The organism is Rhizobium tumorigenes, assembly GCF_003240565.2.
GTDB lineage: Bacteria > Pseudomonadota > Alphaproteobacteria > Rhizobiales > Rhizobiaceae > Rhizobium > Rhizobium tumorigenes.
On record NZ_CP117255.1, the window covers coordinates 1,975,280 to 2,032,060 of the forward strand.

A 56,781-nucleotide genomic window follows, 5' to 3' on the forward strand; every position below is an offset into this window, starting at 1 on the left:
AAGACCGGCATGTCGGCATGGCCGAAGCGCTGGGTCTTCTCGTTGACATTGCCCGTGAGCACGTCGATGACGTGGCCAGCGCCAAAACGTTCGCCGGTGCGGTAGATGGCCGCCAGCGCCTTGATCGCCGCCTCCGTGCCGTCCCAGGTTTCCACCGGCTTCAGGCAGGTATCGCAATTGCCGCAGGCGCCTGCGTGGCTTTCGCCAAAATGCGCCAAAATCGCCTGTCGGCGGCAGCCGGAGGTCTCGCAGATGGCGAGCAGCGCGTTCAGCTTTGCCCGCTCCACCCGCTTGATTTCAGGTGCCGACGCGCCTTCGTCGATCATCTTGCCGCGCTGGATGACGTCGGCCATGCCATAGGCCATCCAGACGTTGGACGGCAGGCCGTCGCGGCCGGCGCGTCCCGTTTCCTGATAATAGGCCTCGACGGAGCCCGGGATGTCGAGATGGGCGACATAACGGACGTTCGGCTTGTCGATGCCCATGCCGAAGGCGACCGTGGCAACAAGGCAGAGGTCTTCCTCCTTCAGGAACGCATCCTGGTTGGCATCGCGCACCGCCCGCTCCATGCCGGCGTGATAGGCGAGTGCCCTGATCCCCTGCCCGTTCAGCCATTCGGCGGTGTCTTCGACCTTGGCGCGCGACAGGCAGTAGACGATGCCGCTGTCGCCCTTGTGGCCGGAGAGAAAGCGCAGCAGCTGCTGGCGCGGTTGGTCGCGCTCGACGATCTCATAGGCGATGTTGGGGCGGTCGAAGCTGGTGGAGAAGATCTTGGCGGTGTCGAGCTGCAGCCTTGCGATGATGTCGTCGCGGGTGTGCGGGTCTGCGGTTGCCGTCAGCGCGATGCGCGGCACGCCGGGAAACTGTTCGGCGAGTTTGCCGAGCTCGCGGTATTCCGGCCGGAAATCATGGCCCCATTGCGAGACGCAATGGGCCTCGTCGATGGCAAAAAGCGCGATCTTCGCGTCGCCGATGGTCTGGCGAAAATTGTCGGTAAGGATGCGCTCGGGCGTCATGTAGAGGAGGTCGAGCGTGCCGTTGCGGATGTCGCGATAGATGGATTGCGCCTCTTCGCGGGTGATCGACGAGTTCAACGCCGCGGCGTTGACGCCGAGCTGCTTCAGCGCCTGCACCTGATCGCGCATCAGCGCAATCAGCGGCGAGACGACAATGCCGATGCCGTTGCGGCAGAGCGCCGGGATCTGGAAGCACAGCGACTTACCGGCGCCGGTCGGAAACAGCACGACCGCATCGCCGCCGGAAACGACGTGCTCGACCACCTGCTGCTGCTTGCCTCGAAAGGCCGGATAGCCATAGATCCGCCTCAGCACCTCGAGCGGCGCCTGCCCGGCGGACGATCTCGGCAATGCCCGCGAGGTGTGCGGCTCTGGCGCAGCAGACGGCTCGCCATAGGGCTCCCATCCGGCCGCTTGATCCGGCTCGAAGACATCCCTCGGCGGTTCGAGGCCGAACAGCGCCTCGTCGGTGGAAAACCGTGGATCGTTCTTCTCCGGCTTCGACATTATCTTCCTTCGCTCGGCAGGTCTTCACGCCCGCCCTGGCCCTTCCCGGGCTGCTGTTTCATTTCGGCCGTCGCCGTCGAATCGACGGGGGGGAGGCACCCCCGGGGCTGGCCCACCATGGCATGTTTCGAAGCCGACTGCACCCGCGGCACTTCCCTTCTCCAATGGGGAGAAGGAGATTCCACGCCGATCAGATCAGCGGCGGCAGCAGGTTCATGAGCAGCACCATCACCAGCCCGACCATCGAGACGATGGACTGGACCACGGAGATCGTCTTCGTAGCTTCGCCCATAGACATGCCGAAGGATTCCTTCACCAGCCAGAAACCGGCATGGTTGGCATAGTTGAAGAACAGCGAGCCGCAGCCGATCGAAAGCGCCAGCAGCGGCACATTCAACCCCTCGCCGCCCGCTAGCGGCCCGAGAAGGCCGGATGCTCCGACGATGCCGACGGTGGCCGACCCCGTCGATACCGACAACAGCATCGAGATGATCCAGCCGAGGATCAGCGGCGATAGGGAGAACTGCTGGCTGAGATGCATGATCGCATCCCCGACCTTGGCGTCGGTCAGCACATGCTGGAACGCGCCGCCGCCGGCAATGATCAGGAGGACGTTGGCGACCGGCTTGACGCTCGCCGACATCGAGCTGCGCAGCGTCTCCGTGTTTCCATTTCTGATGTAGACGAGCATCAGGGCGGCAAACAGCACGCCGATGAGCATGGCAATGGCCGGCTCGCCCAGAAACCCGGTGAAATGGACGACAGCCGCATCCTTCGGGAAGACCAGTTCGGCAATCGCGTTCGCGAGCATCAGCAGCGCAGGCAACAGGGCGGTGAGCAGGCTGATCGCGAGGCCAGGCGGTGTATGCTCCTCTCCGTCCACGCGGCCTTCGGAGGAGAACTGGTCGATGAGCGCCTGATCCGGGCGAACGGACAGTCTCGGCGTGATAAAGGCGCCATAGACCGGCCCGCCGAGAATGATGGCCGGGATTGCGGCGAGGAAGCCATAGAGCATCGTCGCCCCGATATTGGTGTGCAGCGAGGCGATGGCGGTGAGCGGTCCCGGATGCGGCGGCACCATGCCGTGCATGGCAGCCAGCGCGGCGATCACGGGAACGCCGACATAGACATAGGCCGAGCCGCGAATACTGGAGGCCGCGTCGAGCTTGCGCGCCACGCTGAAGACCAGCGGCAAGAGGACGACCAGCCCGACCTCGAAGAACATCGGGATGCCGATGATGAAGGCAGCACCGGCCATCGCCCAGGGAAGCAGGCGCACGGAGGTCTTGCGGATAATGATATTGGAGATGCCCTCGGTCACCCCTCCATCCGCCAGTATCCTGCCCAGCATCGCCCCCAGCGCAACGACGAGACCGACAGCGCCAAGCGTGTTGCCGGCACCTGACTCGATGGATTTAACCAGCTTGTCCGTCGGCATCCCCGTCAACAGTCCGACAGCGATGGAAGTGATGATCAGCGCGATCAATGGATGCAGACGCGCCCGGGAAACGATGAGAACGACGAGAAAAATGACGCCGCCAAGGGCGGTCAGCAAGAGCGCAATGTCCGAGTTTTGCATGGTCTGTTCCAGCGCCCCCACGGGCCTCGGCGGCGATGCGCACGCGGCCCGGGAGCGACTCCTTATGCCTCAACAATAATGCTGGCCCCTCTTCGCAGAGAGCCCGGTTTCTGTAAACCTTTGTTGCGCGAACGATCTATTCCGACTTCGAGCTTCTGCATCGGAGCGGCGCTGCAGAAGCTGTGGGACAGACGCTGCGTCAGCGCTGGTTGGTTGGGCGACAGACCGATCGGTACCCGGCGGTGGTCGAAGGAACGGGAGACGCATGATGATGGGGCGGTGACCGCAATGGATTACTAGCGTGCAGCGCCGCCGCCCTCTGTCCCTCCGGGACATCTCCCCCACAAGGGGGGAGATTGGCCGAGAGCCTTGAGCCCACAAGGGAAAAGAACGATCTCCGCCCTTGTGGGGGAGATGTCAGCGCAGCTGACAGAGGGGGTAATGCCCAGTGCCATCAGCCGCCGTGGGTGACGGCTGCCTTGACGCGGCCGGACAGCAGGCCGAAGCCGTCGATGATGGCTTCCTGGTTTTCCATGCGGGAGATTTCCAGCTGGATCTCGTTCAGCGCCCGCATCAGCTGGTCGATGTCATCCTCGGCACCGGCCTCGGTGGCATCGGCAATCTCGCGCTCCAACTCGATCTTCTGCCAGCGCAGCGCCTTGGTGCGCTTGTGAAGGCCAAGCGCCTGGCGATATCCCTCGCGGGCATCCTCGATGGCGGCCTCCTCTGTGGCAGTCCAGAGCCGCGCATTGCGCACCTGCTGGTCCAGCCCCTTGATCAGCGCCGCAAACCCCTGCGCCTCCAGCCGCTCGACCAGATGCTCGCGGGTCAGGTGCGGGCCAGCCAGTGCCGCCGCGGTGCCGAGCATGGCCGACCACAGGCGCTGCAGATCACGGTTGTCGTAGTCGATGGAGGCGATCTCGTCATACTCATCCTGCAGCAGCAGCGGATGGTTGACGATCGTCAGCGCCAGCACGCTTTCGCGCAAGGCCGGCGTGGCGTTGTGGCCGCGCACCATGCCGGAGCCGGTCAATCGGTCGGAAATGGCGTTCGGCGCCTTGGTGCTGGCAGGTCCGTTGCCGCGCGGATTGTTGCGACCACTGCCGCTGGCATTGCCGCTACGGAAATTACGGCCCTGCTGGTTGCCACCGTTGCGAAACTGCGGCTGGAAAAACGCATTTAAGCGGTCGCGGATATCCTGCTGGTAGTGGCGACGGACATTTTCGTCGGCAATGACTGTGACCATCTGCTTTAGACGGGCTTCCAACTCGGCGCGGCTTTCAGGCGTGTCGAACCTGCCGCTTGAGATCTCTCGGCCCCAGACCATTTCAGCCAACGGCCGGGCCTGCGCCATCACCTTGTCAAACGGCGCCCTGCCCTCGTGGCGCACCATGTCATCCGGGTCCTTGCCATCCGGCAGCATGGCAAAACGCACGGAATAGCCGGGCTTCAGCCTCGGCAGGGCGAGATCGACGCCCCGGTTGGCGGCGCGGATACCGGCGGCATCGCCATCGAAGCACAGCACCGGCTGCGGCGTCATCCGCCACAAAAGCTCCAGCTGATTTTCGGTCAGCGCGGTACCGAGCGGCGCCACGACATTCTCGATGCCGGCCTGATGCAGCGCGATGACGTCCATGTAGCCTTCGACGGCAATGATTGTGCCGGTGCCATCGACACCCTGGCTGGCGCGCCGGGCGCGATTGAAGTTGTAGAGTACGTTGCCCTTGTGGAAGAGCTCGGTCTCGTTCGAGTTCAAGTACTTGGCCGGCGCATCCGGAGCCATGGCGCGGCCGCCAAAGGCAATCACCTTGTCGCGCGAGGACAGGATCGGAAACATGATGCGGTCGCGAAACCGGTCGTAGGCAACCGGAACGTCCGGCCCGTGAACCACCAGCCCGCAGGCCTCGATCTGGTCCTTCGGCACATTCTTTCCCGCCAGATATTCCTTCAGCGCGTTACGGCTGTCGAGCGCGAAGCCGAGCCGGAAGGTCTCGATCGTCCGGCCGGTCAGGCCGCGGTCACGAAGATAGGCCCGCGCCCGGGCGCCGTTCGCGGTCTGCAGCTGCTCCTGGAAATACTGCGTTGCCATCTCCATCACGTCGAGCAGCGAGGTCTGCTCGCGCTGGCGTTTTTCCGCGACAGGATCGGCCGCCGGCATGGCAATGCCGGCCATGTCTGCCACATGCTGCACGGCCTCCGGAAAGCTAAGCCCCTCGAGATCCGTCAGGAAACGGAAGTGATCTCCGGTGACGCCGCAGCCGAAGCAGTGGTAGCGACCCTTGCGATCCTCGCAGTGAAAGCTCGGCGATTTCTCGCCATGGAACGGGCAACAGGCCCAATAGTCGGCCCGCGACACGTTGGTCTTGCGCTTGTCCCAGCTGACGCGCCGCGCGATCACGTCCGATATCGGAACGCGGTCGCGGATCTCGTCAAGAAAGGTCGGGGAAAATCGCATGGACACCTCTGGCTGATGCTTCTCCTATAAGCCCTAACGTCCGCCATTGCCATGAAACTCGTGAGGGTAGGTGCTGATCCACAGGATTGACAAAACGGGCTTTGTATATACAGTTTGCTTTACAGCAATCAAGCACAGCGGCTGTGAGGGACAATCGAACTCAATGCCGCTTATTAGAATAACATTTACCTCCCACGAATGGGACGATGACAAACGCCAATCGAATTTGCGCAAACACGGAATTGATTTCGAGGATGCGGTTCTCGCCTTGCGTGAACCGCATATCGAATACCGCTCCGACAGACAGGGAGAAATCCGCACGGTGGCGATCTGCCCCGACTCCGGAAAACTGATCGCGATTGTCTATACGATGAGAGGCGAGATTTGCCGGATCATTTCAGCCCGTGCGGCACGAACTAATGAAATCAGAGAATATCACCAGAATAACCCTTGAGGAAATCCTTGCGAAACGCGCCCGTGGCGAGGTGAGCGAGACAGACTGGGCGCGCGTCGATGCCATGACCGACGAGGACATCGAGCGTGCCATGCGCGACGATCCCGATTGGGCTGACTTCATCGACATCGACTGGTCGAAGGCCGAGTGGGTCGTTCCCGTCGCCAAGAAAGCCCTGTCGATCAGGCTCGATCAGGATATTGTCGATTTCTTCCAGGCTGGCGGCAAGGGCTACCAGACGCGGATCAACGCTGTCCTGCGCCACTACATGAGTGAGGAAAAGAGGCGGCGAGCCAAATAGCGGCGGCATCGGTTACAACGAGGTGGCAGATCGCCGCTGCCGACACCTCGATCACGGCGCATTTGCGGCCGAACTTGCCGCGCGAAACATTATTTTTTTGTAATTTGAAAAGCATGCTGCAGCGCAATAGCTTGCAAGTACGGATTGGGACATGCCGGCAGAGTTAATATCTTTGCGACGCGACATGTCCGGACAGCCCCGCCGAACCGGAAGCCGAGGAGAGCTTTCTGTTTAGGAGATTGGCATGCGAATACTGATCGTCCCCTTTGCCGCCGCAGCCATCTTCGCGATGGCAAACTACAGTGCCTCGGCCATGAACGACAGCCAGGCCAACGGCCTCAAATCCTTCGACCAGGCAGTGATGGCCTGGCAGATGGCGCATCATCCCGCGACACAAACGAAGGTCGGTACCAACCGATGAATTTCCGATCCCCATGTGAGACACCATCCCTACCCCCGGCGCGGTCTCACATGGGTGGCTTTGCTATAGACGTCTGATTTTTGGGCCCCACCCTGCGTCATCAGACGGCTGCAAAGTACAAAGGCAGGAGCTCCCCCCAGCTCCTGCCTTTTTTATATCTGCCGACCTGCCTGATTACTTCAGCAAATCCTTGAGAATTCCCGAAGCCTTGGCGAAATCCATCTGGCCGGCGTAGCGTTCTTTAAGCATAGCCATGCACTTGCCCATGTCCTTGATGCCGGCAGCACCGATCTCGGCGATAACGGCAGCGATGATATCGCGTGTCTGGTCGTCGGAAATCTGCTCCGGCATGTAGCCCTGGATGATCGCGATTTCCTCGCGCTCCTTGGCTGCCAGTTCCGGGCGCTTGCCCTCGTCATAGATCTTCGCCGATTCGTCGCGCTGTTTGATCATCTTGGCAAGAATCTGCAGGATCTCGTCGTCGCTGGCCGGCTCCTTGGCGACGCCGCGATTGGCGATGTCGCGGTCCTTGATGGCCGACAGGATCAGCCGCACCGTCGATAACCGCGCGGTGTCCTTAGCGCGCATCGCATCTTTCTGGGCGTTGGCAAGCGTTTCGCGGATCATGGTCTTACTCCTTGAACGGGGCAACCGCCGAATAGGCCGCCCCTCCTCTGTATGCCCACCTCTTAGACCATAGGGTCGCGACGGATCAACGCAATTGCGCGGGAAATGCCCGGGAATAGATTGACCGGCAGGGCACATTTGGCTATTGACCGGCACCTGCACACACATCGATGTCAGGATCTGATAAAGCGCGACCCTTGTCGTGCGCCTCTGTCCGCGAACCAGAATGGCGACTGCGGCCGGCCTATGCAAGGTTTTGGCACGCTCACGCCGGAAACGGGATGATAATGACCGCGACTGCACCCTGGACGACCGAAAAGCCCACTGCCATGCTGGTTCTTGCCGATGGTACCGTGATCGAGGGCAAGGGCATCGGAGCAACAGGCAAGGTACAGGCCGAAGTTTGCTTCAATACGGCGCTGACCGGCTACGAGGAGATCCTCACCGACCCGTCCTATCTCGGCCAGATCGTCACCTTCACCTTCCCACATATCGGCAATGTCGGCGCCAACGACGAGGATGTCGAGGATCTGACGCCCGCCGCGCGCCACGGCGCAGTCGGCGTCATCTTCAAGGCCGATATCAGCGACCCTTCGAACTACCGCTCGCTCAAGCATCTCGACGCCTGGCTGAAGGGCCGCGGCATCATCGGCATGTGCGGCATCGACACCCGTGCGCTTACGTCCTGGATCCGCGAGCATGGCGCGCCGAACGCCGTCATCGCCCACGACCCGACGGGCACATTCGATATCGACCAGTTGAAGGCCGACGCCAAGGCGTGGAGCGGCCTCGAAGGCCTCGATCTCGCCAAGGTCGCGACATCTGGCCAGTCGGCGCAGTGGGCACAGACCCCTTGGGTCTGGAACGAGGGTTACGGCGAACTCAGCCCCGAAGACGCAAAATATCACGTCGTCTGCCTCGACTACGGCGTCAAGCGCAACATCCTTAGGCTGTTTGCCGGTCTCGACTGCAAGGTCACGATCGTGCCCGCCAACGCATCGAGCGAAGACGTACTTGCTCTGAAGCCGGACGGCGTTTTCCTGTCGAATGGCCCGGGCGACCCGGCGCCAACCGGCGAATACGCCGTGCCTGTCATCAAGGACCTGATCAGTAGCGATGTTCCGCTGTTCGGCATCTGCCTCGGCCACCAGATGCTCGGCCTGGCGCTCGGCGGCAAGACCGAAAAGATGCATCAGGGCCACCACGGCGCCAACCATCCGGTCAAGGACCATACGACGGGCAAGGTCGAGATCGTTTCCATGAACCATGGCTTTGCGGTCGACTCGAATTCACTGCCAGAAGGCGTTGAGGAGACTCACGTTTCTCTGTTTGACGGCTCGAACTGCGGCCTCAGGCTTTCCGGCAAGCCGGTGTTCTCCGTCCAGCACCATCCGGAGGCTTCGCCCGGCCCGCAGGATAGCCACTACCTCTTCCGCCGTTTCATCAACATGGTGCGCGAGAAGAAGGGTGAAACGGCACTCGCCGAACGCTGAACCTTATCGCGGAGACTGAACGGAGCCCCGGCTGAATTTTCAGTCCAGGGCTTTTGGTATTGGATGGGATGCCACTGAGAAAATTGCTATCGGTAGGGGCGTGCAGGCGCGGCGAGACAAATACGAGATGGGCATGTCTGGGCAAAATCCGATCATCATTGCAGATGCGGGGCCGTTGATCCGGCTCGCAGCAGCCGGCCTTCTGGATTCCATGCGCCTGACGAACCGCAGGATCGTTCTCGTTGATCGGATCGAGGAGGAAGTCTGCGGCGACCCAACGAAACCCTTTGCAGCCGAGATATCAACCTGGATAGCGAGCATGAACGGCGCTATTGAGCATGCCGAAACGCTGGAGGGAATAGCGATCTCAGCCTTGCGCAGTCGCGCCAAGAATCCGCTAGATCTTCAGAAATTGAAGCGTGCGATGCGCAACAGCGGTGAACGGGCGATCCGCGAATATGTGGAGACACTCGACCCCCGCGATGCCGACGAAGCATTGGTACTGTACGAAGATGGCGCCGTGCCCAGCCTCATGGCAGCTGCAACGGTGCCAATGACGCTGATGAGCACGAGGGCGTTTGTCCGGATGATCTCCGAACGCGGCTATAATCGCGATGCCGTCCAGGCACTCGAGGCCATTGCTTCGATCTACAACCTCAAGCCAATCGTCAGCACCGTAATCGAAGCCAACAGCTTGCCAGACGACTGATCGTCACCAGTCATTCCCCGAGCGCTATTTCAATCAGCCAACTCGTCGCGGCCTTCCGCCTTCACCAGCAGATAGAACCGCACGCAGAGCATCGTTGCCGCTGCCGCGAGACCGATGAGGAAGCCGAGCCAGATGCCGATGCCGCCGAGGCCGAGCGGAAAGGCCAGCACCCAGGCGAGCAGGAAGCCGATCGGCCAGTAGGCCACCAGAGCGATGATCATCGGCACTCGCGCGTCCTTCAGACCGCGTAATAGGCCGCTGGCGATAGCCTGCAACCCATCCACCAGTTGGAATATTCCGGCGACGACGATCAACGGCGCGGCATAGGCCAACACCTGCGGCGCCTCGGCAGAGGTCACATCGAGGAACCAGCTCCCGAAATATTCAGGCATCGTGGCAAACAGGATACCGCCGATGACGGACAGCGTCGAGGAGATGATGAGCACGGTAATCGCGGCGCGCACCAGTGCAGTGCGGTCGCCACGGCCGTGGGCGACGCCGACGAGAACGGTGGCCGCCTGCGAAAGCCCGAGCGGGATCATGAAGGCGATGGATGCCCATTGCAGCGCAATGCCGTGGGCGGCAAGCTCGATGGTGCCGATCCTGCCGATCAGCAACGAGGCTGCGGTAAACAAGCTGACTTCGGCAAGGATGGTGATGCTGATCGGCAGGCCGAGCCGCACAACGTCCCACAAGGCATGCCAGTCCGGCCGCCAAAGGCGAACGAAAATCTCATAGCGGCGTGTCTCGGCAACGCTCTGGACATAGCCGACGATGAACAGGAAGCCAGCCGTCTGCACCGCAAGCGCCACATAGGCGGCACCCCGCAGACCCATGGCAGGCAGGCCAAAATGGCCGAGCACCAGCCCGTAGGCCAGCAGCGCATTCATGGCGAGCATGGCGATGGTGACGTAGAGCACGATGCTCGCCCGCCCGATGGCGCTGACCAGCGAGCGGATCACATTATAGAGCGACGCCGGCAGCAGCGCGAAATGGCCGATCGCGATATAGCCGGCCGCCAGTCTGGCGACATCCGGCTTCTGCCCGGCGGCAAGCAGAATGTCCTCGGCGTAGTAAAACGCCGGTTGCATGATCAGCCAGTAGGCAACGGCCACCCACAGCCCCATCCGCAGAGAGCGGCGGACGCTGATGACGTCGTCGCGCCCATAGGCCTGCGCCACCATCGGAATGACGGCGATGGAAAAGCCGGAGCCGAAAATGAGGATGGTGAAAAGGAACTGGCCCGACAGCACCATGGCGGCCAGTTGCTCGGCCCCGAGCCTGCCGACGATCATCACATCCGTCGTGTTTATACCGAGCTGCGCCAGCTGTGCACCGATCAGCGGCACGCCAAGCATGATTGCAGCGCGAAAATGCGCTGGCCAGGAATTATCATCGTTATGCGCAAAACGCTGCGCAAGCAAAGGCGTATCCATGTCGAAAGTCTCGTCGTTCGCTGCGCTGATCGACCGGACGGGTCGCAAGCGTTTCGGGCGCTGGTAGCGCAAATAGGCTTCATAAGCCAGTCGCGAGAGCAATTTTGACGAAGAATGCGGCAAATTCCATGAGGAATGACTAAGCCTTAGGCATTTTCTTGCATGTCTCGCGCTTTCGAGCGCACCCTGACCACAAAGACCACAAGCGCCACCAGCAGGAAGACCGATGCCAGTGCGTAGGGAGCCCCGGCAAAGACGATGGGTGCGCTGGGACCGGTGAACCAACCGAACAACTGGGTGAAGATCAGTGGCCCGATGATCGTCGTCAGGCTGGAAAGGCTGCTCATAGCACCCTGCAACTCGCCCTGCGCCGAGGCCGGCACAGAGGCTGAGGCAATGCTGCGCAGCGGCGCATCCGCCACGCTTTCCAACGCAGTCGCAACGATGACCGCATAGACCATCCACCCCTCCCAGGCGAAGGCATAGCCGGCAAGACCAGCGGTACAGAAAGCAAGACCGACCAGCGCCGTCCGCCATTCGCCGAGGACGGGCACCAGGCGCGGCATGACGAAGCCCATGACGACGGCACTGCCGATGCCGAACACGCCGAGCGACAGACCGATCTGCCGCTCGTTCCAGCCGTACCGGTCGGCGCTGACGAAAGGCCAGACGGCGGGATAGACGGTGTGGGCCAGCCAGTAGAGGAAAAACACCAGGCCGATCCAGCCGATGCCGGGATAGCTGCGCATCTGCTTCAGCGCACCGAAAGGGTTGGCCCGCGAGAGGTCGAACCGGCGTCGGTTCTTCGCTTCCAGCGTCTCGGGCAACATGAAGCAGGCGAGCACGAAGTTGACCAGCGACACGAATGCAGCGCCGAAAAACGGCACGCGCGGACCGAACCCGCCGAGAAAACCGCCGATAATCGGCCCGAGCACGAATCCCACGCCGAAAGCGATGCCGATCAGCCCGAAATTTTTCGAGCGGTTCTGGTCATTGCTGACATCGGCGATGTAAGCCGAGCATGTGGCGATGCTGGCACCGCTGATGCCGGCCAGGATTCGACCAACGAACAGCATCCAGTAACTTGTCGCCAGCGCGCAGATCAGGTTGTCGATGGCAAAGGTCAGTACCGACGCCAACAGGACAGGCCGGCGCCCGAATCGATCCGAGAGATTGCCGATGAACGGCGCAAACAGGAACTGCATGCCGGCATAGGCGAGCAGCAGCCATCCCCCTTCCACCGCAGCCTCGCTGATCGAGGCCCCCGTCAATTCCTCGAGATAGGCCGGCAGCACCGGCATAATGATGGCAATGCCGATGATGTCGAGGAGCAGGATGACAAAAACGAGGAAGAGGCCGCGGCGGGCAAATGTCGGATCGATCATGATAGGCGCCTGTGTTGGTACATCCGGCCGTTTGAAGAGACAGAACGGGAACGCGAAACCGCAGTACTTGTCGGCGCCATCCTAGCGCAGAAACAATGGGTGAACAGATCAAATTTATTGATCGATAAGTTGCGAAAACCCGTTCCAAAACAGAACATTAGATATCGATATTTCACGGCTGGGCGGCCCGCCTCTGATCGGCCTTTAAAAAATCCACGAAGGCGCGCAGCGGCCCGGGCATCTGCCGGCGGCTGGCATAGTAGAGGTAAGGTCCGGGAAACCGGCTGACCCATTCGTCGAGAATAAGGACCAGCTCTCCCTTTGCGACGGCTGGCGCGACAATCTCTTCGAAGCAGCGCAGCACGCCCAGTCCGCGCACGGCGGCACCGACCTCGATCTCGAGCGAATCGGTGATCAGCGAGGCCGGCGGCGACAGGACGAGGCTCTCCTCGCCTCGCTCGAATTCCCAAAGTCCCACCGAACGGCTGACGAAGCGGTGTCGGATGCAGCGGTGCTCGAGCAGGTCGCTCGGATGTTGCGGCGTACCATTGGCTTCGAGATAGGCCGGAGACGCGGCGGTAACATAACGCTGCTCGCGCGGCCCGAGCGGTACCGCGATCATGTCCTGTTCCAGCCTCTCGCCATAGCGCACACCGGCGTCGAAGCCGGCGGCCAGCACGTCGATGAAGCTATCGTCGGCAGCCACCTCCAGCCGGATATCCGGATAGAGCGCCATGAAACGACCAAGCAGCCCGGGCATGATATAGCGGGCAACGATGGAGGGGATGTTCAGCTTCAACGTGCCGGCCGGGTTATCGTCGGAACTGTTGAGTTGATCGAGTGCGGCAGCAACATCGCTGAACGCAGGCGCCAGTCGCTCCATCAGCCGCTCGCCGGCCTCCGTCGGGGTAACGCTGCGGGTGGTACGGTTCAACAGCCGCAGGCCGAGCTTTTCCTCCAGTCGGCGCACCGCCTCGCTAAGCGCAGAAGGCGAGACGTTGCGCTTGCGGGCGGCGGCGCGAAAACTGCGCTCTCGGGCAACGGCATGGAAGGCGGCGAGATCGCCGAGCGGCAGGTCGTCCATTGTGCAAAATTCCGTACGGCCTGTTTCTCAATATACCGATTATCGCACAACACGCGACGGAGTAAACGTCTTTCGAAGACTTCAGACGGAAGTCGGCCATCAAGGAGAATGAGCATGGAAAAGGTTCGTCTGGGCAACACCGGCCCTGAAGTATCGTCAATCGGCCTCGGCTGCATGGGCATGTCCGGCATGTACGGTCCATCGGACCGGGCAGAAAGCATCGGCACCATCCACGCGACCCTCGAAGCAGGCGTCAATCTGCTCGACACCGGCGACTTCTATGGCATGGGCCACAACGAGATGCTGATCGGCGAAGCCATCAAGGGCCGCAATCGCGACGACTTCCTGCTCAGCGTCAAGTTCGGTGCGCTCCGCGATCCCGCCGGCGGCTGGAGCGGCTATGACTGCCGGCCTGCGGCGATCAAGAACTTCGTCGCCTACACGCTGCAGCGGCTTGGCGTCGACCACATCGACATCTACCGCCCGGCGCGCCTCGATCCGAGCGTGCCGATAGAGGAGACGGTTGGAGCCATCGCCGACCTCATCAAGGCCGGATATGTCCGCCATATCGGCCTTTCGGAAGTCGGTGCCGACACCATCCGCCGGGCAGCAGCCGTGCACGAAATCGTCGATCTGCAGATCGAGTACTCGCTGATCTCGCGCGGCATCGAGGAGACGATCCTGCCGACGTGCCGCGAACTCGGCATTGCCATCACCGCCTACGGCGTCCTGTCCAGGGGGCTGATCAGCGGCCACTGGCAGAAGGATGGCGGCAAGTCCAAGGGGGATTTCCGCGCCTTCAGCCCGCGCTTCCAGGAAGGAAATATCGATCAGAACCTCGCACTGGTAGAGGCGCTTCGCACAGTCGCGAAAGCCCGGAATGCCTCGGTCGCGCAGATTGCCATTGCCTGGGTGGCGGCCAAGGGTGCGGACATCATCCCCCTCGTCGGCGCCCGCCGTCGCGACCGCCTGAGCGAGGCGCTCGGCTCGCAGGCCGTGCATCTTTCCGCCGACGATCTCGCAGCCATCGAGACGGCTGTCCCGAAAGATGCTGCCGCCGGCGACCGATACCCGACTGCCATGCTGGCCCACATGGACAGCGAAAAAGGCCGCCATTGAGTTTTAAGTGATGGGAACAGCCCGGAACATGACGATACGGGCTGGTAAGCTTCAAACAAGACTGAATTGGCAATGAGACAACGGGGCAAAAACTACGATTACCGCGTCTCTTGAAAGCCGATTTTATGAACCAGTACGTCGTGCCTTTGTCTCCCGAGCCGTCAGCCCTGCCCGCCATCCTCGGCCGAACTGCAGAATTGCTGGGCGCGGCAGACTATCATGGTGCCATCGCCCTCCTCCAGTCGGAGCACAGGCTCGTCAGCGGCGAACCTGTCGCCTGCAATACGCTCGCCTATCTCCTGATCCAGGTCGACAGGCCATTGGAAGCAATTTCCTGGTTCGAAACATCGCTGCGCATCCGACCGGACGACATCCAGGCGCTGAACGGCTTGGCGATGGCACTGCGATCGACGGGCGATGCGGCAGGTGCCTTGCAATGCTACGACAGGCTCGTGACCTTGCGGCCGGACGATGCTGTCTGCTGGTACAACCGCGGCGACCTGCAGGCCGAGGGCTGGCACCTGCAAGAGGCCCTGTCCAGTCTCGACCGGTCGATTGCCCTGAAAAACGATCATGCCCCGGCCTTCGTCAAGCGTAGCCATGTGCTGGAATCGCTGGGCGACCTGCCGGCGGCGATCGATGCCGCTGCCCGCGCCTGCACACTTCAGCCGGCCGACGTCTCTTCCTGGTCGTTGCTCGGAGATCTCCTGCAGAAGGCTGGCAACCTCGGCCAGGCGATTGCGGCCTACGAACGCGCCCTGACGCTCTCGCCCGATGATATCTCGTGTATGACGAACCTCGGCGTCGCCCTGAAGGCTGCCGGAATGATGGACGAAGCGCTGCTGGCCGCTCGTGCCGTGCTGGCACTCGAACCCGGCAATCAGGACGCGCTGCTTCTCTGCGGCAACGCCGAACTGCATCTCGGCAACACTGATGCCGCAAGGGTGAGCTTTCTTGCCGCCGCCAAGGCCGGCGTGGCCTGCAGCTATCCAGCATCGCAGCAGCCGGCAGCTTTCCGGGCGCTGATGCTGTTCTCGCCCTTTGCAGGCAATACGCCCTACGAAGATCTCATCCGGAATGTCCGCTTCGATACGGACCTAGTGATCGTGCTGGAGAACCACTACTACGATGTCGCGGCACTCGCCAAAAGTGCCGACGTCGTCGTCAACCTCATCTCCGATGCCGACCTCGGCCTCGACATGATCGGCGCGCTCGGTGAACTCGTCGCGTCGTTGCGCAAACCGGTAATCAATCATCCGGCGCTGATCGTCGGAACCGACCGCCAGACAATCTCACGACGCCTGGTCGCCGTCCGCGATACTGTCGTGCCCGCCACCGTCCGTATCGGCGCGGCCGAACTCCTGCGCCGCCTTGCCGATGGCGAGAGCCACGCCTTTCCGCTGATCGTGCGCAATGCCGGCACGCATGGCGGCGAGAAGATGGAAGTTGTGGCCAGCCGGCAAGAATTGCGGACTTTTGCCGAGCAAGCAGGCGATCAGCCGCTCTATCTCACAGACTTCGTGGACTATCGCTCGCCGGACGGTTTCTTTCGAAAATACCGGCTGATTTTCGTCGGCGACGAGATCTTTCCCTATCATCTGGCGATCGGCGAAAGCTGGAAAGTCCATCATATCTCGACACGCATGACGGAACTCGAATGGATGCGCCGTGAGGAAGAGGCTTTCCTGGAAAAGCCGACGCATGTCTTCGGCCCATCCGCCATGGCAGCCCTCGAGACCATCAGGCGCATCGTCAATCTCGATTATTTCGGCATTGACTGCTCAATCGATGAGAATGGCAAGGTCGTGGTCTTCGAGGTCAACGCCACCATGCTGGTCCATCTCCACAATGAAGGCTTCGAATACAAGACGCCGCATGTCATGAAGATCAAGGCGGCTTTCGAACAGCTCCTGGAGAAGCGGGCGTCCGCCGGCTGAAAGGCCTCTCAGGCTATTCCGGCGGCGTTCAGGTCGAATTCCCCTCGCGAGCACGTTGACGCTCTGCGGCAAGCACGCGGATGCGGTCGGCGATACCTGGGTCGACTGGATTGTAGATGAACAGACTGAGGTCGGGCCGGCCGTCGACGGCGAAGGCGGAGTATTCCAGTTCAACCAGTCCGAGAATCGGGTGGAGGAGCCGCTTCAGGCCGTCGCCGTGGATCTTGACGTCGTTTTCCCGCCATAACGCCGTGAATTCGGGGCTGGCCTGACACAGTTCCTCGACGAGATCGGCAACCTCGGAAACCGCACCCGCCCGGGCCACATCGGCCCTGAAAGCGCTGACGACGACGCGCGCGACACTTTCCCAATCATGCTGCTTGCCCTTGATGGAAGGATTGCAGAACATCAGGCGCAGGATATTGCGCTGCTCTGCCGGAAGTGCGCCGTAGTCGGTCAAAACGACTGCTGAAGCCTGGTTCCAGGCGACGACATCCCAGGTGGCGGTCTTGATGAACGCAGGACTGGCGTCGAGCGTATCCAGCAGCCGTTGAAGACGGGGAGAGACGCCCTCGACCGATTTGTAGCAGACCTCGGGTGGTCGCCCGAGACCAAGCATGAACAGATGCTCGCGTTCCGGCTCTGTCAGCATCAGCCCGCTGGCAATCCGGTTCAGAACGTCGGCAGACGGTGCACCACCGCGCCCCTGCTCCAGCCAAGTGTACCACGTCGGACTGATGTTGGCGCGCTGGGCGACCTCCTCCCTGCGCAGGCCAGGCGTCCGCCTGCGTCCGGAGAATCCGAACGCCGCTGGATCGAGACGCGTGCGACGGTCCTTCAGGAAGGACGCCAGTGAACCTGCGGCATTTGTCGGCATGGCGATCCCGTTATAGTTTATACCCTGATAAGGTCACTACTTTAACAGGATAAATATGTCGGCGATAGTGATTGCACCCAACACAAGGAGGTCTATCGTGCGTATATTTTTGACCGGTGCTACCGGCTTCATTGGTTCGGCCCTGGTGCCCGAACTCCTCAAGGCAGGCCATCAGGTGATCGGCATGACGCGCTCGGATGCAGGTGCTGCGGCGTTGGCTGCAGCGGGTGTCGAAGTCCACCGTGGAACGCTGGAGGATGCTGACAGCCTGCGCAACGGCGCGGCAAAGGCGGATGGCGTCATCCACGCCGCCTTCGACCACGACTTTTCGCGATTTGTAGAGAATTGCGGAAAAGACGGGCGCGCCATCGAAGCGCTGGGATCGGCCCTCGCCGGTTCGGACCGGCCGCTCGTCATCACATCAGGCACAGGTATCGGTAGCCGTGGCCATGGTGAGCCTGCGACGGAGGACGTGTTCGATGTCAGCCATCCCAATCCACGCATCACCTCGGAGCTTGCCGGAAACGCGCTTCTGGAACAGGGGATCAACGTCTCTGTGATGCGGTTGCCGCAAGTCCACGACACGTTCAAGCAGGGCCTGATAACGCCGCTGCTCGATATAGCACGGCAGAAAGGCGTCTCGGCCTATGTTGGCGATGGCCGCAATCGCTGGCCTGCCGGCCATCTCCTGGATGTCGCGCGTCTCTATCGGCTCGCCATAGAAAAGGCCGAACGGGGAGCCCGTTATAACGCTGTTGGCGAAGAAGGCATCGAGAGCCGTGCAATCGCCGAAGCCCTTGGGCGGGGTCTAAACGTACCGGTCGTCTCGATTGCACCTGAAGAGGCGTCGATGCATTTTGGCTGGATGGGCATGTTTGTCGGCATGGACATGCCCGCATCCAGCGCCCACACGCAGGCAACGCTCGGCTGGCGGCCAACCGGCCCGACGCTGCTGTCGGACCTCAATGCCATGAAATACGCGTAACAAGCAAAAGGCCGGCATCGCAATATCCCCGCAATGCCGGCCCTTATCAATACCAAACCAGATAGCGAGCGTTCGCTCAGACCGGGTTCGAGAACGTGTCGCAGGATGTCAGCTTGCCGCTGTCGAAACCCTGCTTGAACCATTTGACACGCTGCGCCGAGGTCCCGTGGTTGAAGCTATCAGGCACGACGTAGCCCTGGCTCTTCTTCTGCAGCGTATCGTCGCCGATCTGCTGGGCTGCGTTCAACGCCTCTTCCAGATCGCCATTGTCGAGAATGCCCTTCTGCTGCGTAAACTTGCCCCAGATCCCGGCAAAGCAGTCTGCCTGCAACTCGATGCGAACAGACATCTTGTTGCTGTCCACTTCGTTCATCTGGCTTCGGGCCTGATCGGCCTTTGGCAGGATGCCAAGCAGGTTCTGCACGTGATGGCCGACCTCGTGGGCAACCACATAGGCCTGCGCGAAATCGCCGGAAGCACCGAACTTATCCTTCATCTCCTGGAAGAATCCCATGTCGAGATAGATCTTGCGGTCAGACGGGCAGTAGAACGGCCCCGACGCGGTAGAGGCCAGACCGCAGCCCGAGTTCAGCCTGTTGGTGAACAGCACCAGCTTCGGGTCCTCATAGGTCTTGCCCATGGATTTGAAGATGCCGCCCCAGGTATCCTCGGTCTCGGCGAGCACCGTGGCGACAAACGCCTTGGTTTCGTCGTTGCCCGGGTTCTGCGGCGCCGAGTTGCTCTGCTGGTAGCTGGAGCCGGTATTGCCGGTATCACCCTGGCTGAGGATCTGCAGCATGTCGATGCCCATCGCCTTGAGAATGAGGTAGATCACCACCAGAACGACGATCGTGCCGATGCTGAGGCCGCCGCCGGCCCGCCGCATGCCACCGCCCGGAAAGTTGAAACCTCCACCGCCGCCGCCAAGCGGTCCGGTGCCTCCGGAGGAGCCACGCTCATCCTCGATATTATCGGACTGTCGACGTCCCTTCCATTCCATGACCTGTCTCCCCGGCTGCGCTCACGGATATCCCGTTAAAGCCTATATATCCGCCGCATGCCCGATGACCAGTCGCGAAGGCCAACATCGCACATCAGACGGGAATGCTCCGGGCGCCCCAGGCGGCCCATCCAAGGAATAATGCCATCGCCACCAGCAGCAGAAGAGGCATCGTCTCATGACCAGTGAAGACCACGGCGTTCATTATCCGGTGCGGCAAGAGTGTGAAGGCGCCGGCACCGCCGATACCGCCAAAATAAAGTCCCAGGACAGCCCGACGATGGCGAGCGATGTCATGCCGGCGGGCAGAGACAATCGCCTGAACGCAGGAATAAAGCACGAAGACAGACAAAAGATGGATCGGGCTGAAGCCATGAAAGACGTTTAGCTTGTAGATGAAGAAGCTTGACAGCGCCCCGACCGCCATCAGCAAAAGCCAGATATTCCCAAGCAGCCGGTGCAGCCTCGTCCCCTTGCGCCGAAAAAGCACGTAGGCGCCGAGCAGCGCTGATGTGACTACGGCAACCACATGGATGTGAATGGCGGGCGAAGCCGACAGCAGCGGTTCGAGGGTCATGGCACAGTACCTTTAGAGGCCACCGATCCGACGTCGGCTGGCTGGATCATACCCAGAGGCTGCATGAAGTCGAGGGCCGGCACGGGAGAGAATTTCATTGCAATAGCAACAGATAGCCTTGACGCGGCAAGGCATTTGACGCCCATTGCGCACCAGTCCATATATCTCTGGGAGGAGACATCGATGCAAGCCATACGTCTCGACGCCGTCGGCCAATTGACCGTCCGCGAGATCGAAAAACCGTTGCCCGGTCGGGGCGAACTTCTCGTCCGCGTCGAGGCTTGCGGCATCTGTGGCACGGATCGCCATATCCTCCACGGTGAATTCCCGTCCGCCCCGCCGGTGACGCTGGGCCACGAATTTGCCGGCATCGTCGAGGCTGTCGGCCCTGACACGACGGGCTTTGCGCCCGGTATGCGCGTCACCTGCGATCCGAACATCTCCTGCGGTCTCTGCAGCCAGTGCCGCAGCGGCCGCGTCAACCTCTGCGAACGGCTGCAGGCGATCGGCATCCACCGCGATGGCGGCTTTGCCGACTACGCGATCCTTCCCGTCTCCCAGGCCTTCGAACTGCCGCTTGGGCTCGACCCGCTGCACGGCGCCTTCTGCGAGCCCCTCGCCTGCTGCCTGCACGGCGTCGACATGGCGAAAATCGAAACCGGTGCCTCGGTGGTCGTGCTCGGCGGCGGCGTCATCGGGCTTCTCGTGGTCCAACTGGCTCGACTGGCGGGCGCCACCCGCGTCGTCCTCGTCACGCGCCACAAGGACAAGCGCGCCCTTGCCGAACGCCTCGGCGCCACCGCGACGCTCGATCCCGGTCTCAGCGACCCCATCGCCGCCATATCGCGGCCGGATGGCCTGCTGCCCGGCGGTGCTGATGTCGTGTTCGAATGCGCGGGCGTCGCCGAGACGGTGCAGCAATCGACACGCATGGCAAAGAGCGGCGGCACCGTTGTTGTCCTCGGCGTCATGCCGCAGGGCCAGACCGTGCCGATCGAGCCCTTCGACCTCTTGTTCCGCGAACTGAAATTTATCGGCTCTTTCATCAATCCGTTCACCCATCGCCGCGCCGCCGATCTGATCGCCTCCGGCGCCATCGATGTCGCGCCACTCATCTCCCGCGTCGTCGGCATGACAGAAGGTGCCGAAGCTATCCGCCAGCCCGCACGCCCCGGGGAAATCCGCGTGCTGGTGGTGCCCGACAGCGCCGCACGGTAGGCAGCACTCGGAATCCTGTCGATTGCGCGATTTATGGGGTTCCGTTTGCAAAAACATTTGCCTATAAGCCGCTTCTAGCCTTTTGAGATGCAGAGCGCGCGCCCGGCCGGTGGACACACCTGGCTGGTTTTTGGCGCACGCGAAAAATGGATAGAGATCATGCCGAAGCGCGAAGATATTAAATCGATCCTCATCATCGGTGCGGGGCCGATCGTTATCGGTCAGGCATGCGAATTCGACTATTCCGGCACCCAGGCCTGCAAGGCGCTGAAAGAGGAAGGCTACCGTGTCATCCTCGTCAATTCCAATCCGGCAACGATCATGACCGACCCGGATCTGGCCGACGCCACTTACGTCGAGCCGATCACGCCTGAAGTCGTCGCCAAGATTATCGCCAAGGAGCGCCCCGACGCGCTGCTTCCAACCATGGGCGGCCAGACCGCGCTCAACACCGCGCTCTCCCTGAAGAGAATGGGCGTGCTCGATCGCTACAATGTCGAGATGATCGGCGCCAAGCCGGCCGCCATCGACATGGCCGAAGACCGCGCCCTCTTCCGCGAAGCTATGGCCCGTATCGGCCTTGAAACACCGAAGTCGCTGCTGGCAAACGCGACCGACGCCAAGGAACTCGACCGCCAGACCCACGAGGCCGAGCGCGAAAAGGTCAAGGCCAGCCTGTCCGGTGCCGAACTCGACATCGCCCTCGACGATCTGGAAAACACCTGGAACCTCGGCGAGACCGACCGCAAGCAGCGCTACATGAGCCATGCCATGGCGCTGGCAGCCCAGGCGATCGACGTTGTCGGCCTGCCCGCCATCATCCGTCCATCCTTCACCATGGGCGGCACAGGCGGCGGCATCGCCTACAATCGCTCTGAGTTCTTCGAGATCGTCGGCTCCGGCTTAGACGCCTCGCCGACCACGGAAGTGCTGATCGAGGAATCGGTGCTCGGCTGGAAGGAGTATGAAATGGAAGTCGTCCGCGACAAGGCGGACAACTGCATCATCATCTGCTCCATCGAGAACATCGACCCGATGGGCGTCCACACCGGCGATAGCATCACCGTCGCGCCTGCCCTGACGCTGACCGACAAAGAATACCAGATGATGCGCAACGCCTCGATCGCCGTTCTGCGCGAGATCGGCGTAGAGACCGGCGGCTCGAACGTGCAGTTCGCCGTCAACCCGGCCGATGGCCGCCTCGTCGTCATCGAGATGAACCCACGCGTCTCGCGCTCCTCGGCGCTGGCCTCCAAGGCAACGGGCTTCCCGATTGCCCGCGTTGCCGCCAAGCTTGCGGTCGGCTACACGCTCGACGAACTCGACAACGACATCACTGGCGGCGCGACGCCTGCTTCGTTCGAACCGTCGATCGACTATGTCGTCACCAAGATCCCGCGCTTCGCCTTCGAGAAGTTCCCCGGCGCCTCGCCTGTGCTGACAACGGCAATGAAGTCGGTCGGGGAAGTCATGGCCATCGGCCGGACCTTTGCCGAATCGCTGCAGAAGGCGCTGCGTGGCCTGGAAACCGGACTCACCGGTCTCGACGAGATCGAGATCCCCGGCACCGAAGAGGGCGAAGGCAGCCGCAATGCCATCCGCGCAGCCATCGGCACCCCGACGCCGGACCGCCTGCGCATGGTCGCCCAAGCACTGCGCATGGGCATGAGCGCCGAAGAGGTGCACGAAGGCTGCAAGATCGACCCCTGGTTCATCGCCCAGCTGAAGGCCATCGTCGATATGGAAGCCCGCATCCGCGAGCACGGCCTTCCGGACGATGCCGTCAACCTGCGCATGCTCAAGGCGATGGGCTTTTCCGACGCGCGCCTGGCGACCCTCACCAACAAGCGTCCGAAGGAAGTTGCCGAGAGGCGAAACGCCCTCAACGTCCGTCCGGTGTTCAAGCGCATCGACACCTGCGCCGCCGAGTTCGCCTCGCCGACCGCCTACATGTATTCGAGCTACGAGACGCCTTTCGTGGGAGAAGCGCGCTCCGAGGCCAATGTCTCGTCGAACAAGAAGGTCGTAATCCTCGGCGGCGGTCCGAACCGCATCGGCCAGGGCATTGAGTTCGACTATTGCTGCTGCCACGCCGCCTTCGCGCTGAAGGATGCCGGCTATGAAGCCATCATGATCAACTGCAACCCGGAAACAGTGTCGACCGACTACGACACGTCTGACCGGCTCTATTTCGAGCCACTGACCGCCGAAGACGTGATCGAGATCCTGCGCGCCGAGCAGGAAAGCGGCGAAGTCGTCGGCGTCATCGTGCAGTTCGGCGGCCAGACGCCGCTGAAGCTCGCCGAAGCTCTGGAAAAGAACGGCATTCCGATCCTCGGCACGGCACCCGACATGATCGACCTTGCCGAAGACCGCGACCGCTTCCAGAAGCTGCTGATGAAGCTCGACCTCAACCAGCCGAACAACGGCATCGCCTACTCGGTCGAACAGGCGCGCGTCGTCGCCTCCGAAATCGGCTTCCCGCTGGTGGTCCGCCCTTCCTATGTCCTCGGCGGCCGCGCCATGCAGATCATCCACTCGGAATCGATGCTGCAAAGCTACCTTCTCGATACGGTGCCCGGCCTGGTGCCGGAAGACATCAAGCAGCGTTATCCGAACGACAAGACCGGCCAGATCAACACCTTGCTCAGCAAGAACCCGCTGCTGTTCGACAGCTACCTGTCGAACGCCATCGAGATCGACGTCGATTGCCTGGCCGATGGCGAGAACGCCTTCATCGCGGGTATCATGGAGCATATCGAGGAAGCCGGCATCCACTCCGGCGACAGCGCCTGCTCGTTGCCGCCACGCACGCTTTCGTCCGAAATGCTTGACGAACTCGAGCGCCAGACGAAGGCCATGGCCAAGGCGCTGAATGTTGTCGGCCTGATGAACGTACAGTTTGCCATCAAGGACGATGTCGTCTACGTCCTTGAGGTCAACCCCCGCGCCTCGCGCACAGTGCCTTTCGTTGCCAAGGCGATTGGCGCGCCGATTGCCAAGATCGCGGCCCGCATCATGGCCGGCGAAAGTCTCGATGCCGCCTTCGCCGCCTATGGCGAGAAGCCCGATCCGCGCAATCTCAAGCACATTGCCGTCAAGGAAGCCGTGTTCCCGTTCGCCCGCTTCCCCGGCGTCGACACGCTGCTCGGCCCTGAAATGCGCTCGACCGGCGAGGTCATCGGCCTCGACACCGATTTCGCATTGGCCTTTGCCAAGGCGCAGCTCGGCGCCGGCGTCGAGTTGCCACGCGGCGGCACCGTCTTCGTGGCGGTACGCGACGACGACAAGCCACGCGTCCTGCCCGCCATCAGGATGCTTGTCGAACAGGGGTTCAAGGTGATGGCAACAGGCGGCACGGCCCGCTATCTCGCCGAACACGGCATCGCCACCACCAAGATCAACAAGGTGCTGGAAGGCCGTCCGCATATCGAGGACGCCATCCGCAACCGCCAAGTCCAGCTCGTCATCAACACAACGGACAGCAACAAGGCGATCTCGGACTCCAAATCGATCCGCCGCGCCACGCTGATGCAGAAGGTGCCCTACTACACGACCATGGCCGGCGCCGAGGCCGCCGCCATGGCCATCCAGGCCCTGAAAGCCGGCAATCTCGAAGTTCGTCCGCTGCAGAGCTACTTCTGATCGGCAAAATCTACCATGAGCTGCATCCCCCCGAAGGCTAGTGTGACCAGTCTTCAGGGGGATTCAATCTCCAAGAAAATTGTTATCCTTTTTGACGGCATCTCGAACGAGATATCCAACGACTTACGGACATCCTGCGCCTCCTCCGCACGCTCGAACATTCAGCACGCCGGATCGTCCGCTACGATCCCGGCGTTGGCACCTTCGGAGACGACGACAGCTGGCGGCAAGCGCTGGATCGATGAGAAGCGAACGATGTCCGGAGTACGGGAAACCGCGTGGCATATCCTGAAGTTCCCGCGCACACATCAATACGTGTGCTGATAAGTCAGGATGCGGCATCCGCCTGCCCCACGAGACGGCTTATTGATCGCATCTCCGCCTGAAACCGCGCCAGTTCCTCGGCCTTGCGCCCCGCGTCGGGGATGCGCAGCAGATAGGACGGATGGACGGTGACGAAGAGGCTGCTGCCATCTGCCAGCGGCAGCGGCTGTCCCCTGACATCCTCCAGCTTCTGGCGACTGTCGGTCAGCGCGAACAGCGCGGTGGCGCCGAGGGCGACGGTCAGTTTCGGGCGGATCAGCGCCCGCTCTCCGTCGAGCCACCAGCGACAATGCCGGACCTCGCCCATCGTCGGCTTCTGGTGGATACGACGTTTGCCGCGTGGCTCGTATTTGAAATGCTTGACGGCATTGGTCACATAGAGCGTCGTCCCGTCTATGCCGGCATCGTCGATCGCCTGGTTGAAGACCCTGCCGGCCGGACCGACGAACGGCCGGCCGGCCAGATCCTCGTGATCGCCCGGCTGCTCGCCAACCACCATCACCGATGCGTCGGCAGGTCCCTCGCCGAAGACCGTTTGCGTGGCATGGCAATGCAATTCGCAGCGGGTGCAATGGCTGGCGGCCTCACGCAAAGCTTCGATGCTCCCCTCTGGCGCGGTCGCGACCACCGGGCGCCCGGCAGCGGCTGCCGCCTGCAGGCGCTGGTGAAAAGGCAGCGGCTCGGTGGCGGCGCGCTTTGCCATTGCCAGCACACTCGCCTCGGCACCGGCGATGAGACCGGGAATGAGATCGGCCTCCGGCAGGTTCTTCCAGTATTTCTTCGGCATCTCCGCCTGCATGGCCTTCACCTTCAACCGTGCCGGATTGAAGATATTGCTGAAATAGGTGCGCCACAACGTATCGGCTTCATCCGTCAGCGACGGCTTCTCGACGGGCAGGTCGGAGATCGACAGCTGCGTCCCGTCCCAGGTAGCGGAGCCGCGCGGCGTCGCGATCAGCCAGTCCATGTCGTTGAACCGGCGCTGGAAAAACGGCGCCTTGCGGGCGACGATATGATGGTCCGGCTCGAACCAGGCCACGAAGCGTCGGCGCGGCAATGCCATCTCGCTGTCGACCTCCTTGAAGCGAACGAAGGCCGTCATCTTGTGGCAGTCGCGGCGAACTGCCTTCTGCAGCATCAGCGCCCGGTGAACATCCACATCAGACACGATATCGAGCAGCCGGCGGTCGCGGCCCAGCCGGAACAGAATGCGGTAGAGCAGCGCAAACCGGCCGGGATCGGAATGACAGAGGACGGCCTCCGCAAGACCGATAAAGGCCGGCGGCACGGTAACAGGCGGTGTACCTTCCGGACCCACACCAGACCCGTTTCGTGGCAAAGGCTCAGTCGGCTCCAGCAAAAGGCTATCGCCAGAACCTGCGAACAAGTCCCCCCCCAAGGCTGCCTCGCGCCAGTCGATGGCCTCGGGAAGCACACCTTCGCCAAGCAGCGGCCGGGCGGCATCGCGCCATTCGGCAAGATCGCCCCTGCCCTTCAGCGTCACCCGGTGAACAACTGCCCCACCCATCAGAGCAGCGTCAACTGCACGGGCTTGGGTGCAAACATCGCACGCAGATCCTGCCGGTCGGCAAGCTTTCGCGGGCTCCAGCCTTCGGCGACGATGAAGGCCTGCACCTTCTTGACCGACACTCCGAGGCGCGCAAGGTCCTCCATCCTCAGCCGGCAGAAACGCCGGGCGGACAGGATGGATTTCACCGTTTTGGTGCCAAGTCCCGGCACCCGCAGCAGCGTTTCGCGTTCGGCGAAGTTGATGTCGACAGGAAACGCGTTCCGGTTGCCCAGCGCCCAGGCCAGTTTCGGATCCAGATCCAGATCCAGCATGCCACCGGCCTGCTGGCCGGTAATTTCGCCGATGCCGAACCCATAGAAACGATACAGCCAGTCCGCCTGGTAGAGGCGATGCTCGCGCATCAGCGGCGGCTTGATCAGCGGCAGGTTTTTCGACGAATCGGGGATCGGGCTGAATGCCGAATAGTAAACCCGCCTCATCCCGTAGCTGCCGTAGAGCCGCGCGCTGGTGCCGAGAATGGTTGCATCGTTTGCCTCGTCGGCGCCAACGATCATCTGGGTGCTCTGGCCGGCCGGCGCAAAGCGCTTGCGCTTCTTGCTCTGTAGCGTCGGATCGCTGGCCTCCTCTATTCTCAGCCGCAGCGCACCCATCGCCTGGCGGATGCCGGCTGGCTTCTTTTCCGGCGCCAGACGGGTGATGCCGACATCGGTCGGTAATTCGATGTTGAGAGACAGGCGGTCGGCATAGAGCCCCGCCTCCTCGATCAGCTTCGGCGACGCCTCCGGAATGGATTTCAGATGGATGTAGCCCCGGAAATTATGCGTGGTCCGCAATTCGCGCGCGATCCGCACCATCTCCTCCATCGTGTGATCTGACGAGCGGATGATGCCGGAGGACAGGAACAGGCCCTCGATGTAATTGCGCCGGTAGAACTCCATCGTCAGCCAGACGACCTCCTCTACCGTGAACCGGGCCCGCTCGACATTGCTCGACGAGCGATTGACGCAATAGGCGCAGTCGTAGATGCAAAAGTTGGTCATCAGGATCTTCAGAAGCGAAATGCATCTTCCGTCCGGCGCATAGGAATGGCAAATGCCGGAGCCTTCCGTTGACCCCAATCCGCCGGATTTCGCCGAACTTCGCGTCGAGGTACCGCTGGAGGCACAGGACGCGTCATACTTGGCAGCATCGGAAAGAATGGCTAGACGATCGTTCAGCGACTTTTTCATATCATGTTCACTATATGTTCTATCTCTAATCGTCAAGACGGGGTGCTTCTGATTGTCGGTAAAATAAGCAGGCTAACAAAAAGAACCACTTGGACTTGCACCGTTGCGATGCGAATTCTCTGGAAATTGGCAGTCGCATTCTGTTATAAGTGCCCCATATAGCGGCTATTGCACGGTTCCGAAGTTTTCCTTCGGGACCTGTTTTCTTTTGTGTCGGCAGCTACGACATAGGACTGAAGGACAGAGACATGGTTGACAAGGTACCGATGACGCAGAGCGGCTTCGCCAATTTGCAGGAAGAACTGCGCTGGCGCCAGCAGCAGGAACGGCCGCGGATCATCGAGGCAATTTCCGAGGCTCGCGCCCACGGCGATCTGTCGGAAAATGCGGAGTATCATGCCGCCAAGGAAGCGCAGAGCCATAACGAAGGTCGTATCGGCGAAGTCGAGGATCTTGTGGCCCGTGCCGAAGTCATCGACCTGTCGAAAATGTCCGGCACCACAGTCAAGTTCGGCGCCCGCGTCAAACTTGTGGATGAGGACACCGCGGAACAGAAGACCTACCAGATCGTCGGCGATCAGGAGGCCGACGTGAAGGCCGGCCGCATTTCCATATCTTCGCCCATCGCACGTGCGCTGATCGGCAAGGAAGTCGGCGATTCCATCGAGGTCAATGCGCCCGGTGGCTCCAAGGCCTATGAAATCCTCTCCATCACTTGGGGCTGAGCTCGGTGGCAGCGGACCTGCGCGAGACCGAGATCGTCGCGCCCAATTTCAAGCGCCGATTGTCGGGGGTCACCTCGACGATCGTGCAGCTTGTTCCCAAGCAGGTCGCGCTCGGCACGCGCATTGTAACGCTGGGGCCCGGCCTGCCTGCGCATCTGCCGAAACTCGGCTGGAGCCAATTGCCCGGCCTGTGGGTCCGGCCACGCCGCTACAAGGTTCGCGTCTGGCATGCCCGCCGCAACAATGAAATGCTGTTTGGCCTTCTGTTGCGAGCTGTGTTGCGCATGCCGATCAAGCTGCTGTTTACATCCGCAGCCCAACGCCGCCACTCGGCTTATACGCGCTTTCTGATACGCCGCATGCACGCCGTCATTGCCACCAGCACCCGCTCCGGCAGCTTCCTTCAGGTGCCCCACACTGTCATCCAGCACGGCGTCGATCTCAACCTGTTCCATCCGCCGGAAGCGCCGGCCGACCGCATGGCCGCGACGGACCTCCCCGGCCGATACCTGATAGGCTGCTTCGGCCGCGTGCGCCACCAGAAAGGCACCGATCTTTTCGTTCAGGCTATGATCGAGTTGCTGCCCAACCATCCCGACTGGACGGCGATCGTCTGTGGCCGTGTGACACCGGAGCACAAGGCCTTTGCTGACGGTTTGACCAAGGCCGTCGCTGATGCCGGCCTGTCGGATCGCATCCGATTCCTCGGCGAAGTCGATGACATCCGCCCCTGGTATCGCCGCGCAACGCTCTACGTGGCGCCTTCGCGCAACGAGGGTTTCGGTCTGACGCCGCTGGAAGCCATGGCCTCGCAGACGGCTGTCGTCGCCTCCGATGCCGGTGCCTATGCCGAGATGATCGTGCCGGGCGAGACCGGCATGGTCGTTCCGGCCGGCGACGGCCCTGCCCTCACGGCAGCCATCGAAACCTATCTGGCCGATCCCGACGAGGCCCGACGTCAGGGACAAAACGCTGTCGTCCATGTCCGCAGCAATTTCGCACTGGAAAAAGAGGCGACGGCTATCGCCGCCGTCTATGCCGGCCTGCTGGGCGAAAAGCGGTCGTCATAGCCGAAGCCGGCACCGGCCAGTGCCGACACCGGCGAATAATTGACGATCTCGATGCCCCGCTCAGCCGCAACCGACCTGGCAAGCAAGAAATGCGCAACGATGCGGGCTTCCGCGTCCGCAATGCCGGATGAAGCGGTTTCGCCGCTGGTCTCGTAGAAGCGCGGCTGACGGGCATTGGATATGTCGATGCCGAACAGCCCGATTGTCTTCGGTTCACAATAAAGAGCAAACTGCAGCGCAGACACGGCAACCGAGCCGCCACGAAACACCCCGCGATCCGGGTCGAACGAAAGGCCAGCGTTGACCTCCGCATCCCTGCGAATGAAATCGAAGGCCTGGATCGTATCGTACCGCCGCCGCCTTGCTCCATAGGGTTTGCGGATATCATCGATCAGCACGATCGTCCGGTCGCGCAGGAACCCCAAGTCTATCTCGCAGATAGCGCGCAACACCTCGACGGAAAACAGGCAGGGCGTATCGTCTTTCACCCGCTGCTTCAGGAGATCGAAGTGTCGCCAGATGAACCGCTCGTCCTCAACGGCAACGGACAGCGCGTCTGCGACAGGCTGACCAAACAGGCTGATGGCGCCGTTCAGCAGAATGGCAGTTTGCGGCGGCAGACGGGAAAGATCGTTACCGGCTATCGAGGGGCCGGAGCCGACGATCGCCACCGTGTCGCCGGACCGACTTCGGAGTATAGAGGCGCTCGACAGCGCCGCGACAGCAGCGTCGCGATAGCGGACCTCACCCGGCGCATCCACGCTTGCCCGCACGATGGCCAGCCTCGGAAACGCATCCTGGAAATGCGCGCGCGCGCTGCCGAGCAGCAGGCGCGTGCCCGTCTTGATCAGTGAACGGTGCCAGGGGCGATCGGACATGCTTAGAGTTCCACCAATCCCAGCTTCTTGACCTGGCGGATGGTGAGCATGGTGCGGACCGTATCCACATGCTCGTTGGCCGTCAAAACCTCGATGACGAAATCCTGGAAGGCGGTCAGGTTCTGAGCGACGCAATGCAACAGGAAATCGCTGTCTCCGGACACCATCCAAGCCTGGCGCACGAGCGGCCACTGCAGCGTGGTCGCGGCAAATGCCTTGAGGTTGGTTTCCGACTGGTGCTTCAACCCGACCATGCAGAAGGCGACAAGATCGAAACCGAGCCGCGGGCTGTTGAGCATCGCATGGTAGCCCTCGATAATGCCTGCTTCCTCGAGCTTGCGCACCCGCCGGAGACAGGGCGGTGCCGAAATTCCGACCCGGTCGGCGAGCTCGACATTGGTCATGCGGCCGTCCTGCTGCAGTTCGCGAAGAATTTTTATGTCGATGGCGTCAAGTTCTGCCCGCAGCACGGTCATGCCTTTCTTTAATTCCTCCGTCGCACCTTCTATATAAAGAGCAGAAATTCGCAACAATGTTTCCCGCGCACGCCTGAATCTTGCCCGTTGGCCATTTGCCCTGTTGGTAATGCAAGGCTGCCCTTGAATAAATGCATGCGACAATCATAAATGAGGCAGCGCATGGGAAAGATCGACGGCAATGCCGCTAGCAGGCAGTGCCACCATCCCATCGCTGCCAGTGAAAGGACTTCCCTCATGTCTGCCCGCCACACGAAGGTGCTCATCATCGGTTCCGGCCCTGCCGGCTATACGGCTGCAGTCTACGCTGCCCGTGCCATGCTGAAGCCGGTTCTGATCGCCGGCATGGAACAGGGTGGCCAGCTGATGATCACCACCGATGTCGAAAACTATCCGGGCTTTGCCGATCCGATCCAGGGCCCCTGGCTGATGGAGCAGATGCTGCAGCAGGCCAAGCACGTCGGCACAGAGATCGTCAACGATCTCGTCACCGAGGTCGACACATCGCGCCGCCCCTTCGTCCTCAGCACCGATTCCGGCACCGTATGGACCGCCGATACGCTGATCATCGCCACCGGTGCAAAGGCCAAATGGCTCGGCATCGAGAGCGAGCAGCATTTCCAGGGGTTTGGCGTTTCCGCCTGCGCTACCTGCGACGGCTTCTTCTATCGCAACAAGGACGTCATCGTCGTTGGCGGCGGCAATTCGGCCGTCGAGGAGGCGCTTTATCTTTCGAACATCACCCGCTCGGTAACCGTGGTTCATCGTCGCGATTTCTTCCGCGCCGAAAAAATCCTGCAGGAACGGCTGTTCGAGAAGCCCAACGTCAAGGTTCTCTGGAATTCGGAAATCGCCGAAATCACCGGCACGCCAGCCAAACCGCCAATGCCGCCATCGGTGTCCGGCGTCAGGCTGCGCGACATAAAGGCTGGCACTGTCACCGACATGGCGATTGATGGCGTCTTCGTCGCCATCGGCCATGCGCCGGCGACCGAACTCTTCAAGGGCAAATTGAAGCTCAAGGACAACGGCTATCTCTGGACGGCCCCTGATTCGACTGCCACCGACGTGGAAGGCATCTATGCCGCCGGCGACGTGACCGACGATACGTTCCGCCAGGCGATCACCGCTGCCGGCATGGGATGCATGGCGGCGCTGGAGGCGGAGCGCTACTTGACCGGGCTTATGCCGGTCGCGATGGCTGCGGAGTGAAGCAGCCAATGAGGGGGAGCGGAATGCCATTGGATTGGGACAAGCTGCGGATTTTTCACGCGGCTGCCGAAGCCGGATCGTTCACCCATGCGGCAGACAAGCTGCATCTGTCCCAATCCGCCATCAGCCGCCAGGTCAGCGCCCTCGAGCAGGATGTCGGCATCAAGCTGTTCCACCGCCATGCCCGAGGCCTCATCCTCACCGAGCAGGGCGAACTCCTGTACCGCACCGCCCATGACGTGCTGCTGAAGCTCGAAACCGTCAAGATGCAGCTGACGGAGACCACCGACAAGCCGAGCGGCAAGCTGCGCGTCACCACGACGGTCGGTCTCGGCCAGGGTTGGCTTACCGACAAGATCCAGGAGTTTCTGCAGCTTTATCCCGACATGCAGATCCAGCTCATCCTCGACAACGAGGAGCTGGACGTCAACATGCGCCATGCCGACTGTGCCATCCGTCTTCGCCAGCCGCAGCAATCGGACCTGATCCAGCGCAAGCTTTTCACCGTCCACATGCACGTCTACGCCGCCCCCTCATACATCAATCGGCACGGCGAGCCGCAGTCCGTCGACGATCTCGACGATCACCGGATTATCTCTTTCGGCGAACCGGCTCCGCAATATCTTCTCGACATCAACTGGCTGGAGGTTGCCGGCAGGTCTTCCGACAACAAGCGACTGTCGCATCTGCAGATCAATAGCCAGACCTCGATCAAGCGTGCCTGCCTGCTCGGTATCGGCATTGCGGTGCTGCCGGACTATATCGTCGGGCGCGACCCTGGGCTGATCCAGTTGTCGCTGAATGCCGACGTGCCATCCTTCGACACCTACTTTGCCTATCCCGACGAAATGAAGAACGCTGCGAAGCTCAAGGTCTTCAGGGACTTCATCGTCGCCAAGGCTCGAAACTGGAACTTCTAGCAAGGGTAAATCATTAGCCGCACTAACGAGCCATGTCCTCTCGACATGGCCGATATGCACAAACAGTCATTGATGCCTGCCCATTTAACGACCATATCGATTACAGCTGATGCACACGGTGGCTTTTCCTCCCAGTTCCACCGCAGAAGCTGTTCCCCTCTGGAGGTTTTTGACCTTCATACCTACAGGGCCCTGGTTTCGACCGGCGGCCCTCTTTTTTTGCCTATTTTTGGAATTTCTCGCTGCGGCGCACAAATGCATAGCTGCCGTGCACAAAAAAACATTGCCACCTGCCCAAATTGCAGACATATTGCACACAGCTGATGCACATGGTGGCTTTTACCTCCCAGTTCCACCGCAGAAGCTGTTCCCCTCTGGAGGTTTTTAACCTTCATACCTATAGGGCCCCGGTTTACCGGTGGCCCTCTTTTTTTGCCTATTTTTTGGCCTCCCGTGATCACGCCCATGTGATCGTGCTGTCCTATTGCATCGTGTCCAGCCGATATACATATCGTCTCAACACGATGCAGGTCAGGATCATGGACAGAGATGAAATTCTGAAAGCGCTGGCGCACCCCACCCGGCTGGAAATTCTGAACTGGCTGAAGGAGCCGGAAAAGCATTTCGCCACGCAGGATCATCCGCTTGAACTCGGGGTCTGCGCCGGACAGTTCGAGCGCTGCGGCCTCTCCCAATCGACGGTCTCGGCCCATCTCGGCACCCTGCACCGCGCCGAGCTGGTGATCACCAAACGGCTTGGCCAATGGGTCTTCTACCGACGCAACGAGGCCATCATAGCCGAGTTCCTCGAATCGCTTCAAAAGGAACTGTAGAATGCCTTTGGCTCTTTTCGTCCTTGCTCTGAGCGCTTTTGCGATCGGCACGACGGAGTTCGTGGTGCTCGGTCTCTTGCCGGACGTCGCCGGCGACCTCGCGGTGACCATTCCACAGGCCGGCTGGCTGGTAACAGGATATGCGCTTGCCGTTGCCATCGGCGCGCCGATCATGGCCGTCGCCACCGCGCATCTGCGCCGGCGCTCCGCGCTCATCCTGCTGATGGCCGTATTCATCCTCGGCAATGTGATGTGTGCGCTTGCTCCCGACTACTGGATCATGATGATCGCCCGCATCGTGACGGCGCTATGCCATGGCGCCTTCTTCGGCATCGGTTCGGTTGCCGCAGCAAACCTCGTCGCCAGCGATCGCAAGGCGAGTGCCGTGGCGCTGATGTTCACCGGCCTGACGCTTGCCAATGTGCTCGGCGTACCGCTCGGAACCGCCCTCGGCCAGGCCTATGGCTGGCGTTCGCCCTTCTGGGCCGTCGCCATTCTCGGCGTCGCATCGATCATCGGCCTGATGCTCGTTATGCCGAAAACGGAAATCGCCCCCAAGAGCAATATCTTGGGAGAAATCTCTGCGTTGCGCGGCGCCAGCCTCTGGCTATCGTTGCTGATGACGGTGTTCTTCTCGGCGGCAATGTTCGCGCTGTTCACCTATATCGCCCCGATCCTGCGCGATGTCACCGGCGTATCGCCCCAGGGCGTGACATGGACCCTGTTCCTGATAGGCCTTGGCCTGACGGTCGGTAATCTCGTCGGCGGCAGGCTTGCAGACTGGCGCCTCGGTACCAGCCTTGCTCTTATCTTTGCCGCCATAGCGCTGACATCGGCGACCTTCAGCGTAACAAGCAAAGCGCTTGTTCCGGCCGAGATTACCCTGTTTCTCTGGGCTTTCGTCACATTCGCTGCCGTCCCTGCCCTGCAGATCGGTGTGCTCCGCTACGGCAAGGACGCACCGAACCTTGTCTCGACCATCAACATCGGCGCCTTCAACGTCGGCAATGCACTCGGCGCGTGGGCAGGTGGCGTGGTGATCGCAAACGGCTTTGGGCTGACCCGCGTACCCCTCGCCGCCGCAGCGCTGGCGCTGGTCGGCCTCGGCATCGTCGCCCTCATCTTCGCAACCCCACGTGCACGTCGCAACGCCATTGCGGCTGCCGAATAAGTCACTACCTCCCAACCACCAACAACGAGGAAATACCATGACAAAACTGTTCGAACCGACCAAGCTCGGCGATATCGCCATCGCCAACCGCGTCGTCATGGCACCGCTCACCCGCAACCATTCCCCGGGCGCCGTACCCAACGACCTGAACGTCACCTATTATGTGCAGCGCGCCAGCGCCGGCCTGATCATCACAGAAGCCACTGCCATCACCCAGCAGGGTCAGGGCTACGCCGACGTACCGGGCCTCTACACCAAGGACGCCCTCGATGGCTGGCGCAAGGTCAACGATGCCGTCCATAAGGCAGGCGGCAAGATGGTCGTGCAGCTCTGGCACGTCGGACGCATTTCCCACGACAGCCTGCAGCCAAACGGCGGCAAGCCGGTCTCCTCGACTGCCAAGCAGGCCGACGCCAAGACCTTCATCATCCAGGACGGCAAGGGTACCTTTGTGCCGACGTCCGAGCCACGCGCACTGGAAACCTCCGAGCTCCCCGGCATCGTCGAGGACTACCGCAAGGCTGCACGTGCCGCTATCGATGCCGGCTTCGATGGCGTCGAGATCCATGCCGCCAACGGTTACCTGATCGACCAGTTCCTGCGCTCCGGCGTTAACGACCGCACCGACCAGTATGGTGGCTCGATCGAGAACCGCGCCCGCTTCCTGTTCGAAGTCGTCGAGGCCATCACCAAGGAAATCGGCGCCGGCGTCACCGGCATCCGTCTCTCGCCCGTCACCGCCGCCGGCGACAGCAGCGACCCGCATCCGCAGCCGCTCTTCACTTACGTGATCGAGGGTCTGGCGAAATACGGCCTGGCCTATATCCACGTCATCGAGGGTCAGACCGGCGGTCCGCGCGATTTCCAGCAGGGCGACACACCGTTCGACTATCAGGCGCTGCACGCCGCCTACAAGGCTGCCGGCGGCAAAGCTGCCTGGATGGTCAACAACGGCTACGACCGCGAGATGGCGATCGAAGCTGTCGACAGCGGCAAGGCCGATATCGTTGCCTTCGGCCGCCCCTTCATCTCCAACCCCGACCTCGTTGCACGGTTGAAGCTGAATGCCGAGCTGACGCCGATGGATCCCGCCAAGCTCTACGGAGCCGTCAACGGTGCCGAAGGCTATACGGACTATCCGACGCTCGACAGCGCAGCCTGATCGCAGACCCGCATCCAACGAAAATCCCGCCACAATGGCGGGATTTTTGCGACCGGCTTAAAGACTGCCTATCGATTCCAGCGTCGCACGAACCGCAACGTCGACAGGCGTCTGCGGCTCTTCGCCGATGGCAGCCACAAGCCGGTTGTTCGGCATCTGCAACGGCTCCGACCAGAGATAGCGCATCTCGCGCAACTCGCGCATGAAGCCGACGAATGGCGCTGCCAGGGGAAGCAGCCACCAGGGGAAACTTCCCCGCTTCAAGGGCCGACCTGCGACCCGCTCGATCGATGCCACCATCTGCCTCCCGTCGGCATCCCAGAAACCCCGCATGTGGTAGACGGCAAAGACCGGCAGGCTGTCGCTTTGCTCGAGAAGCCGGATCATCGTCTCCGCCACATCCGGCACATAGGCCCATTGATGACCGATGCCCGGCTTGCCGGGATAAGTGACAGAGGCGACCGGCTTGCCGGCCTTGACCAACCCTTGCGAAAACCAGCTGCTGTCCGCCTGCGGCCCGAAATAGTCGCCCGCCCTGACGATGATGACAGGCACGCCCTGCCCCGCCGCCATCTGCAGGCGCCGTTCCATCTCGACGCGGATCCCGCCCTTTACGCTTGTCGGATGCTGGGGGCTTTCCTCGGTGATTTCCGGAAAGGTATCGGGACCGAAATTGTAGATCGTACCGGGCAACACGATCCTGGCACCAACGGCCTTTGCAGCTGCAACCGTATTATCGATCATCGGCAGGACCAGCTTGCCCCAGTTGACATAACCGGGGGGATTGACCGCATGGACGATGACGCTGACGCCCTGCGCTGCCCGAAGCACATCGGCGGCATTCATCGCATCGCCTTTCACCCAGAGAAAGTCCGGCAAGCGGGAGGCGGCCTTTTCCGGGTCACGGTTCATCGCCACGACCTGCCAACCCCGTGCGTAAAGCCCGCGCGCTACCGCACCGCCGATACCACCCGTTGCGCCGAGTACCAGTGCCGTTTTCTTCATGTCCATCTGATTTTGCATCGTCATCTCCATTGGTTCGATGAGGAGACAATGCGCCTAGGACCACATAAACGAAATTGCCGAAATGTGTGGACATGCTATACGAATATGCATGAACAGGAACGAACCCAGCTGGGACCTCTATCGCAGCTTCCTCGCCGTACTGCAGCAGGGATCGCTGTCGGCGGCAGCGCGCGAGCTCGGACTGACGCAGCCGACCATCGGACGTCATATCGACACGCTGGAGCAAACGATCGGCGCCGAGTTGTTCACCCGCTCGCAGCTCGGCCTGCTGCCGACGGATGCCGCCGCCGACTTGAGACCCTATGCCGAGGCGCTACAGTCGACTGCAGCCGCCTTGCTGCGAAGCGCCTCCGCGCGGCGCGACCGCGTGTCGGGCACGGTCCGCATCAGCGCCAGCGAAGTCATCGGCGTCGAAGTGCTGCCGCCGATCCTTGCGGACCTGCAGGAGGCACATCCCGACCTGACGATAGAGCTGTCGGCCTCCGACACGGTGGAGGACCTGCTGCACCGACAGGCCGACATTGCCGTGCGGATGGCCGAGCCGTCGCAGGCGGCCCTGGTCGTCCGGCGCATCGGCGATATCCCGATGGCGTTCTTCGCCCATCGCCAATACCTCGAACGCCATGGGGTACCCACCACTCTCGAGGAGTTGGCCGAACACAGGCTGATCGGCTTCGACCGCCAGAGCGCCTATATCCGCTCGATGATACGCCGCTACCCTATTCTCGATCCCCAGCGTTTCTCGTTTAGAGCCGACAGCACGCTGGCGCAGATTGCCGCCATCCGGGCCGGCGTCGGCATCGGCCTCTGCCAGTCTCCACTGGGAAACGCCAATCCGGACCTCGTTCACCTGCTGCCGGAGGTAAGCCTGCCGCTTGGAACCTGGGTCGCAATGCATGAAAACCTGAAGGGATCGCCGCGATGCCGCGTCACCTTCGATGCGCTTGTTTCGGGATTGCTGGCCTATGTCGGGGAAAAACGGATGGATGACCGCAGGAGCTCGACGTGAGCCCACCATCGCGGCGGGCCGTCATTTCGCTCAAGCGTCCGGGGATGGGCCCTTGCCGCTCTTCGTCCAGCTGCTATCGACGACCTCGGTTTCCGGCCGGTCGCCGCCGTCGGTATATTCCTCGTGCCACTTGCCCTTGGCATCCTGATAGCTGATCTCGGCCGGCTCGCCGCCCACCTGCTGTTCCGCCGCTACGATGCGCGCCGCCTGCAGCGCATCGGAATGCGTCGGAAATGTCTCCGAGTAGACGTCCAGAAACTTGTAGGCCCAACCGCCATCATGAGGAACGACTTCGTAGGTGACCTTGACCATATCCATGTCTCCCGTTTCCTGCCCATACCGTCTGCCTTCCCGATAAATCGAGCACGCAGACAAGGCCCTCCCAAGCCTGTTGGCACTATCCCACCAAATGCCCTCAACTTCAACTTGAGCGGCCACCGACGCTTGATGTAGCGCCTCATTGCTTTAGATAGGACGAAACACAAAAGGGGCCGGGGGCCCGACAAAGGGGCCGGGGCCGTTGACGATATCGACTATTCTGAAAGAAGAGCGGCTGTTGCTGGTCGCCGTTGCAGTGGCTGTCGCCGCGTATTTCCTCGAGCATGCCGTGCTCGAGATGGGCCAGATGGCAGCTGTGATTGGCGCGGTCGTCTTGATCGCTACCATTGTCATCGCCTCGATGCGCGTCGCCCACCATGCCGAAGTCCTGGCGACAAAGGTCGGCGATCCCTATGGCACGATGATCCTGACACTGGCCGCCGTTGCCGTCGAAGTCATCATCCTCGCTATCCTGATGACCGGCGAGCCCTCCCCGACGCTGGTGCGCGACACCATCTATTCCGCAGTCATGCTCGACATCAACGGCATTCTCGGACTGGCCGCCCTGCTGGGCGGGCTGAAGCATGGCGAGCAGTCGTACAATGACGATTCCGGCAAGACCTACGGCGTGATGATACTCACGGCCATCGGCATATCGATGATCGTCCCGGAATTCGTGCCGCATGACAAATGGCATTACTATTCCGCCTTCACGATTTTTGCGATGATCGCGCTCTACGCGCTCTTCCTGCGCATGCAGGTCGGCCAGCACAGCTATTTCTTCAGCTACAGCTATCCACGCACAGAGAAGAAGCGCAGCACGCACGAGGCCGAGGAGACGGAAGATTCGACCACCGCATCGATCGTCACAATCCTGGTCGGTGTCGTCATCATCGGGGTGCTGGCGGAATTCATGTCGGCCTTCATGAGCGTCGGCCTGAAAGATACCGGTGCGCCACCGGCCGTCGCCGCTGTCGTCGTCGCGGCAATCTCCGCCGCCCCCGAAATTCTCACAGCCCTCCGCGCAGCGCTGCGCAACCGCATGCAGGCGACCGTCAACATCGCCATGGGCGCATCGCTTTCGACAGTGATCCTGACCGTACCCGTCATGGAAGGCATCGCCCTCTACACCGGCCAGCCCTTCATCATGGCGATGTCCCCGGTTCAAACCGTGATGGTCGTCATCACTCTCGTCGCCGCCGCCATCAATCTCAACGACGGCGAGACAAACGCCATCGAAGGCATGACCCATTTCATCCTCTTCGCCACCTTCGTGATGCTGACCGGGTTAGGGCTTTGACTGCGATATCAAGGCGATAGGTGCGCGGGCGGAATCACGCCGGCAGCGAGTTCATGCGGGATGGCAGGTTGGATACCCGGCTTGCATTTGGATCCTCGGGTCAAGCCCGAGAATGACGACGCCGAGGCGGATGGGTAAGAAAAAGGCCCGCCATTGCTGACGGGCCTTCCAAACCTCGGTTTATCCAATCCTTACTTGCAGGCGCCGCAGAAGCGCTGGATGCGGCGGCAGGCTTCCTCGAGCAGATCTTCAGATGTCGCGTAGGAGATGCGGAAGTTCGGGCCGAGGCCGAAGGCCGAACCGTGGACGACGGCGACGCCTTCGGACTCAAGCAACTCCGTCACGAAATCCTCGTCGTTGGCGATGACCTTACCCGAGGGCGCAGTCTTGCCGATCAGGCCGGCGCAGGACGGATAGACGTAGAAAGCGCCTTCTGGAACCGGGCAGGAAATGCCCTTCGCCTGGTTGAGCATGCCGACGACCAGATCACGGCGGCCCTCGAAGATCTTCTTGTTGGCGGCAATGAAATCCTGCGGACCGTTGAGCGCCTCGACAGCCGCCCACTGGGCAATCGACGAAGCACCAGATGTCTGCTGGCCCTGGATCATGTCCATGGCCTTGATAAGCGACAGCGGGCCGGCAGCGTAGCCGATACGCCAACCGGTCATCGCATAGGCCTTGGAGACACCGTTCATCGTCAGCGTCCGCTCATAGAGCGAAGGCTCGACCTCCACCGGAGTGACGAATTTGAAATCGCCGAAAGTCAGGTGCTCGTACATGTCGTCGGTGAGGACCCAGACATGCGGATGCCGGACCAGCACGTCCGTCAGCGCCTTCAACTCGGCGTGGCTGTAGGCAGCGCCCGTCGGGTTGGACGGCGAGTTGAACAGGAACCATTTCGTCTTCGGCGTGATCGCCTTTTCGAGATCGGCTGCCGTCAGCTTGAAATTGTTTTCCTGGGTCGCCGCCACGAAGACGGGCGTACCGCCGCACAGAGCCACCATCTCCGGGTAGGATACCCAGTAAGGTGCCGGGATGATGACTTCATCGCCCGCGTTCATCGTTGCCATGAAAGCATTGAAAAGAATCTGCTTTCCACCAGTGCCGACGATTGTCTGCTCCCAGCTGTAGTCGAGGCCGTTCTCGCGCTTGAACTTCGCGGCAATCGCCTTGCGCAGTTCAGGGATGCCGGAGACAGGCGTGTACTTCGTCTCGCCGCGATTGATCGCGTCGATGGCGGCCTGCTTGATGTTGTCCGGCGTGTCGAAGTCCGGTTCGCCGGCGCCGAGCCCGATCACATCGCGTCCCTTGGCTTTCAGCTCGCGCGCTTTCTGGGAAACGGCGATGGTGGCGGAAGGCTTCACACGGGAAAGAGCGTCGGCAAGAAAGGCCATGATGATCGGTCCTATTCGGTTGAGACAACAGAAACGCTGTGGGACCAGTTTTCTGCGGTAAGGTCTATGTCGAATGTACAGCCGCGTTTCAAGCAGAAAGGCGTCACCGGGACGTTATTTGTGTAACTCGCGCGCGCGGCCTATCACACGATGGCGTGAGACGCGGCGGCGATGGCTTGAACCTGCCCTCACCGCCTCCAGATCACTGGCTATCAATCCCGGGAGAAACCGATGACCCTGTCAACCAGAATGCGCGTCGCGATGCTATCGGCAGCACTGCTGTCTGCCGGACCTCTGGCGGCCGCCGACGACATGGAGGTCATCAAGACGGACAAGGTCCGCGTCCAGGTCGAAACGATTGCCAGCGGATTGGACCATCCCTGGGCAGTCGAAGTTCTCCCCGATGGGGCCTATATCGTGACCGAACGGCCGGGCGCGCTCAGGATCGTCCGCAACGGCACGATCGAGGCACCGATCTCCGGCCTGCCGAAGATCGCGGCAAACGGTCAGGGCGGGCTGCTCGACATCGCCCTCGATCCGCAATTTGCCACCAGCCGCACCCTGTATTTTACCGCCACCATTGCCGGGCCCGGCGGAACCGGCACCGCTGTCTACAGCGCACGTCTCTCCCCGGACGAAAAGCAGTTGACGGACGTCAAGCGCCTGTTCCTGATGAACCGCCTCAGTGGCGGCGGGCTGCAATTCGGCGCTCGCATCGCCATAGCGGCCGATGGCAGCCTGTTCGTCGGTCTTGGCGATCGTGGCGAGATGGATCGCGCCCAGGATTTCGAGGATGACGCCGGCTCCATTATCCACATCAATGCCGACGGCAGCATACCGGCCGACAATCCGTTCAGGAAGAATCCAAAGGCGCTGCCCGAAATCTGGTCCAAGGGTCACCGCAACCCGGAAGGGCTCACCTTCGACAGCGCCGACGGAACGCTGTACAGCGTCGAGCACGGCGCAAAGGGTGGCGATGAGATCAACCACCCCGAGGCCGGCAAGAATTACGGCTGGCCTGTCATCACCTACGGCCGTGACTACTCCGGCGAAAAGATCGGCGTCGGCACTGAAAAGGAGGGCATGCAGCAGCCGCTGTTTTACTGGGATCCTTCGATCGCGCCTGGCGGACTTGCCGTCTATCGCGGCAAGATGTTCCCCGAATGGAACGGCGACTTCCTGGTGGCCGCGCTGAAATTCAAGCTGCTTTCGCGGCTGGAAAAGGATGCCTCCGGAAAAATAGTCGAGCGCGAGAGGATGTTCACCGGCGCGTTCGGACGGCTGCGGGATGTCATCGTCGCCCCCGACGGCGCAGTACTTCTCACAACCGATGCAACGGACGGCGCGCTCATACGGATTTCCCGCGCCGTCGACTGAGCCCTGCAGCCGCCCAACCTGACCTTGCCTGCCTGAAAGGCAGCTGCTAACACGCAGCATTCCATCAGGGTGCACTCGCGCCTAGTCTGCCCTCCCCATAAGTTCCAGTTGCATGACATGACGCGCGTTCAGGCGAATCTTCTTCTATTGCTCGCAGCCGCGATCTGGGGCGGCGGCTTCGTCGCCCAGTCGACGGCGATGCAGGCCATCGGGCCGCTCTGGTTCATCGGCCTGCGCTTTGCCGTGGCCGCAGTCGTCATCCTTCCCTTTGCCTGGTTCGAAAACCGCCGTGCCACCACCCCCATCAGCCCGAAACACTGGCGCGCATTTATCCTGATCGGTCTTGCGCTATTCGGCGGTGCGGCGACACAGCAGATCGGGCTCCTGACGACCAGCGTCACCAATTCCAGCTTCATCACAGGCCTCTACGTCGTCTTCGTGCCGCTGATCGCCGTCGGCATTCTGCGGCGCCCGCCGCACTGGATCGTCTGGCCGGGCGCCCTGATGGCGCTGCTGGGCATCTTCCTGCTTTCGGGCGGCTCGCTTTCGCGGCTGACGGTCGGCGATCTGCTGACGGTCGCCTGCGCCATTTTCTGGGCCATCCAGATCACACTCGCCGGCACCGCCGTGACCGAGAGCGGCCGGCCGCTGATGCTGTCTGCCGTACAATTCGCCGTCAGCGCCGTGGCGGGGCTTGTCATCGCTGCAGCGCTGGAGCCGATCAGCTTGGACATCATACGCGCCACGCTCGGTGAAATCCTCTATGTCGGCGTTTTTTCGTCGGGGCTCGCCTTCGCCCTGCAGGTCATCGGCCAGCGCTATACGACGTCGTCGCAGGCAGCGATCTTCCTATCGTCGGAAGCGCTGTTTGGCGCCTCGCTCGGAGCGCTTCTCCTGGGGGAAACCATCTCGCCGATCGGCTACGTCGGCTGCGCCCTGATGTTTGCCGCCATGCTCGTCGTCGAGATCGTCCCCGAGGTTCTCCGGCGACGGGAACGCACCGGCTGAATTCGTGAGAAAATTTGCGCGCGGAATTCGTCATCGACGATGCAAAAAAGCTATGCGTGGCTGCGTTGAGGAAAATTGTCACCACGGCAACGCACCCCGCGCATATCCTAGGATCAAGGCGCTTCCGACGCTTTAAAGTTTCCCTTGCCAAAGGCGAACAAAGACAGCACACTTGACCCGTTCAGGCGTTTTACGAGCTTGGAAAGTCCTAAAAAGAATTGCGCACCGGGAACGCAAATATTCCGGTCCGCCTCGTCCAAGAGCGATGTTTACAGGTCGTCTTTGGGCAAGGCTGAGAGACGGGACAATTCCATCAAATTCGAGAACCGCCTGAAAACTCCCGCAAGGGGTTGAGACACTGGTGCTGTCCGCAGGCATGGCGGGCAGAGAGAGAGGGACATAGGGCATGGCCGAGACTGGCATCGTGAAGTTTTTCAACATCGACAAGGGCTTCGGCTTTATCAAGCCTGACAACGGCGGCGCGGATATCTTCGTGCATATCTCTGCCGTACAGGCCTCCGGCCTGGATGGACTGACCGAAAACCAGAAGGTCAGCTTCGATACAGAGCCGGATCGTCGCGGCAAGGGACCGAAGGCCGTCAACCTGCAGGTTTCCGCCTAAAAATGGTCTCCGTCTTTAAACAAAACTTAGGCGGAGAGAGCCGTTAATATTCAGTCTGGGTTCACCTTGCTGCCGCTAGATTGGCACAATCGAAGCATACGAAACAATCGTTCAAGTTTCTCTGCAAGGACAGGACCATGAAGACTCTCGGAAAGACCATTCTCTTGTCGGCCGCAGCTGTCGCGTTGACGGTGGCGTCCTTGACACCGGCTGCTGCCGACGATCGCTGGCATCATCACGGCAACGGCTGGGGCTTCGGCGCTGCGGGCCTCGCCACCGGCTTGATTGTCGGCTCGGCTATCGCCAGTCAGCCACGCTATGTCGAGCCCGGTTATTACTATGACGACGGCTACGCGCCGCCGCCACCGCCGCGCTACTATTACCCGCGGCGCGCATACTACGCACCGCCACCCCCGCCACCGGCCTATTATGCTGGCGGGCTGCGTCCGTGGTCGCCTCAGTGGTCGCGGTATTGCTATGATCGGTATGCCACTTTTGACGGCCGCACCGGCACCTATGTCGGCTACGACGGTGCACGTCACTTCTGCACCGCCGGCTGAGCAATCATCCGCCATCCTACAAAAGCGTCGCCCTTCGGCGGCGCTTTTTTTATGCCGAGATCACAGACCCCGCAGGTAGGGATTGCTGCGGCGCTCCTCGCCGATCTGCCCACCCGGGCCATGGCCGCAAATGAAGCCGACGGCATCGCCAAGCGGCAGCACCTTGTCGCGAATGGAGTCCAGCAGCTGCTGGTGATTGCCACCCGGGAGATCCGTACGCCCGATCGAGCCGTGAAATAGCACGTCGCCGACATGTGCGAAATTCTGCACCTTGTTGAAATATATGACGTGGCCGGGCGAATGGCCGGGCGTATGGAACACCTGGAACTCGTGCTCGCCAAAGGAGACGGTATCGCCGTCCTTGAGGAAGCGGTCTGGCGTGACGTTCTGGACACCCTCGATATTGAAGGCACGACCGCGATCCTCGATCATCCCAAGCAGTGGCAGGTCGTCCTCGTGGGGCCCGATAATCTCCAGCCCCAGCGCCTCCTTGACCTCCTTGGCACCGCCTGCGTGGTCGATATGACCGTGGGTCAGCCAGATCTCCTTCAGCGTGATGCCGTTTTCCTTGACGGTCTGCAGGATCACGTCGACATCGCCGCCGGGATCGACCAGTACCCCCTCCTTGGTGTCGGGATCGAACAGGATGGTGCAGTTCTGCTGGAAGGGAGTTACCGGAATGATGCCGGCCTGGAGCATGCCCATGGACGCCTCGCGCGTTGAGTGACGATAAGGATCGATATAACGTCAAATGCCGGCCGGGGCAGCCCAGAGACGATAGAAAAGAATGCTCTGTCCTATCCTCTCCTCCGCCGACAGGTGGGCAGCCGGGCTAAAACCCTGCAAACCCTCGATGACGTTCATTCCGTGAACGACACCGCCGCCGCTGTGCGCTAGGTTATCCCTGTCCCAAAAGAGGAAGGATCTGCCAAGGTGCCACGCCAGACGAACGAGAACGAGAAATCGGACCTGCTGTCGACGCCGCTCCAGGATACCGGCGGCATCGATTTCGAGATCATTGAGCTTCTCTTCTTCGCCTATCGCGATTTCGTCTCGGATCCGGACGCAATTCTGGCCATCGGCGGCTTTGGCCGGGCTCACCACCGCGTGGTGCATTTCGTTAACCGTGAACCGGGCATGACCGTTGCGGACCTTCTGGAAACTCTCAAGATCACCAAGCAGAGTTTGGCTCGGGTGCTCAAACAGTTGATCGATTCGGGATATATTCATCAGGTTGCCGGCGACGAAGACCGGCGACAGCGCAGGCTTTATCCAACCAGGACAGGGCGCGACCTGGCACTGGCACTGGCCGAGCCGCAATCGCGCCGTATTGAAAAGGCATTCGAAGGAAGTTCGGCTCCGGCGCGAGACAGCGTCAAGGCCTTCCTGCGGGGGATGCAGGATCGACAGAAAAACGAGACGGATTGAATGACGACAAAAATGCCCATTTCGGACGATGCCGCGCACCTTCTGGTGGTGGACGACGACACCCGCATCCGGGTTCTTCTCAACCGCTACCTGATGGAGAAAGGCTTTCGCGTGACTGTTGCCGCCGAAGGCGCAGAGGCCCGGCGCAAGCTCGAGGGTCTGGATTTCGACCTGATCATCATGGACGTCATGATGCCCGGCGAATCCGGTATCTCGCTCACCGCGGCGCTGCGCGAGATCAAGAATATCCCGATCATCATGCTGACGGCTCTCGCCGAATCCGATTCCCGCATTGCTGGCCTGGAGGCAGGCGCCGACGACTACCTCTCCAAGCCCTTCGACCCGCGCGAACTCGTCTTGCGCATCACCAATATCTTGAAACGAAACTCGCCGGCCGATGCACCGAAGATCGAACAGGTGATGTTCGGCCCCTATACCTTCTCGCTGTCGCGCAAGGAATTGAAGCGCGCCTCCGAGGTCATACGCCTGACCGATCGCGAGCAGGACATCATGCTGCTGTTTGCAAGGAAAGCCGGCGAAACCATTCCGCGCCATGAATTGATCGGCGACGATGCCGATGTCGGCGAGCGCACCATCGACGTCCAGATCAACAGGCTGCGCCGCAAGATCGAGGACGATCCTGCAAACCCCGTCTGGCTTCAGACGGTGCGCGGTATAGGCTACCGTCTCAGCATCGACTAAACTGAAGCGGACAGAGCCGGCAGGACCCGTAACGATGGCAGCATTCGACACGATCAGGCGCAACCACGAGCACGTGCCGACGTCCCGCGTCAAATCGGCGAACCGCTGGCTGCGCCGCCGCCTGCCGACCGGTCTCTATACGCGCTCGCTGCTGATCATCATCATCCCGATGATCCTGCTGCAGGCTGTCGTCGCTGCCGTGTTCATGGAGCGCTACTGGCAGATGGTGACGCAGCGGTTGTCGATGGCGACAACCCGCGATATCGCCAGCATCATCGACATCATCCAGACCTATCCCCAGGATGCCGACTACACCGAAGTCACCCGCATCGCCCGCGACAAACTCGGGCTCAGCATCTCTGTCGAGGCGAACAGCGAGCTGCCGAGGCCGCTTTCGAAACCGTTCTTTTCCATCCTCGACGATATCCTCAGCGAGGAAATCCACGAGCAGATCAACCTGCCCTTCTGGATCGATACGGTCGGCGATTCCGGTGTCGTTGAAATCCGCATCAAGCTGAAGGACAAGGTCCTGCGGGTCTTTGCCCGCCGCAGCCAGACCTACGCCTCGAATACCCAGATCTTCATCTTCTGGATGGTCGGCACCTCGCTGGTGCTGATCGTCATCGCAGTTCTGTTCCTGCGCGGCCAGATCAGGCCGATCGAGGCGCTGGCCCGGGCTGCCGAGAGCTTCGGCAAGGGCCAGAAGATGGAAGCCTTTCTGCCACGCGGCGCCGACGAAGTCCGCAGGGCCGGCCTCGCCTTCATCCTGATGCGCGAGCGCATCGAGCGCCAGATCGAGCAGCGCACGGCCATGCTGAGCGGTGTCAGCCACGACCTGCGCACGGTGCTCACCCGCTTCAAGCTGCAACTGGCGCTGGCCGGCGACAATCCGGACCTCGCAGGCCTCAACGAAGACGTCGAGGACATGCAGAGCATGCTTGAGGGCTACATGGCCTTTGCCCGCGGCGAAGCGGAAGAAGACGTCGGAAACTTGAAGCTGACCGATCTTTTCGACCGCCTGGAGGTCGATTTCAGCCTGCATGGCAAGTCGTTCGCCTATGAGATCGAAGGCGACAACGTCGTCTCCGTGCGCCCCAACGCCTTCAACCGGCTGGTGACCAACCTTGCCTCAAATGCCCGGCGCTACGCCAATACCCTGCGGATAGACGCCAAGCACAGCGCGCGCTGGCTGACGGTCGTTTTCGACGACGACGGCCCCGGCATTCCAGCGGCCAACCGCGAGGACGTCTTCAAGCCGTTCTTCAGGCTCGATGCCGCACGCAATCTGGACAATTCCGGCACGGGCCTCGGTTTGTCGATAGCACTCGACATCGCCCGCAGCCATGGCGGCAACATCACACTCGGGGACAGCCCGCTGGGCGGCCTGAGAGCCACCGTCCGTATTCCTGCCTGAGGAGGCCCTATGACGCTTGATCTTACAGCCATGACCTGGCTGAATGAGCCGCCTTTATCGGAAATGCGCGGCGGGCGGCTATTCGTCCGCTCCGGCGAAAAAACCGACTTCTGGCAGGGCACCTATTACGGTTTCCACCGCGACGACGGCCACTTCCTGCACCAGCCGCGCCACGGCGATTTCACCGCCAGCATCAGCTTTTCGGGCCGTTACGAACATCTCTATGACCAGGCGGGCTTGATGATCCGCCACGACGCGACGCACTGGGTCAAATGCGGAATAGAATTTACCGATGGTGCCAAGCACTTCAGCGTCGTCGTCACCAACGGGCATTCCGACTGGTCGGCTTTCAGGCTGGATCAGGACTTCGATGCCTTGTCGGTACGAGTGACCCGCAACGGCGACGCTCTGTTCATCCAGTACCGCACGGACGCAGTGACCGACTGGCACATGGCAAGGCTCGCCTATTTCGACCCGGCGATCACAGAGTTGATGGTCGGCCCGGCCTTCTGCTCACCGCAGCGCGCCGGCTTCGAAGCGGAATTCTTCGACTTCAGCGTCACCGACCCGGTGTCGCGGGATATCCACTGAGCGGCAATGCCGTTCACATCATCCGGCGCCCGTTCGGCGTGCCACGCTCGACAGCGGCAAGCACGATGGCGCCTGCCTCATCCTCGAAACCGAGAGTGAGCACTTCCGAGCGGAATGGCCCGATCTGGCGGGGCGGGAAATTGACGACGCCGAGCACCTGGCGACCGATCAACGTTTCAAGCGTGTAATGGACGGTGATCTGTGCCGAGGATTTCTTGATGCCGATCTCCGAGCCGAAATCGATTTTCAGCTTGAAGGCCGGCTTGCGTGCTTGCGGAAAATCCTCCGCCTCGACGATCGTGCCGACGCGGATGTCTACCTTCTCGAAATCGCCATAGGTGATCTCTTCGGTCATGGGGAGCTCCGTTGTGTCAGCCAGCCAGTTCCTGCGCGCGCAGGCGGGCAGCGGCAATCGCCTCGTCGAACAACGGCTGCATGCCGTCCTCTGCCATCAGCACGGCGAGGGCCGCTGCGGTGGTGCCGCCCGGCGAAGTGACGTTCTGGCGCAGCCTCGAAGCATCGTCGGGGAGCTGGTGAAGAAGTTCGCCAGCTCCCGCGACGGTTTCCCGTGCGAGACGCATGGCGAGGTCCGCCTGCAGGCCGAGCTTGCGACCTGCCTCCGCCATGCATTCCACGAGATAGAAGACATAGGCCGGTCCGCTGCCGGAAACAGCCGTGACGGCATCGATATCGGCTTCTTCGGGCACCCATTCGACCGGGCCGGAGACTTTCAAGAGGTTCTGGACGATCTGCCGACGGCGCTCGTCTGTCGCCTCGTTGGCATAGGCGCCGGTGACGCCACGACCGACCATGGCCGGCGTGTTCGGCATGGCGCGGACCATGGCTGCCTTGCCGAGATGGGTCTCAAGGAAAGCCAGCGTCTTGCCGGCCGCGACCGAGACGACGACTGTCTCAGTGCCCACGGCATGGCGCAGCGACGGCAGGACCGCCTCCATCACCTGCGGCTTCAGCGCCAGAAAAAGCACGCCGGCCTCGATGCCCTCGGGCAAACTGGTAACATGCCGGGCTCCGGCTTCCGCAATCATTGTCAGCATCGGGGCTGCCGGACCCGGATCGACGACGATCACCGAACAACCGGCAACACCGCTCTTCAGCCAGCCCGTCAGCAGCGCGCCGCCCATATTGCCAGCACCGACCAGAACGATCGGACGCGAGGGAGCGGCGGCAGGCGTCATATCAGCACTCACCGACAGTTTCGAACAACACAGCTTCCATCGCGCTCTTGGCCTCCATGCCGGACCAGACGACGAACTGGAAGGCCTGGTAATAGGCTTCGCAGGTTTCAAGACCGTTGGAAAGCAACACCTCGACCTGGCGGTTGGTAGGCTCGGCACCGCCGGCGAGCAGCAGCGACTGGCGGAAGATCACCACGTCTTCCTGGCGCCACAGGTCGAAATGCCCCATCATCACCTGGCCGTTGATGCAGGAGAGCAGACGGATGACTTCGTTGACGCGGGTTTCGGCGACCTTGATGTCGAACGCGCAGGCAATGTGCAGAGCCTCGCACTCTTCCATCCATGAAAACGACACGTGATAATCGGCCCAGTGGCCGGCCACGGTCATTGCGATCTCGTCTTCGCCCGACCTCTCGAAGGACCAGTCGTTATTGGCAGCGACGAACTCGATCATGTCGACCGGGTTGGACTGGCGCTCAAGTTCAATTTCCATCAGGCTCATACAGCACCTTTTCAACCGGAGTGGATGCAGCTGCTTGTGCTTCAACACACTACCTGCAGACAGTAACTCCGGCACAACCACTGGGATGATGTTGAACGGGGCCAGTATATCGTGACCACCATGCCCGGAGCTTACCAAGGCCGTTCCGAATCATCATTTAAAATCAGTGTATAGGCGCTGTCGGCCGGCGCCATCCCCTCAAATTGCAATTCCCCGATCCACCTGTGGAAAGGTGTTGCGAGATCGATTCAGAAGCGAGTCATAAATGACTCTGGCAATTGAGTTTTTTGTACATGTCCACAGGTCTTAAAAAATTCGTTCAAATAGTAACAAAACGGGCATGGCGGAGATACGCCATGCCCGTCGAACCGGCCTCTGGGCTGAAATCATTTGCCCTTGGCGGAAAACTTTGCCTCGAGCGCTTCGATGCGGGCCTTGAGCGCCTCGTTTTCGTCGCGCGCCTTGACCGCCATTTCGCGCACGGCTTCGAACTCCTCGCGCTTGACGATGTCCATGCTGTTGAGCCAGCGTTCGGCCTGGGCATTGAACGCGGTTTCGATTTCGCGGCGGACGCCCTGCGCGGCGCCAGCGGCATCGGTCATCAGCTTGGCGAATTCATCCATGATGCGGTTCGGTCCTGTGGTCATGCTGCTCTCCTTTGCGGCCAATGGCCCGGTGAAGGGTTCTCTCCTCCAAGATAGTGTTGAGTTAGGATTTCGGAAGTCCCGTTGCAAGCGGTTTAAGCCGTGGGCAACTCAGCGTGGCGCTTGCAATTGTCATGGTTCGGTTTAATCGACATCATCATGCCTCGTTTCGGCAGCATCTTTCGCGCGCATCACTGGATGGATAACCTTGCAGACACCCGCCCTTCTTATGGCACTGATCCCTTTTCCGGACATCGATCCGGTGGCCTTCTCCATAGGTCCGCTGGCGATACACTGGTACGGACTTGCCTATGTCATCGGCATCCTGCTGGGCTGGGGCTACGCAAGGCGGCTGGTCACCAACGAACGCCTGTGGCGCGATGGCAAGGCGCCGATGACCGTTGCCCATCTCGATGATTTCGTTGTCTGGATCGCACTCGGCATCGTGCTCGGCGGACGCATCGGCTACGTGTTGTTCTACGACATGCAGGCTGTCAGCGAAAATCCGCTGCGCGCATTCGAAATCTGGAACGGGGGAATGTCGTTCCACGGCGGCCTTATAGGCTCGACCGTTGCGATGATCCTGTTCTCCCGCCGCAATGGCATTCCGATGTGGAGCCTGTTCGACGTCATCGCCACCGTCGTGCCAATCGGGCTGTTCTGCGGACGCATCGCCAATTTCGTCAACGGCGAGCTCTGGGGTCGCGTGTCGACGGTGCCGTGGGCTATCGTGTTTCCGACAGGCGGACCGCTCAGCCGTCATCCGAGCCAGCTTTATGAGGCGGGGCTCGAAGGCATCGTGCTGTTCCTGGTGCTGTTTGTCATCACCCATTGGCTGCTGACCCTGAAGCAGCCGGGCCTGACCAGCGGCATTTTCGTCACTGGATATGCCCTGTCGCGCATCTTCGTCGAGTTCTTCCGCGAACCGGATGCGCAGCTCGGCTATCTCCTCGGTACCGACTGGCTGACCATGGGCATGGTGCTGTCGCTGCCGATGATCCTGCTCGGTCTCTGGGCTGCCATTCGTGCTGTCCGGTCCAATGCCATACGTCGACAGCCAGTCTGAGCGTTTCGGGGGAGATGCGATGACAACCGCGCTAGGGGAAAAGATCAAGACCATTATCCGCGCCAACGGGCCGATCAGCGTCACCGATTATTTCTCGCTGTGCCTCGCTGACCCGCAGCACGGCTACTACCGTACGCGCGAACCCTTCGGCCCGTCCGGTGACTTCGTGACCGCGCCAGAGGTCAGCCAGCTCTTCGGCGAGATGATAGGCGTCTTCATGGTGCATGCCTGGCAGCGCCACGGTACGCCGCCGGGTGTGCGTCTTGTCGAGATCGGCCCCGGTCGCGGCACGATGATGTCCGACATGCTGCGCGTCATCCGGCGCCTGGCACCGCTGCTCTACGACAGCATGCAGGTGCATCTGGTCGAAACCAGCGAACGACTGCGCGACATCCAGCAGGAGACGCTGCAGTCCCATGGCGCCAAGGTCGCCTGGCACGTCGATTTCAACGACGTCCCCCATGGCTTCACGCTGCTGGCCGCCAACGAACTGTTCGATGCCATCCCGATCCGCCAGTTTGTACGCACCGCGACGGGCTTTCGCGAGCGGGTGGTGGTGCTCGACATCGATGACGAACTCAGCTTTGCCGCCGGCACCGCAACCCTCGATCCAGCCCTTATGCCGGAATCCGCACCCAAGACGCCGCTCGGCACTGTCTTCGAAATCGCCCCTGCCCGCCAGGCGGTGATGAGCGCCATCTGCGAGCGGCTCGGCAGCAATGGCGGCACTGCCGTCATCATCGACTACGGCCATCTGTCTACGGGTTTCGGCGACACGCTGCAGGCCGTGCGGATGCATGAATACGATCCGCCGCTCGCCCATCCCGGCGAAGCGGACCTCACCAGCCACATCGATTTCCAGAGCCTCGCCGAAGCAGCGCTCGCCGAAGGCATCCACGTCAACGGTTGCGCCTACCAGGGCGATTTCCTGATAGGGCTCGGACTGGCGGACCGCGCCGGTGCGCTTGGCCGGGGACAGGACGGCACGGTGCAGCGCGATATCCAGCTAGCCGTGGACCGGCTGGCCGGCGCTGGCGAAGGCAAGATGGGGGAACTGTTCAAGGTGCTCGCAGTTTCCAGTCCGGCCATCGACCTGATGCCGTTCCGCCCGGTGGATTGACAGCCCGCCTGCCGTGGGGAAAACATCCGCGCCATCGAAGCAGCGGACCGCACGCCAGGCAACGGCTGCGCAAGCCAGACGAAACCGGACGTGAAGGACGACGCATTGCTGCAACCCCTGGAAAGCCCGCTGCTGGCGGCAATCGGCCGCCCCGGCATCCGCCACGGCTATTTTACCCGACAAGGCGGCGTCTCCGAGGGTATATATCGCGGCCTCAATGTCGGGCTCGGCTCCCGCGATGAGCGGGCTGCAGTCGAGGAAAACCGCCGCCGGGTCGCTGCATGGTTCGGCCAGCCGGTCGAAAAGCTCGCCACCGTCCATCAGATCCACTCCGCCGACGTCGTTACTATCGATGCCGGCTATGACGGCACAAGGCCGCAGGCCGACGCGCTGGTGACAGCCGTACCCGGCATAGTGCTCGGCGTGCTGGCAGCCGATTGCGGCCCGATCCTTTTTGCCGATTCCAAGAACCGGGTGATCGGCGCAGCCCACGCGGGATGGAAGGGCGCACTGACAGGCGTACTCGAAAACACCATCGACGCGATGGTGGCGCTTGGCGCCGAGCGCAGATCAATCGTTGCCTGCCTCGGCCCGTCGATCAGCAGCAGCAGCTACGAAGTTGGCCCGGAGTTCGTCGAACGCTTCCTCGCCCACGATCCGGCCTACACGCGCTATTTCTCAGGCTCGGCCAATCAGGGCCACGCGATGTTCGACCTGCCGGCCCTGACCGTCGACCGGTTGACGGCAGCCGGCGTCACGGCCGAAAGCCTCGGCCTCTGCACCTACCCCGATGCCGGCCGCTTCTTCTCCTATCGCCGCACGACCCACGAGCGCCAGGAAGACTACGGCCGGCAGATCTCAGCCATCGCAATCGAGGACACGTTTTAACATGGCCCTGCACTTCCAACGCACCGAATTCGCCGACCGACTCGTAAAGCTGACGGCAAAGATGGAAGAAGAGAAGCTCGACGCGATGCTTCTCTTTGCCCAGGAGAGCATGTACTGGCTGACCGGCTACGATACCTTCGGCTACTGCTTCTTCCAGACGCTCGTGGTAAAGGCCGACGGTACGATGACGCTGCTGACCCGTTCTGCAGACCTGCGCCAAGCGCGCCAGACCTCCGTCATCGAAGACATCCACATCTGGGTCGACCGCATCAATGCCGACCCGACGCTCGACCTGAAGAACCTGCTGAGCGAAATGGACCTGCTCGGCGCCCGCATCGGCGTTGAATACGACACGCACGGCATGACCGGCCGCGCCGCACGCCTGCTCGACGATCAACTGACGTCGTTCGCCCAGCTGGTCGATGCCTCCTACCTCGTCGGCCGTCTCCGGCTGGTGAAGAGCCCGACCGAACTTGCCTATGTCGAGCGCGCGGCAGCCCTTGCCGACGACGCGCTGGATGCGGCGCTGGCATTAACCGGGTCCGGCGGCGATGAAGCCGCGATCCTTGCCGCCATGCAGGGCGCGGTTTTCTCAGGCGGCGGCGACTATCCGGCCAATGAATTCATCATCGGCTCCGGCATCGATGCCCTGCTCTGCCGCTACAAGGCGGGCCGCCGCAAGCTGGATGCCAACGACCAGCTGACGCTGGAATGGGCCGGAACCTACGCCCACTACCATGCTGCCATGATGCGCACGATCGTCGTCGGCGAGCCGACACATCGCCATCGCGAGCTGTTCAGCGCCTGCCTCGAAACCATTCAGGCGATCGAGACCGTGATGAAGCCGGGCCATAACTTTGGCGACGTGTTCGACATGCATGCGAGGATCATGGACGAGCGCGGCCTGGCGCGGCACCGTCTCAATGCCTGCGGCTATTCCCTCGGCGCCCGCTTCTCGCCCTCGTGGATGGAACAGCAGATGTTCCACATCGGCAATCCGCAGGAGATCGAGCCCGGCATGTCGCTGTTCGTTCACATGATCATCATGGATTCCGACACCGGCACGGCGATGACGCTCGGCCAGACCTACCTCACGACCGCAGACGCTCCCAAAACTCTTTCGCGCCATCCGCTCGAATTTCTTAACCGATAAGGCGTATCCTGTCTCTTCGAGCGGGAACGAGGATCAAGCCGATGCTGTCCTGTCACCCGCCGGCTCAACCGGGCGATGAAGGGACGCAGGAACCATGGTGTCTGTCAGGTCGATACCGATCATCGTGGTCGCATTCGCGGCCTTGTCCGCCTGTAACACGACCGATGCGCTGACACCTCGGGTCGGTATCGGCAACGATGTCGCCTCCGCCCCGGTCACCCAGCGCGAGGTAGAGCGGATGGCGGCGGCGCCTCACCAGCCGACTTACGGCGCCCAGACCCAGGACAGCTATCAATCCAGCTACCAGCAGCAGGGCTACAGCACCACCGGCAGCTCATCCGCAACGCTTGACGAGCAGGCCGATGCATTGCGCAGCGGCAGCCGCAACCCGGTTGCGTCCAAACCGCTCCACGATGGCATGTCGCAGGGTCAGGACACTGAAAATTCCCTGCCGTCGCAATCCGACGAGCAACGCGAGGCCGAGCGCCGACTGGGCGACCCGCAGCCTGCGCAAGAACAACAACAGGCCGCCGAGCAGAGCGACCAATCCAACGCTGGGCAGCAACAGCCCGATGGCGAGCAACAGCAGGCATCGCTGCCGCCGGCTGCAGCGAGCGACGGCAACACCATCCGCTTCCTGCCGATCATCGGAGGACCGGTTGAGGCCGTCACGCCGCTGTCGCGACAGCTGGGCGTCGAGGCGCGCGCCAACGGGCTGACGATCAAGGGATCGGGCGACACCGCCGCAGCCTACATTCTGAAGGGCTACCTCACGACCTTTGCAGACGGCCCCCAGATCACCGTCTCCTACGTCTGGGACGTGCTGGACAGCAATGGCGGACGCCTGCACCGTATCCAGGGCACGGAGAGCGTACCGCTGAAGCGCGGCGATCCATGGGCCGCTGTTCCACCATCCGTCATGCAGAAAATCGCCTCGAAGACGATCGCCGAATTCAATGGCTGGCGCCAGACACGCGGTGGATAGCATCCCCCCTACACACAATTCTGGGCTCCACTTGTCCTAAGCCCTTGCATTCGAGACCGGGGCGGTTAAAAGCGCGGCTATCAAACTGGAAATGGGCGGACCAAAATGAAGGTTTTCGCAGG

The 56,781-nt window shown here is 61.6% G+C and carries 55 protein-coding genes (2 of these 55 only partly in view); 33 read left to right on the forward strand and 22 right to left on the reverse strand.

What is annotated here, in order from left to right; all coding sequences use genetic code 11:
- The 3 genes from recQ to dnaG form a co-directional block, all read right to left on the reverse strand.
- Window positions 1–1,523 carry the 5' portion of a DNA helicase RecQ gene (gene recQ / locus PR017_RS09770; protein WP_111222753.1) on the reverse strand. The gene continues 472 nt to the left of window position 1, outside the view, so only the first 1,523 of its 1,995 coding nucleotides appear in the window; the start codon lies at window positions 1,521–1,523; its stop codon lies off the left edge, out of view.
- 190 nt (window positions 1,524–1,713) lie between these two features.
- Complete coding sequence (locus PR017_RS09775; RefSeq protein WP_111222752.1) at window positions 1,714–3,102, reverse strand: GntP family permease; 1,389 nt, start codon at window positions 3,100–3,102, stop codon at window positions 1,714–1,716.
- Between the two features lie 454 nt (window positions 3,103–3,556).
- On the reverse strand, window positions 3,557–5,557 hold the full coding sequence (dnaG, locus tag PR017_RS09780) for a DNA primase (protein ID WP_111222751.1): 2,001 nt from the start codon (window positions 5,555–5,557) through the stop codon (window positions 3,557–3,559).
- A 70-nt stretch (window positions 5,558–5,627) separates the two neighbouring features.
- Between dnaG and PR017_RS09785 the strand changes: the two genes are divergently transcribed.
- The 3 genes from PR017_RS09785 to PR017_RS09795 all read left to right on the forward strand — a co-directional run bounded on the left by PR017_RS09785 (window position 5,628) and on the right by PR017_RS09795 (window position 6,733).
- Window positions 5,628–6,011, forward strand: a complete 384-nt coding sequence (locus tag PR017_RS09785) for a BrnT family toxin (protein WP_279619504.1) — start codon at window positions 5,628–5,630, stop codon at window positions 6,009–6,011.
- Window positions 5,977–6,312, forward strand: a complete 336-nt coding sequence (locus tag PR017_RS09790; protein ID WP_111222749.1) for a BrnA antitoxin family protein — start codon at window positions 5,977–5,979, stop codon at window positions 6,310–6,312. Before PR017_RS09785 ends, PR017_RS09790 begins: the two co-directional genes overlap by 35 nt.
- Before the next feature lie 244 nt (window positions 6,313–6,556).
- A complete protein-coding gene (locus PR017_RS09795; protein ID WP_154677487.1) occupies window positions 6,557–6,733 on the forward strand; it encodes a hypothetical protein in 177 nt (58 codons plus the stop codon).
- A 174-nt stretch (window positions 6,734–6,907) separates the two neighbouring features.
- Here PR017_RS09795 and PR017_RS09800 read toward each other — a convergent pair whose 3' ends face one another.
- A complete protein-coding gene (locus tag PR017_RS09800) occupies window positions 6,908–7,360 on the reverse strand; it encodes a GatB/YqeY domain-containing protein (RefSeq protein WP_111222748.1) in 453 nt (150 codons plus the stop codon).
- A 287-nt stretch (window positions 7,361–7,647) separates the two neighbouring features.
- On the opposite strand from PR017_RS09800, the gene carA reads away from it, so the two are divergent.
- Window positions 7,648–8,853, forward strand: a complete 1,206-nt coding sequence (gene carA / locus PR017_RS09805; RefSeq protein ID WP_111222747.1) for a glutamine-hydrolyzing carbamoyl-phosphate synthase small subunit — start codon at window positions 7,648–7,650, stop codon at window positions 8,851–8,853.
- A 133-nt stretch (window positions 8,854–8,986) separates the two neighbouring features.
- Complete coding sequence (locus PR017_RS09810) at window positions 8,987–9,562, forward strand: hypothetical protein (RefSeq protein WP_111222746.1); 576 nt, start codon at window positions 8,987–8,989, stop codon at window positions 9,560–9,562.
- A 29-nt stretch (window positions 9,563–9,591) separates the two neighbouring features.
- On the opposite strand, the gene PR017_RS09815 is transcribed toward PR017_RS09810, so the two are convergent.
- From PR017_RS09815 to PR017_RS09825, 3 genes are all read right to left on the reverse strand, one after another.
- The gene (locus tag PR017_RS09815; protein ID WP_111223011.1) at window positions 9,592–10,998 is read right to left on the reverse strand and encodes an MATE family efflux transporter; all 1,407 of its coding nucleotides are present in this window, start codon (window positions 10,996–10,998) and stop codon (window positions 9,592–9,594) included.
- Between the two features lie 146 nt (window positions 10,999–11,144).
- Window positions 11,145–12,383 carry a TCR/Tet family MFS transporter gene (locus tag PR017_RS09820; RefSeq protein WP_111222745.1) on the reverse strand — a complete coding sequence of 413 codons (1,239 nt, stop codon included), beginning with the start codon at window positions 12,381–12,383 and terminating at the stop codon, window positions 11,145–11,147.
- A gap of 172 nt (window positions 12,384–12,555) precedes the next feature.
- Entirely contained in the window at window positions 12,556–13,467 is a 912-nt protein-coding gene (locus PR017_RS09825) for a LysR family transcriptional regulator (protein ID WP_111222744.1), read from the reverse strand.
- A gap of 114 nt (window positions 13,468–13,581) precedes the next feature.
- Between PR017_RS09825 and PR017_RS09830 the strand changes: the two genes are divergently transcribed.
- Both PR017_RS09830 and PR017_RS09835 read left to right on the forward strand, forming a co-directional pair.
- Window positions 13,582–14,586 (forward strand): aldo/keto reductase, encoded by a 1,005-nt coding sequence (locus PR017_RS09830; RefSeq protein ID WP_111222743.1) that lies wholly within the window; start codon window positions 13,582–13,584, stop codon window positions 14,584–14,586.
- A gap of 125 nt (window positions 14,587–14,711) precedes the next feature.
- Window positions 14,712–16,523 (forward strand): tetratricopeptide repeat protein, encoded by a 1,812-nt coding sequence (locus PR017_RS09835; RefSeq protein ID WP_111222742.1) that lies wholly within the window; start codon window positions 14,712–14,714, stop codon window positions 16,521–16,523.
- A 28-nt stretch (window positions 16,524–16,551) separates the two neighbouring features.
- On the opposite strand, the gene PR017_RS09840 is transcribed toward PR017_RS09835, so the two are convergent.
- Window positions 16,552–17,400 (reverse strand): helix-turn-helix transcriptional regulator, encoded by an 849-nt coding sequence (locus PR017_RS09840; RefSeq protein ID WP_111222741.1) that lies wholly within the window; start codon window positions 17,398–17,400, stop codon window positions 16,552–16,554.
- Window positions 17,401–17,497: 97 nt separating this feature from the next.
- Here PR017_RS09840 and PR017_RS09845 point away from each other — a divergent pair, with 97 nt between their 5' ends.
- Window positions 17,498–18,385 (forward strand): SDR family oxidoreductase, encoded by an 888-nt coding sequence (locus PR017_RS09845; protein WP_111222740.1) that lies wholly within the window; start codon window positions 17,498–17,500, stop codon window positions 18,383–18,385.
- A 76-nt stretch (window positions 18,386–18,461) separates the two neighbouring features.
- Here PR017_RS09845 and ypfJ read toward each other — a convergent pair whose 3' ends face one another.
- Entirely contained in the window at window positions 18,462–19,385 is a 924-nt protein-coding gene (ypfJ, locus tag PR017_RS09850) for a KPN_02809 family neutral zinc metallopeptidase (protein WP_111222739.1), read from the reverse strand.
- A gap of 94 nt (window positions 19,386–19,479) precedes the next feature.
- Complete coding sequence (locus PR017_RS09855; protein ID WP_111222738.1) at window positions 19,480–19,962, reverse strand: DUF2306 domain-containing protein; 483 nt, start codon at window positions 19,960–19,962, stop codon at window positions 19,480–19,482.
- A gap of 183 nt (window positions 19,963–20,145) precedes the next feature.
- On the opposite strand from PR017_RS09855, the gene PR017_RS09860 reads away from it, so the two are divergent.
- Both PR017_RS09860 and carB read left to right on the forward strand, forming a co-directional pair.
- Complete coding sequence (locus tag PR017_RS09860; protein WP_111222737.1) at window positions 20,146–21,180, forward strand: zinc-dependent alcohol dehydrogenase family protein; 1,035 nt, start codon at window positions 20,146–20,148, stop codon at window positions 21,178–21,180.
- Window positions 21,181–21,339: 159 nt separating this feature from the next.
- Window positions 21,340–24,825, forward strand: coding sequence for a carbamoyl-phosphate synthase large subunit (gene carB, locus PR017_RS09865; RefSeq protein ID WP_111223010.1), 3,486 nt, complete (start codon window positions 21,340–21,342; stop codon window positions 24,823–24,825).
- Window positions 24,826–25,153: 328 nt separating this feature from the next.
- Here carB and PR017_RS09875 read toward each other — a convergent pair whose 3' ends face one another.
- The gene (locus PR017_RS09875) at window positions 25,154–26,677 is read right to left on the reverse strand and encodes a UdgX family uracil-DNA binding protein (protein WP_111222735.1); all 1,524 of its coding nucleotides are present in this window, start codon (window positions 26,675–26,677) and stop codon (window positions 25,154–25,156) included.
- Complete coding sequence (locus PR017_RS09880) at window positions 26,677–27,909, reverse strand: putative DNA modification/repair radical SAM protein (protein WP_111222734.1); 1,233 nt, start codon at window positions 27,907–27,909, stop codon at window positions 26,677–26,679. The genes PR017_RS09875 and PR017_RS09880 overlap by 1 nt, the downstream gene beginning before the upstream one ends.
- 248 nt (window positions 27,910–28,157) lie before the next feature.
- Between PR017_RS09880 and greA the strand changes: the two genes are divergently transcribed.
- Together greA and PR017_RS09890 are read left to right on the forward strand one after the other, a co-directional pair.
- On the forward strand, window positions 28,158–28,634 hold the full coding sequence (gene greA / locus PR017_RS09885; RefSeq protein ID WP_111222733.1) for a transcription elongation factor GreA: 477 nt from the start codon (window positions 28,158–28,160) through the stop codon (window positions 28,632–28,634).
- Window positions 28,635–28,651: 17 nt separating this feature from the next.
- A complete protein-coding gene (locus PR017_RS09890; RefSeq protein ID WP_111223009.1) occupies window positions 28,652–29,704 on the forward strand; it encodes a glycosyltransferase family 4 protein in 1,053 nt (350 codons plus the stop codon).
- Here the strand turns inward: PR017_RS09890 and PR017_RS09895 are convergent.
- Both PR017_RS09895 and PR017_RS09900 read right to left on the reverse strand, forming a co-directional pair.
- Window positions 29,668–30,582 carry a glycosyl transferase gene (locus PR017_RS09895; protein WP_111222732.1) on the reverse strand — a complete coding sequence of 305 codons (915 nt, stop codon included), beginning with the start codon at window positions 30,580–30,582 and terminating at the stop codon, window positions 29,668–29,670. The two genes, PR017_RS09890 and PR017_RS09895, sit on opposite strands and share 37 nt — an antisense overlap.
- Window positions 30,583–30,584: 2 nt before the next feature.
- On the reverse strand, window positions 30,585–31,052 hold the full coding sequence (locus PR017_RS09900) for an Lrp/AsnC family transcriptional regulator (RefSeq protein WP_111223008.1): 468 nt from the start codon (window positions 31,050–31,052) through the stop codon (window positions 30,585–30,587).
- Between the two features lie 243 nt (window positions 31,053–31,295).
- Here PR017_RS09900 and trxB point away from each other — a divergent pair, with 243 nt between their 5' ends.
- The 5 genes from trxB to PR017_RS09925 all read left to right on the forward strand — a co-directional run bounded on the left by trxB (window position 31,296) and on the right by PR017_RS09925 (window position 36,356).
- A complete protein-coding gene (trxB, locus tag PR017_RS09905) occupies window positions 31,296–32,270 on the forward strand; it encodes a thioredoxin-disulfide reductase (protein WP_111222731.1) in 975 nt (324 codons plus the stop codon).
- Between the two features lie 23 nt (window positions 32,271–32,293).
- Complete coding sequence (locus tag PR017_RS09910; RefSeq protein ID WP_111222730.1) at window positions 32,294–33,190, forward strand: LysR family transcriptional regulator VtlR; 897 nt, start codon at window positions 32,294–32,296, stop codon at window positions 33,188–33,190.
- Between the two features lie 539 nt (window positions 33,191–33,729).
- Window positions 33,730–34,023 (forward strand): ArsR/SmtB family transcription factor, encoded by a 294-nt coding sequence (locus PR017_RS09915; protein WP_111223007.1) that lies wholly within the window; start codon window positions 33,730–33,732, stop codon window positions 34,021–34,023.
- Window position 34,024: 1 nt separating this feature from the next.
- Entirely contained in the window at window positions 34,025–35,194 is a 1,170-nt protein-coding gene (locus PR017_RS09920) for an MFS transporter (protein WP_111222729.1), read from the forward strand.
- A gap of 37 nt (window positions 35,195–35,231) precedes the next feature.
- Window positions 35,232–36,356: an alkene reductase gene (locus tag PR017_RS09925; protein WP_111222728.1), complete on the forward strand. Its 1,125-nt coding sequence runs from the start codon at window positions 35,232–35,234 to the stop codon at window positions 36,354–36,356.
- A 57-nt stretch (window positions 36,357–36,413) separates the two neighbouring features.
- Here PR017_RS09925 and PR017_RS09930 read toward each other — a convergent pair whose 3' ends face one another.
- The gene (locus PR017_RS09930) at window positions 36,414–37,385 is read right to left on the reverse strand and encodes an SDR family oxidoreductase (RefSeq protein ID WP_425069993.1); all 972 of its coding nucleotides are present in this window, start codon (window positions 37,383–37,385) and stop codon (window positions 36,414–36,416) included.
- An 85-nt stretch (window positions 37,386–37,470) separates the two neighbouring features.
- Between PR017_RS09930 and PR017_RS09935 the strand changes: the two genes are divergently transcribed.
- Window positions 37,471–38,391, forward strand: a complete 921-nt coding sequence (locus PR017_RS09935) for a LysR family transcriptional regulator (RefSeq protein WP_111222726.1) — start codon at window positions 37,471–37,473, stop codon at window positions 38,389–38,391.
- A gap of 30 nt (window positions 38,392–38,421) precedes the next feature.
- Here PR017_RS09935 and PR017_RS09940 read toward each other — a convergent pair whose 3' ends face one another.
- The gene (locus PR017_RS09940; RefSeq protein ID WP_111223006.1) at window positions 38,422–38,703 is read right to left on the reverse strand and encodes a DUF2188 domain-containing protein; all 282 of its coding nucleotides are present in this window, start codon (window positions 38,701–38,703) and stop codon (window positions 38,422–38,424) included.
- Window positions 38,704–39,007: 304 nt separating this feature from the next.
- Between PR017_RS09940 and PR017_RS09945 the strand changes: the two genes are divergently transcribed.
- Entirely contained in the window at window positions 39,008–40,009 is a 1,002-nt protein-coding gene (locus tag PR017_RS09945; RefSeq protein ID WP_425070026.1) for a calcium:cation antiporter, read from the forward strand.
- A 191-nt stretch (window positions 40,010–40,200) separates the two neighbouring features.
- Here the strand turns inward: PR017_RS09945 and PR017_RS09950 are convergent, their stop codons facing one another.
- Window positions 40,201–41,403, reverse strand: coding sequence for a pyridoxal phosphate-dependent aminotransferase (locus tag PR017_RS09950; protein WP_111222724.1), 1,203 nt, complete (start codon window positions 41,401–41,403; stop codon window positions 40,201–40,203).
- A 231-nt stretch (window positions 41,404–41,634) separates the two neighbouring features.
- Between PR017_RS09950 and PR017_RS09955 the strand changes: the two genes are divergently transcribed.
- The 4 genes from PR017_RS09955 (at window position 41,635) to PR017_RS09970 (ending at window position 44,970) form a co-directional block, all read left to right on the forward strand.
- Complete coding sequence (locus PR017_RS09955; RefSeq protein ID WP_240539154.1) at window positions 41,635–42,780, forward strand: PQQ-dependent sugar dehydrogenase; 1,146 nt, start codon at window positions 41,635–41,637, stop codon at window positions 42,778–42,780.
- Window positions 42,781–42,897: 117 nt separating this feature from the next.
- Complete coding sequence (locus tag PR017_RS09960) at window positions 42,898–43,788, forward strand: DMT family transporter (RefSeq protein ID WP_111222722.1); 891 nt, start codon at window positions 42,898–42,900, stop codon at window positions 43,786–43,788.
- 406 nt (window positions 43,789–44,194) lie between these two features.
- Window positions 44,195–44,410 (forward strand): cold-shock protein, encoded by a 216-nt coding sequence (locus tag PR017_RS09965; protein WP_111222721.1) that lies wholly within the window; start codon window positions 44,195–44,197, stop codon window positions 44,408–44,410.
- 137 nt (window positions 44,411–44,547) lie between these two features.
- Window positions 44,548–44,970: a BA14K family protein gene (locus PR017_RS09970; RefSeq protein ID WP_111222720.1), complete on the forward strand. Its 423-nt coding sequence runs from the start codon at window positions 44,548–44,550 to the stop codon at window positions 44,968–44,970.
- A gap of 60 nt (window positions 44,971–45,030) precedes the next feature.
- Here PR017_RS09970 and PR017_RS09975 read toward each other — a convergent pair whose 3' ends face one another.
- On the reverse strand, window positions 45,031–45,669 hold the full coding sequence (locus PR017_RS09975) for an MBL fold metallo-hydrolase (protein ID WP_111223005.1): 639 nt from the start codon (window positions 45,667–45,669) through the stop codon (window positions 45,031–45,033).
- Window positions 45,670–45,903: 234 nt separating this feature from the next.
- Here PR017_RS09975 and PR017_RS09980 point away from each other — a divergent pair, with 234 nt between their 5' ends.
- The 4 genes from PR017_RS09980 to PR017_RS09995 are packed head-to-tail and all read left to right on the forward strand — an operon-like array spanning window position 45,904 to window position 49,105.
- The gene (locus PR017_RS09980) at window positions 45,904–46,398 is read left to right on the forward strand and encodes a MarR family winged helix-turn-helix transcriptional regulator (protein WP_111222719.1); all 495 of its coding nucleotides are present in this window, start codon (window positions 45,904–45,906) and stop codon (window positions 46,396–46,398) included.
- Entirely contained in the window at window positions 46,399–47,100 is a 702-nt protein-coding gene (locus tag PR017_RS09985; protein WP_111222718.1) for a response regulator, read from the forward strand. It abuts the gene before it with no gap.
- Between the two features lie 34 nt (window positions 47,101–47,134).
- On the forward strand, window positions 47,135–48,514 hold the full coding sequence (locus PR017_RS09990) for an ATP-binding protein (RefSeq protein WP_111222717.1): 1,380 nt from the start codon (window positions 47,135–47,137) through the stop codon (window positions 48,512–48,514).
- A gap of 9 nt (window positions 48,515–48,523) precedes the next feature.
- On the forward strand, window positions 48,524–49,105 hold the full coding sequence (locus PR017_RS09995) for a DUF1349 domain-containing protein (protein ID WP_111222716.1): 582 nt from the start codon (window positions 48,524–48,526) through the stop codon (window positions 49,103–49,105).
- 13 nt (window positions 49,106–49,118) lie between these two features.
- On the opposite strand, the gene PR017_RS10000 is transcribed toward PR017_RS09995, so the two are convergent.
- The 4 genes from PR017_RS10000 to PR017_RS10015 form a co-directional block, all read right to left on the reverse strand.
- Window positions 49,119–49,460, reverse strand: a complete 342-nt coding sequence (locus tag PR017_RS10000) for a tRNA-binding protein (RefSeq protein WP_111222715.1) — start codon at window positions 49,458–49,460, stop codon at window positions 49,119–49,121.
- A 16-nt stretch (window positions 49,461–49,476) separates the two neighbouring features.
- Complete coding sequence (proC, locus tag PR017_RS10005) at window positions 49,477–50,301, reverse strand: pyrroline-5-carboxylate reductase (RefSeq protein WP_111222714.1); 825 nt, start codon at window positions 50,299–50,301, stop codon at window positions 49,477–49,479.
- A gap of 1 nt (window position 50,302) precedes the next feature.
- Window positions 50,303–50,803, reverse strand: coding sequence for a type III secretion system chaperone family protein (locus PR017_RS10010; protein WP_111222713.1), 501 nt, complete (start codon window positions 50,801–50,803; stop codon window positions 50,303–50,305).
- Window positions 50,804–51,189: 386 nt separating this feature from the next.
- Window positions 51,190–51,450 carry an accessory factor UbiK family protein gene (locus tag PR017_RS10015; protein ID WP_111222712.1) on the reverse strand — a complete coding sequence of 87 codons (261 nt, stop codon included), beginning with the start codon at window positions 51,448–51,450 and terminating at the stop codon, window positions 51,190–51,192.
- A 205-nt stretch (window positions 51,451–51,655) separates the two neighbouring features.
- Between PR017_RS10015 and lgt the strand changes: the two genes are divergently transcribed.
- From lgt to PR017_RS10045, 6 genes are all read left to right on the forward strand, one after another.
- Entirely contained in the window at window positions 51,656–52,513 is an 858-nt protein-coding gene (gene lgt / locus PR017_RS10020) for a prolipoprotein diacylglyceryl transferase (protein WP_161959390.1), read from the forward strand.
- Window positions 52,514–52,532: 19 nt separating this feature from the next.
- Window positions 52,533–53,633 (forward strand): class I SAM-dependent methyltransferase, encoded by a 1,101-nt coding sequence (locus PR017_RS10025; protein ID WP_111222710.1) that lies wholly within the window; start codon window positions 52,533–52,535, stop codon window positions 53,631–53,633.
- A gap of 90 nt (window positions 53,634–53,723) precedes the next feature.
- Window positions 53,724–54,521, forward strand: coding sequence for a peptidoglycan editing factor PgeF (gene pgeF, locus PR017_RS10030; RefSeq protein ID WP_111222709.1), 798 nt, complete (start codon window positions 53,724–53,726; stop codon window positions 54,519–54,521).
- 1 nt (window position 54,522) lies between these two features.
- Window positions 54,523–55,674: a M24 family metallopeptidase gene (locus PR017_RS10035; RefSeq protein ID WP_111222708.1), complete on the forward strand. Its 1,152-nt coding sequence runs from the start codon at window positions 54,523–54,525 to the stop codon at window positions 55,672–55,674.
- Between the two features lie 94 nt (window positions 55,675–55,768).
- Window positions 55,769–56,659 (forward strand): hypothetical protein, encoded by an 891-nt coding sequence (locus PR017_RS10040; protein WP_111222707.1) that lies wholly within the window; start codon window positions 55,769–55,771, stop codon window positions 56,657–56,659.
- Window positions 56,660–56,764: 105 nt separating this feature from the next.
- A protein-coding gene (locus tag PR017_RS10045; protein ID WP_111222706.1) for a ribose-phosphate pyrophosphokinase crosses the window boundary here: on the forward strand, window positions 56,765–56,781 show its start. 916 nt of this gene lie beyond the right edge of the window; only the first 17 of its 933 coding nucleotides appear in the window; it begins with the start codon at window positions 56,765–56,767; its stop codon lies beyond the right edge, outside the window.

Excerpts from the sequence above, each read along its gene's own strand:
- PR017_RS09810 (WP_111222746.1), top strand. The coding sequence starts at position 8,987 with ATGTCTGGGCAAAATCCGATCATCATTGCAGATGCGGGGCCGTTGATC.
- PR017_RS09875 (WP_111222735.1), bottom strand. The coding sequence starts at position 26,677 with ATGGGTGGGGCAGTTGTTCACCGGGTGACGCTGAAGGGCAGGGGCGAT.
- PR017_RS10040 (WP_111222707.1), top strand. The coding sequence starts at position 55,769 with ATGGTGTCTGTCAGGTCGATACCGATCATCGTGGTCGCATTCGCGGCC.
- PR017_RS09965 (WP_111222721.1), top strand. The coding sequence starts at position 44,195 with ATGGCCGAGACTGGCATCGTGAAGTTTTTCAACATCGACAAGGGCTTC.
- ypfJ (WP_111222739.1), bottom strand. The coding sequence starts at position 19,385 with ATGGAATGGAAGGGACGTCGACAGTCCGATAATATCGAGGATGAGCGT.
- PR017_RS09995 (WP_111222716.1), top strand. The coding sequence starts at position 48,524 with ATGACGCTTGATCTTACAGCCATGACCTGGCTGAATGAGCCGCCTTTA.
- carA (WP_111222747.1), top strand. The coding sequence starts at position 7,648 with ATGACCGCGACTGCACCCTGGACGACCGAAAAGCCCACTGCCATGCTG.
- PR017_RS09935 (WP_111222726.1), top strand. The coding sequence starts at position 37,471 with ATGAACAGGAACGAACCCAGCTGGGACCTCTATCGCAGCTTCCTCGCC.
- PR017_RS09955 (WP_240539154.1), top strand. The coding sequence starts at position 41,635 with ATGACCCTGTCAACCAGAATGCGCGTCGCGATGCTATCGGCAGCACTG.
- PR017_RS09925 (WP_111222728.1), top strand. The coding sequence starts at position 35,232 with ATGACAAAACTGTTCGAACCGACCAAGCTCGGCGATATCGCCATCGCC.
- carB (WP_111223010.1), top strand. The coding sequence starts at position 21,340 with ATGCCGAAGCGCGAAGATATTAAATCGATCCTCATCATCGGTGCGGGG.
- PR017_RS09790 (WP_111222749.1), top strand. The coding sequence starts at position 5,977 with ATGAAATCAGAGAATATCACCAGAATAACCCTTGAGGAAATCCTTGCG.
- PR017_RS09970 (WP_111222720.1), top strand. The coding sequence starts at position 44,548 with ATGAAGACTCTCGGAAAGACCATTCTCTTGTCGGCCGCAGCTGTCGCG.
- PR017_RS09940 (WP_111223006.1), bottom strand. The coding sequence starts at position 38,703 with ATGGTCAAGGTCACCTACGAAGTCGTTCCTCATGATGGCGGTTGGGCC.
- PR017_RS09950 (WP_111222724.1), bottom strand. The coding sequence starts at position 41,403 with ATGGCCTTTCTTGCCGACGCTCTTTCCCGTGTGAAGCCTTCCGCCACC.
- PR017_RS10035 (WP_111222708.1), top strand. The coding sequence starts at position 54,523 with ATGGCCCTGCACTTCCAACGCACCGAATTCGCCGACCGACTCGTAAAG.
- PR017_RS09915 (WP_111223007.1), top strand. The coding sequence starts at position 33,730 with ATGGACAGAGATGAAATTCTGAAAGCGCTGGCGCACCCCACCCGGCTG.
- trxB (WP_111222731.1), top strand. The coding sequence starts at position 31,296 with ATGTCTGCCCGCCACACGAAGGTGCTCATCATCGGTTCCGGCCCTGCC.
- PR017_RS09835 (WP_111222742.1), top strand. The coding sequence starts at position 14,712 with ATGAACCAGTACGTCGTGCCTTTGTCTCCCGAGCCGTCAGCCCTGCCC.
- PR017_RS09975 (WP_111223005.1), bottom strand. The coding sequence starts at position 45,669 with ATGCTCCAGGCCGGCATCATTCCGGTAACTCCCTTCCAGCAGAACTGC.
- PR017_RS09795 (WP_154677487.1), top strand. The coding sequence starts at position 6,557 with ATGCGAATACTGATCGTCCCCTTTGCCGCCGCAGCCATCTTCGCGATG.
- PR017_RS09820 (WP_111222745.1), bottom strand. The coding sequence starts at position 12,383 with ATGATCGATCCGACATTTGCCCGCCGCGGCCTCTTCCTCGTTTTTGTC.
- PR017_RS10010 (WP_111222713.1), bottom strand. The coding sequence starts at position 50,803 with ATGAGCCTGATGGAAATTGAACTTGAGCGCCAGTCCAACCCGGTCGAC.
- dnaG (WP_111222751.1), bottom strand. The coding sequence starts at position 5,557 with ATGCGATTTTCCCCGACCTTTCTTGACGAGATCCGCGACCGCGTTCCG.
- PR017_RS09945 (WP_425070026.1), top strand. The coding sequence starts at position 39,008 with ATGGGCCAGATGGCAGCTGTGATTGGCGCGGTCGTCTTGATCGCTACC.
- PR017_RS09985 (WP_111222718.1), top strand. The coding sequence starts at position 46,399 with ATGACGACAAAAATGCCCATTTCGGACGATGCCGCGCACCTTCTGGTG.
- PR017_RS10015 (WP_111222712.1), bottom strand. The coding sequence starts at position 51,450 with ATGACCACAGGACCGAACCGCATCATGGATGAATTCGCCAAGCTGATG.
- PR017_RS09910 (WP_111222730.1), top strand. The coding sequence starts at position 32,294 with ATGCCATTGGATTGGGACAAGCTGCGGATTTTTCACGCGGCTGCCGAA.
- PR017_RS09800 (WP_111222748.1), bottom strand. The coding sequence starts at position 7,360 with ATGATCCGCGAAACGCTTGCCAACGCCCAGAAAGATGCGATGCGCGCT.
- PR017_RS09775 (WP_111222752.1), bottom strand. The coding sequence starts at position 3,102 with ATGCAAAACTCGGACATTGCGCTCTTGCTGACCGCCCTTGGCGGCGTC.
- PR017_RS09880 (WP_111222734.1), bottom strand. The coding sequence starts at position 27,909 with ATGAAAAAGTCGCTGAACGATCGTCTAGCCATTCTTTCCGATGCTGCC.
- PR017_RS09895 (WP_111222732.1), bottom strand. The coding sequence starts at position 30,582 with ATGTCCGATCGCCCCTGGCACCGTTCACTGATCAAGACGGGCACGCGC.
- PR017_RS09855 (WP_111222738.1), bottom strand. The coding sequence starts at position 19,962 with ATGACCCTCGAACCGCTGCTGTCGGCTTCGCCCGCCATTCACATCCAT.
- proC (WP_111222714.1), bottom strand. The coding sequence starts at position 50,301 with ATGACGCCTGCCGCCGCTCCCTCGCGTCCGATCGTTCTGGTCGGTGCT.
- PR017_RS10025 (WP_111222710.1), top strand. The coding sequence starts at position 52,533 with ATGACAACCGCGCTAGGGGAAAAGATCAAGACCATTATCCGCGCCAAC.
- PR017_RS09825 (WP_111222744.1), bottom strand. The coding sequence starts at position 13,467 with ATGGACGACCTGCCGCTCGGCGATCTCGCCGCCTTCCATGCCGTTGCC.
- PR017_RS10000 (WP_111222715.1), bottom strand. The coding sequence starts at position 49,460 with ATGACCGAAGAGATCACCTATGGCGATTTCGAGAAGGTAGACATCCGC.
- PR017_RS09960 (WP_111222722.1), top strand. The coding sequence starts at position 42,898 with ATGACGCGCGTTCAGGCGAATCTTCTTCTATTGCTCGCAGCCGCGATC.
- PR017_RS09830 (WP_111222743.1), top strand. The coding sequence starts at position 13,582 with ATGGAAAAGGTTCGTCTGGGCAACACCGGCCCTGAAGTATCGTCAATC.
- PR017_RS09920 (WP_111222729.1), top strand. The coding sequence starts at position 34,025 with ATGCCTTTGGCTCTTTTCGTCCTTGCTCTGAGCGCTTTTGCGATCGGC.
- PR017_RS09840 (WP_111222741.1), bottom strand. The coding sequence starts at position 17,400 with ATGCCGACAAATGCCGCAGGTTCACTGGCGTCCTTCCTGAAGGACCGT.
- PR017_RS09860 (WP_111222737.1), top strand. The coding sequence starts at position 20,146 with ATGCAAGCCATACGTCTCGACGCCGTCGGCCAATTGACCGTCCGCGAG.
- greA (WP_111222733.1), top strand. The coding sequence starts at position 28,158 with ATGGTTGACAAGGTACCGATGACGCAGAGCGGCTTCGCCAATTTGCAG.
- PR017_RS09990 (WP_111222717.1), top strand. The coding sequence starts at position 47,135 with ATGGCAGCATTCGACACGATCAGGCGCAACCACGAGCACGTGCCGACG.
- PR017_RS09930 (WP_425069993.1), bottom strand. The coding sequence starts at position 37,385 with ATGACGATGCAAAATCAGATGGACATGAAGAAAACGGCACTGGTACTC.
- PR017_RS09815 (WP_111223011.1), bottom strand. The coding sequence starts at position 10,998 with ATGGATACGCCTTTGCTTGCGCAGCGTTTTGCGCATAACGATGATAAT.